Origin of the sequence: Paracoccus amoyensis, from assembly GCF_014490725.1 — a bacterium.
Taxonomy (GTDB): domain Bacteria; phylum Pseudomonadota; class Alphaproteobacteria; order Rhodobacterales; family Rhodobacteraceae; genus Paracoccus; species Paracoccus amoyensis.
The window spans coordinates 1-55011 of record NZ_JACOQL010000004.1 but is presented as its reverse complement, the minus strand read 5'-3'; the positions used below and the strand labels follow the sequence as shown (position 1 = coordinate 55011).

Annotated in this window: 56 protein-coding genes, 1 tRNA gene and 9 pseudogenes; 32 read left to right on the top strand and 34 right to left on the bottom strand. The window is 63.0% G+C overall.

Going from position 1 to position 55011, the window contains the following annotated elements; translation table 11 throughout:
- Nucleotides 1–171: 171 nt before the first annotated feature.
- Nucleotides 172–864, bottom strand: a pseudogene (locus H4P12_RS12840) (IS3 family transposase); the annotation flags it as partial.
- Here H4P12_RS12840 and H4P12_RS19200 point away from each other — a divergent pair.
- Nucleotides 844–1053, top strand: a pseudogene (locus H4P12_RS19200) (hypothetical protein); the annotation flags it as partial. The pseudogenes H4P12_RS12840 and H4P12_RS19200 overlap by 21 nt on opposite strands.
- 17 nt (nucleotides 1054–1070) lie before the next feature.
- Here H4P12_RS19200 and H4P12_RS19060 read toward each other — a convergent pair.
- From H4P12_RS19060 to H4P12_RS12825, 3 genes are all read right to left on the bottom strand, one after another.
- Nucleotides 1071–1205, bottom strand: coding sequence for a hypothetical protein (locus H4P12_RS19060; RefSeq protein ID WP_281390478.1), 135 nt, complete (start codon nucleotides 1203–1205; stop codon nucleotides 1071–1073).
- Entirely contained in the window at nucleotides 1202–1588 is a 387-nt protein-coding gene (locus tag H4P12_RS12830; RefSeq protein ID WP_187794066.1) for an SDR family NAD(P)-dependent oxidoreductase, read from the bottom strand. The genes H4P12_RS19060 and H4P12_RS12830 overlap by 4 nt, the downstream gene beginning before the upstream one ends.
- 162 nt (nucleotides 1589–1750) lie before the next feature.
- On the bottom strand, nucleotides 1751–2761 hold the full coding sequence (locus H4P12_RS12825) for a GlxA family transcriptional regulator (protein ID WP_223115809.1): 1011 nt from the start codon (nucleotides 2759–2761) through the stop codon (nucleotides 1751–1753).
- Nucleotides 2762–3029: 268 nt separating this feature from the next.
- On the opposite strand from H4P12_RS12825, the gene H4P12_RS12820 reads away from it, so the two are divergent.
- The 7 genes from H4P12_RS12820 to sigJ all read left to right on the top strand — a co-directional run bounded on the left by H4P12_RS12820 (nucleotide 3030) and on the right by sigJ (nucleotide 7939).
- On the top strand, nucleotides 3030–3479 hold the full coding sequence (locus tag H4P12_RS12820; RefSeq protein ID WP_187794065.1) for an SRPBCC domain-containing protein: 450 nt from the start codon (nucleotides 3030–3032) through the stop codon (nucleotides 3477–3479).
- 85 nt (nucleotides 3480–3564) lie between these two features.
- Nucleotides 3565–4518, top strand: coding sequence for an alpha/beta fold hydrolase (locus H4P12_RS12815; RefSeq protein ID WP_187794064.1), 954 nt, complete (start codon nucleotides 3565–3567; stop codon nucleotides 4516–4518).
- 122 nt (nucleotides 4519–4640) lie between these two features.
- The gene (locus H4P12_RS12810) at nucleotides 4641–5573 is read left to right on the top strand and encodes an alpha/beta fold hydrolase (RefSeq protein WP_187794063.1); all 933 of its coding nucleotides are present in this window, start codon (nucleotides 4641–4643) and stop codon (nucleotides 5571–5573) included.
- 12 nt (nucleotides 5574–5585) lie between these two features.
- Nucleotides 5586–5957, top strand: a complete 372-nt coding sequence (locus tag H4P12_RS12805; protein ID WP_187794062.1) for a hypothetical protein — start codon at nucleotides 5586–5588, stop codon at nucleotides 5955–5957.
- A gap of 110 nt (nucleotides 5958–6067) precedes the next feature.
- Nucleotides 6068–6526, top strand: coding sequence for a carboxymuconolactone decarboxylase family protein (locus H4P12_RS12800; RefSeq protein ID WP_187794061.1), 459 nt, complete (start codon nucleotides 6068–6070; stop codon nucleotides 6524–6526).
- 43 nt (nucleotides 6527–6569) lie between these two features.
- Nucleotides 6570–7052, top strand: a complete 483-nt coding sequence (locus H4P12_RS12795) for a cupin domain-containing protein (protein WP_187794060.1) — start codon at nucleotides 6570–6572, stop codon at nucleotides 7050–7052.
- Nucleotides 7049–7939: an RNA polymerase sigma factor SigJ gene (gene sigJ, locus H4P12_RS12790; RefSeq protein ID WP_187794059.1), complete on the top strand. Its 891-nt coding sequence runs from the start codon at nucleotides 7049–7051 to the stop codon at nucleotides 7937–7939. The genes H4P12_RS12795 and sigJ overlap by 4 nt, the downstream gene beginning before the upstream one ends.
- Before the next feature lie 48 nt (nucleotides 7940–7987).
- Here sigJ and H4P12_RS12785 read toward each other — a convergent pair whose 3' ends face one another.
- Nucleotides 7988–8902, bottom strand: coding sequence for an NADPH-dependent FMN reductase (locus H4P12_RS12785; protein WP_187794058.1), 915 nt, complete (start codon nucleotides 8900–8902; stop codon nucleotides 7988–7990).
- 97 nt (nucleotides 8903–8999) lie between these two features.
- Between H4P12_RS12785 and H4P12_RS12780 the strand changes: the two genes are divergently transcribed.
- Nucleotides 9000–9386, top strand: coding sequence for a winged helix-turn-helix transcriptional regulator (locus H4P12_RS12780; RefSeq protein WP_187794057.1), 387 nt, complete (start codon nucleotides 9000–9002; stop codon nucleotides 9384–9386).
- Between the two features lie 21 nt (nucleotides 9387–9407).
- On the opposite strand, the gene H4P12_RS12775 is transcribed toward H4P12_RS12780, so the two are convergent.
- Nucleotides 9408–9836 (bottom strand): MarR family winged helix-turn-helix transcriptional regulator, encoded by a 429-nt coding sequence (locus H4P12_RS12775; RefSeq protein WP_187794056.1) that lies wholly within the window; start codon nucleotides 9834–9836, stop codon nucleotides 9408–9410.
- An 86-nt stretch (nucleotides 9837–9922) separates the two neighbouring features.
- Here H4P12_RS12775 and H4P12_RS12770 point away from each other — a divergent pair, with 86 nt between their 5' ends.
- The 11 genes and pseudogenes from H4P12_RS12770 to H4P12_RS12720 all read left to right on the top strand — a co-directional run bounded on the left by H4P12_RS12770 (nucleotide 9923) and on the right by H4P12_RS12720 (nucleotide 18589).
- Nucleotides 9923–10840 (top strand): alpha/beta hydrolase family protein, encoded by a 918-nt coding sequence (locus tag H4P12_RS12770; protein WP_187794055.1) that lies wholly within the window; start codon nucleotides 9923–9925, stop codon nucleotides 10838–10840.
- A complete protein-coding gene (locus tag H4P12_RS12765) occupies nucleotides 10837–11979 on the top strand; it encodes an FAD-dependent monooxygenase (protein ID WP_187794054.1) in 1143 nt (380 codons plus the stop codon). The genes H4P12_RS12770 and H4P12_RS12765 overlap by 4 nt, the downstream gene beginning before the upstream one ends.
- Before the next feature lie 39 nt (nucleotides 11980–12018).
- Complete coding sequence (locus H4P12_RS12760; RefSeq protein WP_187794053.1) at nucleotides 12019–12843, top strand: dienelactone hydrolase family protein; 825 nt, start codon at nucleotides 12019–12021, stop codon at nucleotides 12841–12843.
- Nucleotides 12844–13041: 198 nt separating this feature from the next.
- Complete coding sequence (locus H4P12_RS12755; protein ID WP_187794052.1) at nucleotides 13042–13572, top strand: hypothetical protein; 531 nt, start codon at nucleotides 13042–13044, stop codon at nucleotides 13570–13572.
- Nucleotides 13573–13682: 110 nt separating this feature from the next.
- Nucleotides 13683–14618, top strand: coding sequence for an NAD-dependent epimerase/dehydratase family protein (locus H4P12_RS12750; protein ID WP_187794051.1), 936 nt, complete (start codon nucleotides 13683–13685; stop codon nucleotides 14616–14618).
- 16 nt (nucleotides 14619–14634) lie between these two features.
- Complete coding sequence (locus H4P12_RS12745; protein ID WP_187794050.1) at nucleotides 14635–14982, top strand: ATP-grasp domain-containing protein; 348 nt, start codon at nucleotides 14635–14637, stop codon at nucleotides 14980–14982.
- A 657-nt stretch (nucleotides 14983–15639) separates the two neighbouring features.
- Nucleotides 15640–15933 carry a transposase gene (locus tag H4P12_RS12740; protein WP_187794049.1) on the top strand — a complete coding sequence of 98 codons (294 nt, stop codon included), beginning with the start codon at nucleotides 15640–15642 and terminating at the stop codon, nucleotides 15931–15933.
- A 1017-nt stretch (nucleotides 15934–16950) separates the two neighbouring features.
- Nucleotides 16951–17235, top strand: a pseudogene (locus H4P12_RS12735) (recombinase family protein); the annotation flags it as partial.
- Between the two features lie 52 nt (nucleotides 17236–17287).
- Nucleotides 17288–17473, top strand: coding sequence for an FAD-binding oxidoreductase (locus H4P12_RS12730; protein WP_343069826.1), 186 nt, complete (start codon nucleotides 17288–17290; stop codon nucleotides 17471–17473).
- 9 nt (nucleotides 17474–17482) lie between these two features.
- On the top strand, nucleotides 17483–17674 hold the full coding sequence (locus H4P12_RS12725) for a hypothetical protein (protein WP_187794048.1): 192 nt from the start codon (nucleotides 17483–17485) through the stop codon (nucleotides 17672–17674).
- A 357-nt stretch (nucleotides 17675–18031) separates the two neighbouring features.
- Nucleotides 18032–18589, top strand: a complete 558-nt coding sequence (locus tag H4P12_RS12720) for an aminotransferase class I/II-fold pyridoxal phosphate-dependent enzyme (protein WP_281390474.1) — start codon at nucleotides 18032–18034, stop codon at nucleotides 18587–18589.
- 61 nt (nucleotides 18590–18650) lie between these two features.
- On the opposite strand, the gene H4P12_RS12715 is transcribed toward H4P12_RS12720, so the two are convergent.
- The 3 genes and pseudogenes from H4P12_RS12715 to sauS form a co-directional block, all read right to left on the bottom strand.
- Entirely contained in the window at nucleotides 18651–19964 is a 1314-nt protein-coding gene (locus tag H4P12_RS12715) for an MFS transporter (RefSeq protein ID WP_187794046.1), read from the bottom strand.
- Nucleotides 19965–20120: 156 nt separating this feature from the next.
- Entirely contained in the window at nucleotides 20121–21647 is a 1527-nt protein-coding gene (locus tag H4P12_RS12710) for an AMP-binding protein (protein WP_187794045.1), read from the bottom strand.
- Nucleotides 21644–23052, bottom strand: a pseudogene (gene sauS, locus H4P12_RS12705) (acylating sulfoacetaldehyde dehydrogenase). The gene H4P12_RS12710 and the pseudogene sauS overlap by 4 nt, the downstream one beginning before the upstream one ends.
- Before the next feature lie 206 nt (nucleotides 23053–23258).
- On the opposite strand from sauS, the gene H4P12_RS12700 reads away from it, so the two are divergent.
- A complete protein-coding gene (locus H4P12_RS12700) occupies nucleotides 23259–24287 on the top strand; it encodes a substrate-binding domain-containing protein (RefSeq protein ID WP_187794044.1) in 1029 nt (342 codons plus the stop codon).
- A gap of 6 nt (nucleotides 24288–24293) precedes the next feature.
- On the opposite strand, the gene H4P12_RS12695 is transcribed toward H4P12_RS12700, so the two are convergent.
- A complete protein-coding gene (locus tag H4P12_RS12695; protein ID WP_187794043.1) occupies nucleotides 24294–25058 on the bottom strand; it encodes an IclR family transcriptional regulator in 765 nt (254 codons plus the stop codon).
- A 219-nt stretch (nucleotides 25059–25277) separates the two neighbouring features.
- Here H4P12_RS12695 and H4P12_RS12690 point away from each other — a divergent pair, with 219 nt between their 5' ends.
- The 5 genes and pseudogenes from H4P12_RS12690 to H4P12_RS12675 form a co-directional block, all read left to right on the top strand.
- Nucleotides 25278–26585, top strand: coding sequence for an MFS transporter (locus H4P12_RS12690; RefSeq protein ID WP_187794042.1), 1308 nt, complete (start codon nucleotides 25278–25280; stop codon nucleotides 26583–26585).
- 74 nt (nucleotides 26586–26659) lie between these two features.
- On the top strand, nucleotides 26660–28312 hold the full coding sequence (locus H4P12_RS12685) for a GMC family oxidoreductase (RefSeq protein WP_187794041.1): 1653 nt from the start codon (nucleotides 26660–26662) through the stop codon (nucleotides 28310–28312).
- Between the two features lie 18 nt (nucleotides 28313–28330).
- Complete coding sequence (locus tag H4P12_RS12680) at nucleotides 28331–28567, top strand: hypothetical protein (protein ID WP_187794568.1); 237 nt, start codon at nucleotides 28331–28333, stop codon at nucleotides 28565–28567.
- Between the two features lie 18 nt (nucleotides 28568–28585).
- A pseudogene (locus H4P12_RS18830) lies at nucleotides 28586–28870 on the top strand (Pvc16 family protein); the annotation flags it as partial.
- A 79-nt stretch (nucleotides 28871–28949) separates the two neighbouring features.
- Nucleotides 28950–29120, top strand: a pseudogene (locus tag H4P12_RS12675) (transposase); the annotation flags it as partial.
- Nucleotides 29121–29481: 361 nt separating this feature from the next.
- Here the strand turns inward: H4P12_RS12675 and H4P12_RS12670 are convergent.
- The 9 genes from H4P12_RS12670 to H4P12_RS12630 form a co-directional block, all read right to left on the bottom strand.
- The gene (locus H4P12_RS12670; RefSeq protein WP_187794040.1) at nucleotides 29482–30159 is read right to left on the bottom strand and encodes a hypothetical protein; all 678 of its coding nucleotides are present in this window, start codon (nucleotides 30157–30159) and stop codon (nucleotides 29482–29484) included.
- A 106-nt stretch (nucleotides 30160–30265) separates the two neighbouring features.
- Complete coding sequence (locus H4P12_RS12665) at nucleotides 30266–30685, bottom strand: hypothetical protein (protein WP_187794039.1); 420 nt, start codon at nucleotides 30683–30685, stop codon at nucleotides 30266–30268.
- A 63-nt stretch (nucleotides 30686–30748) separates the two neighbouring features.
- The gene (locus tag H4P12_RS12660; RefSeq protein ID WP_187794038.1) at nucleotides 30749–31939 is read right to left on the bottom strand and encodes a GIY-YIG nuclease family protein; all 1191 of its coding nucleotides are present in this window, start codon (nucleotides 31937–31939) and stop codon (nucleotides 30749–30751) included.
- A complete protein-coding gene (locus H4P12_RS12655; protein WP_187794037.1) occupies nucleotides 31932–33974 on the bottom strand; it encodes a DEAD/DEAH box helicase in 2043 nt (680 codons plus the stop codon). The genes H4P12_RS12660 and H4P12_RS12655 overlap by 8 nt, the downstream gene beginning before the upstream one ends.
- Before the next feature lie 177 nt (nucleotides 33975–34151).
- Nucleotides 34152–35624 carry an ATP-binding protein gene (locus tag H4P12_RS12650; protein ID WP_187794036.1) on the bottom strand — a complete coding sequence of 491 codons (1473 nt, stop codon included), beginning with the start codon at nucleotides 35622–35624 and terminating at the stop codon, nucleotides 34152–34154.
- Between the two features lie 70 nt (nucleotides 35625–35694).
- Complete coding sequence (locus tag H4P12_RS12645; protein ID WP_187794035.1) at nucleotides 35695–36474, bottom strand: hypothetical protein; 780 nt, start codon at nucleotides 36472–36474, stop codon at nucleotides 35695–35697.
- Entirely contained in the window at nucleotides 36474–39221 is a 2748-nt protein-coding gene (locus H4P12_RS12640; RefSeq protein WP_187794034.1) for a class I SAM-dependent DNA methyltransferase, read from the bottom strand. Before H4P12_RS12640 ends, H4P12_RS12645 begins: the two co-directional genes overlap by 1 nt.
- Nucleotides 39222–39641, bottom strand: a complete 420-nt coding sequence (locus H4P12_RS12635) for a type II toxin-antitoxin system VapC family toxin (protein WP_187794033.1) — start codon at nucleotides 39639–39641, stop codon at nucleotides 39222–39224.
- Complete coding sequence (locus H4P12_RS12630; RefSeq protein WP_187794032.1) at nucleotides 39638–39883, bottom strand: FitA-like ribbon-helix-helix domain-containing protein; 246 nt, start codon at nucleotides 39881–39883, stop codon at nucleotides 39638–39640. Before H4P12_RS12630 ends, H4P12_RS12635 begins: the two co-directional genes overlap by 4 nt.
- A 210-nt stretch (nucleotides 39884–40093) precedes the next feature.
- Here H4P12_RS12630 and H4P12_RS12625 point away from each other — a divergent pair, with 210 nt between their 5' ends.
- Together H4P12_RS12625 and H4P12_RS12620 are read left to right on the top strand one after the other, a co-directional pair.
- Nucleotides 40094–40396, top strand: a complete 303-nt coding sequence (locus tag H4P12_RS12625; protein ID WP_343069825.1) for an Arm DNA-binding domain-containing protein — start codon at nucleotides 40094–40096, stop codon at nucleotides 40394–40396.
- Between the two features lie 144 nt (nucleotides 40397–40540).
- Nucleotides 40541–40864: pseudogene (locus H4P12_RS12620) on the top strand (acyl-CoA dehydrogenase family protein); the annotation flags it as partial.
- A gap of 168 nt (nucleotides 40865–41032) precedes the next feature.
- Here the strand turns inward: H4P12_RS12620 and H4P12_RS12615 are convergent.
- Nucleotides 41033–41197 (bottom strand): hypothetical protein, encoded by a 165-nt coding sequence (locus tag H4P12_RS12615; protein WP_187794030.1) that lies wholly within the window; start codon nucleotides 41195–41197, stop codon nucleotides 41033–41035.
- A 173-nt stretch (nucleotides 41198–41370) separates the two neighbouring features.
- On the opposite strand from H4P12_RS12615, the gene H4P12_RS12610 reads away from it, so the two are divergent.
- Together H4P12_RS12610 and H4P12_RS12605 are read left to right on the top strand one after the other, a co-directional pair.
- Nucleotides 41371–41667 (top strand): PRC-barrel domain-containing protein, encoded by a 297-nt coding sequence (locus tag H4P12_RS12610; protein WP_187794029.1) that lies wholly within the window; start codon nucleotides 41371–41373, stop codon nucleotides 41665–41667.
- A gap of 70 nt (nucleotides 41668–41737) precedes the next feature.
- The gene (locus H4P12_RS12605) at nucleotides 41738–41920 is read left to right on the top strand and encodes a DUF3008 family protein (RefSeq protein WP_187794028.1); all 183 of its coding nucleotides are present in this window, start codon (nucleotides 41738–41740) and stop codon (nucleotides 41918–41920) included.
- 60 nt (nucleotides 41921–41980) lie between these two features.
- Here the strand turns inward: H4P12_RS12605 and H4P12_RS12600 are convergent, their stop codons facing one another.
- From H4P12_RS12600 to H4P12_RS12590, 3 genes are read right to left on the bottom strand one after another with little or no spacing between them, the layout of a single operon-like run.
- Nucleotides 41981–42208, bottom strand: coding sequence for a hypothetical protein (locus tag H4P12_RS12600; protein WP_187794027.1), 228 nt, complete (start codon nucleotides 42206–42208; stop codon nucleotides 41981–41983).
- Between the two features lie 13 nt (nucleotides 42209–42221).
- Complete coding sequence (locus H4P12_RS12595; protein ID WP_187794026.1) at nucleotides 42222–43079, bottom strand: glucose 1-dehydrogenase; 858 nt, start codon at nucleotides 43077–43079, stop codon at nucleotides 42222–42224.
- Complete coding sequence (locus H4P12_RS12590) at nucleotides 43076–43786, bottom strand: hypothetical protein (protein ID WP_187794025.1); 711 nt, start codon at nucleotides 43784–43786, stop codon at nucleotides 43076–43078. Before H4P12_RS12590 ends, H4P12_RS12595 begins: the two co-directional genes overlap by 4 nt.
- Nucleotides 43787–43921: 135 nt before the next feature.
- On the opposite strand from H4P12_RS12590, the gene H4P12_RS12585 reads away from it, so the two are divergent.
- Entirely contained in the window at nucleotides 43922–44419 is a 498-nt protein-coding gene (locus H4P12_RS12585; RefSeq protein ID WP_187794024.1) for a YciE/YciF ferroxidase family protein, read from the top strand.
- Nucleotides 44420–44525: 106 nt separating this feature from the next.
- On the opposite strand, the gene H4P12_RS12580 is transcribed toward H4P12_RS12585, so the two are convergent.
- The 10 genes and pseudogenes from H4P12_RS12580 to H4P12_RS12535 all read right to left on the bottom strand — a co-directional run.
- A complete protein-coding gene (locus H4P12_RS12580; RefSeq protein ID WP_187794023.1) occupies nucleotides 44526–44999 on the bottom strand; it encodes a sigma-70 family RNA polymerase sigma factor in 474 nt (157 codons plus the stop codon).
- Nucleotides 45000–45093: 94 nt separating this feature from the next.
- Entirely contained in the window at nucleotides 45094–45288 is a 195-nt protein-coding gene (locus H4P12_RS12575; protein ID WP_187794022.1) for a hypothetical protein, read from the bottom strand.
- Between the two features lie 651 nt (nucleotides 45289–45939).
- Nucleotides 45940–47115, bottom strand: coding sequence for an ATP synthase F0 subunit B (locus H4P12_RS12570; protein ID WP_246449288.1), 1176 nt, complete (start codon nucleotides 47113–47115; stop codon nucleotides 45940–45942).
- Between the two features lie 148 nt (nucleotides 47116–47263).
- On the bottom strand, nucleotides 47264–48277 hold the full coding sequence (locus tag H4P12_RS12565) for a c-type cytochrome (RefSeq protein ID WP_187794021.1): 1014 nt from the start codon (nucleotides 48275–48277) through the stop codon (nucleotides 47264–47266).
- Complete coding sequence (locus H4P12_RS12560; RefSeq protein WP_187794020.1) at nucleotides 48274–48873, bottom strand: cytochrome c oxidase assembly protein; 600 nt, start codon at nucleotides 48871–48873, stop codon at nucleotides 48274–48276. Before H4P12_RS12560 ends, H4P12_RS12565 begins: the two co-directional genes overlap by 4 nt.
- Entirely contained in the window at nucleotides 48870–49280 is a 411-nt protein-coding gene (locus H4P12_RS12555) for a hypothetical protein (protein WP_187794019.1), read from the bottom strand. The genes H4P12_RS12560 and H4P12_RS12555 overlap by 4 nt, the downstream gene beginning before the upstream one ends.
- Nucleotides 49280–51826 (bottom strand): cbb3-type cytochrome c oxidase subunit I, encoded by a 2547-nt coding sequence (locus tag H4P12_RS12550; RefSeq protein ID WP_187794018.1) that lies wholly within the window; start codon nucleotides 51824–51826, stop codon nucleotides 49280–49282. Before H4P12_RS12550 ends, H4P12_RS12555 begins: the two co-directional genes overlap by 1 nt.
- Entirely contained in the window at nucleotides 51823–52827 is a 1005-nt protein-coding gene (locus H4P12_RS12545; protein ID WP_223115808.1) for a cytochrome c oxidase subunit II, read from the bottom strand. Before H4P12_RS12545 ends, H4P12_RS12550 begins: the two co-directional genes overlap by 4 nt.
- A 226-nt stretch (nucleotides 52828–53053) precedes the next feature.
- The gene (locus H4P12_RS12540; RefSeq protein ID WP_187794017.1) at nucleotides 53054–53347 is read right to left on the bottom strand and encodes a type 1 glutamine amidotransferase family protein; all 294 of its coding nucleotides are present in this window, start codon (nucleotides 53345–53347) and stop codon (nucleotides 53054–53056) included.
- A 199-nt stretch (nucleotides 53348–53546) separates the two neighbouring features.
- Nucleotides 53547–53876: pseudogene (locus H4P12_RS12535) on the bottom strand (IS3 family transposase); the annotation flags it as partial.
- On the opposite strand from H4P12_RS12535, the pseudogene H4P12_RS12530 reads away from it, so the two are divergent.
- Nucleotides 53874–54389 (top strand): annotated as a pseudogene (locus H4P12_RS12530) (phage terminase large subunit family protein); the annotation flags it as partial. The pseudogenes H4P12_RS12535 and H4P12_RS12530 overlap by 3 nt on opposite strands.
- Before the next feature lie 474 nt (nucleotides 54390–54863).
- Here the strand turns inward: H4P12_RS12530 and H4P12_RS12525 are convergent.
- A tRNA-Met gene (locus tag H4P12_RS12525) sits at nucleotides 54864–54940 on the bottom strand.
- Nucleotides 54941–55011 lie beyond the last annotated feature (71 nt).

Here is a 55011-nt window from a genome sequence, read left to right as displayed (position 1 = left end):
TGCCGGTATCCGGTGCCATTGAAAATCCGCGATACGGGCGCCCGGTGTCGCAAATGCGCTGGCCATTTCATGCTTCGCTCAGCCTTTACGCCGCATCTCCTCGCGGAAAGCGCTGAAACGTCGCACGGCCAGCCGCCTGCTGGGGCAATACAGGTAATGGCACCGAGTTCCTTAGACGCCTTCCCGTCTCATCATCTGCTGTCGTTCAAACTCGGCAGGCGACAGCATCCCGTTCCTCGCATACTTTCGCTTCGGATTTTAGAACATCTCGATGTAATCGAACACGTCCTGCCTTGCCTCTTCGCGGGTCCGATAGGTTCTGCGCCTGATCCGTTCGCGCTTGAGCAGGTTGAAAAAGCTCTCGGCGACTGCACTGTCATGACAGTTGCCACGTCGGCTCATCGAATGCTCAAGATTGTGGGCGCGCAGAAATACCGCCCAGTCCATGCTGGTGAACTGGCCGCCCCGATCTGAGTGGACCAACACCTTGTTCTTCGGCTTGCGCCGCCAGACGGCCATCAGCAAAGCCTGCAGAACGACATCCGTTGTCTGACGGCTTTGCATGGACCAGCCGATCACGCGCCGGGAGTAAGCGTCGATGACCACCGCAAGGTGAACGAACCCCTCTTGCGTCCGGATGTAGCTGATATCGGTCACCCCGACCTTGTCCGGAGCCTCGACATCGAACTTCCGGTCGCGGGAGTTGCCGACCACAACCGATGGCTTGCCGTGATGCCTGCCGGGGCGGCGCCTGTCGCCGATCTGCGCTCTGATCCCCGCAAGCTGAGCCAATCTGGCGATCCGGTTCGGACAGATGCTGTCGCCCTGTGCAACCAAATCGTCATGCAGCTTGCGGTATCGGTAGAACCGTGTCGACGGAGCGATCTCGGCCTCACCCTTGCCCTGCCCGGATATCGCACTGGGGGCCATGTCGAGCGGAAAACCTACGCTGCGGCCACTCTCGTGGCGCGGATGGCGGACGCGGCCCTGTATCAGGCTGCTGTCTGGGACGACATTGCCAGTTTCGACCGCAAGCCTTGGCGCGGCACGGTGGATATCGTCTCTGCAGGCTATCCGTGCCAACCGTTCAGCGTGGCGGGCAAACGCCGGGGTCCGACGACCCGCGCCACCTCTGGCCCCATGTCGCCCGGATCATCAGCGAGATCGAACCGCCCTTCGTCTTCCTCGAAAATGTCGCCCGTCATCTCCGCCTCGGGTTCCCCGAAATCGCCAGCGGACTGGTCAGGTTGGTTGCGATGACATCATGCCAGTTTTCGGGATCCATCTCGTCGACTGCGATCATGTCGCCGACTGATCCGGCATTGTTAAACGCACCGTCGAGGCCACCAAAACTTTCCACGGCAAGCTCAACCAGATCTTGCGCATAGGCCGGGTCCCTGACGTCACCGGCAAGAAAGGCAGCCCGCCCACCTCCCTGATTGATTGCGTCGGTGATTTCGGCCAGTTTCTCTGACCGGCGGGCACCCAGCACAAGTTGTGCGCCCTCGTGCGAAAACAGGGATGCTGCGGCCGCGCCAATGCCACTGCTGGCCCCGGTGATGATGATGCTTTTTCCTTCGAGTTCCATGCTTTCGTTTCCATGTTTAGTCCTTGAACTGCATGGATAGCCCCTCGGTTTTATCCTCGGGCAGGATAAACGGGCGCTTCATTCCTTCGTGGCGATCATTTTGGGGGATATCGCCATGGGATAAGGGCGTCTGTTCCCGCGCATGACAACGCGACTCACCCCCTAGATGAGCACGCCACCGACGCGATTCCGCTGGCGATACTGGGCCGGCGTAACGCCCACGCGACGCTTGAACAATCTGCGGAAAAAGGTCGGATCCTCGTAACCGACCGTAATCGAGATATCTTCGATGGCCGTGTCTTCCGTTTCCAGCATCTGCTTTGCTTCCTCGACCCTCAGCGCCTGCACATATTCCAGCGGTGTGTAGCCCGTGACCGCCGAGAAGCGACGCTTGAAGCTGCGTGCAGGCAGCCCCGACCGCTCGATCATCGCGGATACCGGATTCGGTGTCGCATAATTGTCGACAAGCCAGCCCTGGATCTTCGATATGACGGCGTCGCTGTGCTGACGCGGTCGCGCCATCGAGGCGAAGGGCAATTGCCCGTAACCGCGATCCCCCAGCAGAAACAGCCGTGCCACGCGGGCGGCCTCTTCCGCGCCACAGAAGCGGGCGATCAGATAAAGGGCCAGATCCTGCCATGCCGATGCGCCGCCGGTGGTGATCAACTGACCGCCCCGCCCGCTGTCGCAAAGAATCCGTTCGGGGCGAAACCGCACGTCGGGATAGCGATCCCGGAACAGATCGGCCATGCTCCAATGCGATGCTGCCTCGGCGCCATCCAGAAGCCCCGCCTCGGCAAGCAGCACCGACCCGCTGCAGGTCGAACAGATCAGCGCCCCTGAGTTGAGATGACGCTGCACCCAGGCGATCTCCTCCGGCCAGCGCCCTTCGGGCGTCTCGTCGCGGTTCAAGTGAATGTCGCAGACGATCACCACGTCGGCGCATTCTTCCTCCAATCCCCTCTCGGGGGTCACGTTCAGGCCGGTGCTGGCACGGAAAGGCCCTTGCTGGCTCGCCAACAGGACCGGATGGATCGGACGGGAAAGCGCGGAATCGTTTCTTTGCGTGTCGCCCAACACCTCATGCAACCCGAACGCCGCCATGGTTCCGCTTTCCGGCAAACTGAGTATGGAAACCCGCAGGGGGATGATCGGCGTAGGGCGTCTCAGCATCCGCCGACCTTGGCACGAATGCCCTGAAACGGTCCAGCCTTCCTCTGCCAGAGCGCAGTTAGCCGACATGGTTTGCAAGGCCGAACACCGCTGGCCTGTCACAAATTTCGCTGTTGCACCGTCACTATCACAAAAGGCTGCATCACAGAAGGCTGCGCCAAAGGATTCCGATCTGGCACAAATGCCCCGAATTGGTCCTGTCTCACTCTACGAACAGGTCACGAGTCGGCACATCCTTCGATGGAACACAACGCGAAAGGAGAGCGACATGAATGTCATCAAGGGAACGGTCGACCTGACCAGAGACTTTGGCCGGCCGGTCGAGGCGGTGTTTGCCGCGTGGTCAGACAAGGATGCCCAGTTGATCTGGGGTGATCCCGGCGAGGGCTGGTCGATAAGCTTCGAACGCTTCGACTTCGCCGCCGGCCGGACCGACCTCTGCCGCTTTGGGCCAGAGGGTGGCCAGCAGTATCTGAACGAAAATCGCTATCTGGTCATCGAACCCGGCAAGCAGATCGTCTATTCGACCTCGCTGGCCAGCGACGACTGCGTCAGTTTTGCGGGAACCGTGGCCGTCAGCTTCGAGACGCGGTCGAATGGCTGCCGCCTGCGGCTGATCGAACAGGGCCTGTATCTTGACGGCAATGACGACACCGAAGGCCACCGCACCGGCTGGGAAAGCATGCTGGAAGCCTTGGGACGGTATCTGCACCGCTGATCGACTTCTGCGGTCGTCCTGAACAACCGCGCCCGGAATGCTGCGCTATGGCCGGCGTTTCGCGCCCAACGCATCGAGGAACATCATGCTTCGTATTTCCATGATTACCACTGCCAGCATTCTGTGCATGACACCCTACTGGGCCGGAGAGCGGGCCGGCAAGGCCGCAAACGGTCCGGTCGAGATCGCCTATTGGGTGCAGGGTCCGAAGGACGGCCCGCCGCTCGTTCTTGTCAACGGTCAGGGGGCGGCGACGCGCGTTGGCGCAGACGCTCTTGTCGATGCCTTCCTCGACAGGGGCTTTCGCGTCATCACCTTCGACAATCGCGATTCCGGCCAAAGCAGCATCCTGCGCTCAGCCGGTGCGCCACCCGCGATGGCGGATATCATGGCTGCGCTGTCCGCAGGGGAAACGCCCCCTGTCGCTTATGACCTGTCCGACATGGCGGATGACGCAATCGCTGTTCTGGACGCAACGCGGATCGAGCGCGCTCATTTCCTTGGCCATTCGCTGGGCGGCATGATCGTCCAGATGATCGCTGCCGAACACCCGGACCGCGTTCTGTCGATGATCTCTGCATCATCGACCTCTGGCGAACCGGATCTGCCCTTCGGCCCGGCGCTCGCAGCGATTTCCGAACCGATGCCCGAAAGTGGCATCACAGCCGTGGGCATGCAGGGCGCCATCTATCGCATCTTCGAGGGCGACGCCCAATACCGGATGAGTGACGGCGAAGTTATCGCGCGGGTGAGGGCTGACATGGCCGCCGACGACCCGAACGCCAGCGCCCGACAAGGTGCTGCGGCCATGGCCAGCGGCGACCGGCGAGGCCTGTTGGCAACGGTCACGGTGCCCGCGCTTGTCCTGCATGGCAGTGACGATCCCTGGTTCACGATTGACCATGCGCAGAGCACGGCGAATGCACTCGGCGCACCGATGCAGGTGATCGGAGGAATGGGGCACATCATCGCGGATGCCGCCGCCGAAGCCGTAGCCGACCGTGTTGTGGCATTTGTCGACAGCCTGCCTGCCCGGTGAAGCTTGACGCCCCAGTGCCGACACGCGGGCAGGATGAACCCCAGCAACATTACCTCACAGGTAATCGACCTGCGCTTCGCCAAGTGAAAAGGTTAACCTGAAGAGAAACTCAAAGGTGCATCATGCTCATTGAAAAATCGCGGCTATCGCTTGCCGCTGCCTCTGCGATCTGGCTTGCCGGGATTCAAGCGGTCGCCGCGACACCTGCATCCGAGGGCAAAATCGATTCCGGTGATGTCGCGTTGCATTACCGCCTGCTGAACGCAGAGGCCGAGGCGACGCCCCTGCTGATCCTGCACGGCGCCTTCATGAGCGGCGGCGAGATGGAGCCTCTGGCCGCCCGCTTTGCCGACCGTCCGGTGATCCTGCTTGATCAGCGCGCCCACGGTCGCAGCGGCGATTCCGACGCCGATCTGACCTATCCGCAACTTGGCGACGATGCCGCGCGGGTGGTCGAGAAGCTGGGCTACGAGCGCGCCGATGTGCTGGGCTATTCCATGGGCGGCGGTGCTGCCTTGCAGATGGCAATCCGTCATCCCGAACGCATTGGCAAGCTGGTGATACTGTCGGCGACCTATCGCCGCGATGGCTGGTATCCCGAGGTTCTGGAGGGAATTGGGGGCCTGACTGTCGAATTCATGCAATCCACACCGATGGGCGACGAATACCGTCGCCTGTCGCCGACGCCGGACGGGTTCGCGCGCTATTTCGAGCGGGTGAAAAAGCTGAATTTCGAAGAGCAGGACATCCCGGACGACCAGATGCGTGCGCTTGAAGCGCCAACGATGGTCATTATCGGTGATGCCGATGGCGTGCGTCCCGAACACGCACTGCAGATGTTTCTGCTGCGTGGGGGTGGCGATGTTCAGGCTGCAGCAATGGGCATGAGCGTCGATGTGCCAAAGGCAAGGCTGCTGATCCTGCCAGCCACGACGCATTTGGGCCTATTGGCATCCGAGGACGACATCGCCCGCCATGTAAGCGCGTTCCTTGACGACGTACCCCCACCCCTGCCCGAAGCCTATGCCAAGGCATTCGAGGACACGAAGCACTGATCCGAGGTTGCCATGATTCCGTTTGCTCTTGCGGCGCTCTGCCTGCTGATCCTGATCGCAGTGCACCTGACAGTCGGGCAGAAAGAGGTCGTTCGTCCTCTGCTGCGATCTGACGCCTTGCCTGCCGACGTAAAATATACCCTGTTTCTGTGCTGGCACGTCGTCACGCTTGTGATGGTTCTTGCTGCGCTCGCATATATCGCAGCTGCAATCTCGCCCAGTCATGCATCCTATTCGCTGCCGGCGACGATCACGATGGGGCTTCTTTCGCTCTGGTGTCTCGCCGTCGTGCTGTGGAAACGGCAGCGCCAACGGGACATGCCGCAATGGATCGCCTTCGCCCTTGTCGCCATCTTGGGCGCGTGGGGGCATTGGGGCATCTGATGCATGCCAAATATCTATGATTGGAGACCCGCCACGCCCTGACCCTGTCACAAAATCCACTGCTGTTCCGTCACTATAGCAGAAGCCGGAAAACGACGGAGAACCGTGATATGCAGCCCCGCCTCAACCCCTATGAAGCCTCGCCGGACGCCATGAAGGCACTGGTGGCGATGGACAAATCGCATGAGAGAAGGTCTATCGCCCCTGCCCTCTATGAACTGATCCGGGTCCGGATATCGCAGATCAATGGCTGCGCATATTGTCTGGACATGCATCTGCCCGACGCGCGCAAAGCCGGGATTTCGCAGCAGAAGCTGGACGTCTTGGCGGCGTGGCGGGAAAGCCCGGCCTTCGACGCGCGCGAACGCGCCGCTTTGGGCTGGGCCGATGCCCTGACCCGGATCGAGGCCACTGGCGCCCCCGATGCAGATTACGACGCGCTTGCCGCCCGGTTTCCCGACCGGGAGATTGCGGACCTGACCCATATCATCGTGTCCATGAACGCGCTGAACCGCATCGCAATCGGCTTCCGCGCCATGCATCCGGTCGAGAAATCGGAGGCTGCGTGAGATGCTTTCCCTGCCCAGTCACAAAGCGATTGTCGCAACCGCTATGACAGCGGCGATCACTGCAGCATCCCCCGCCATCGCACAAAGCGGTCTACAAGAACAGGAAAGACTGGAATCCCTGATCGCGAACGGCGCGATGGCCGTTGATCCTAAAATCCAGATGCCCTTGCGCGAGGATCTGATGCTGTCCCTGGCGCAGGTCGAGATCGCGCCGGGGATCACCGAACCCCGCCATACCCACCCCGGCATCGAGATCCTTTATGGGATCGGCGGGACCGGCTATGTTCAGACCGATGGTCCGCCGGAACTGATCGAACCCGGCCGGGTCGTCCGCATCCCGGCAGGGACCGCCAAAGCCCTGACGAACCCCAGCGAGACCGAGCCGCTGGTGGTGTTGGCGGTATTGGCGCTCGACCCCAAGCGGCCACTTCTGACCGTGGAGGGGCAGCACGATGAAGATTGGCCTGCGCAACAGGACGTCACAGCGGGAAGCGGCGCAGACCCCGCGCAATCGTTGAAGCCATGACGCAACCCGACAATCAGCATATCACCATTTTCGCGGGCGAGCGTCGACGACTTGTCGGCCTTGCTTACCGGATGACCGGATCGGTGGCGGATGCAGAGGATATCCTGCAGCAGGCTTGGATTCGCTTCGCCGACCAGGAACCGGCGGCCATCAGGCATCCGTCGCGCTGGCTCAGCACGGTGGTGACGCGGCTTTGCCTCGACCATCTCGGATCGGCGCAGAAGCGGCGCGAGGAATATATCGGCGCCTGGCTGCCTGATCCGCTGGTCCAGGATGTGGCACCAAGCGCCGAACAGGACTGGATCGTCACCGAAGATGTCGGCGTTGCCCTGATCCTGACGCTGGACGAATTGTCGCCCGAGATGCGGGCGGCCTTTATCCTGCGCGACGCCTTCGACTATTCCTTCGATGAGATCGCGGCGGTCACCGGCCGATCTGCTGTGACCTGCCGCCAGTTGGTCTCGCGGGCGCGGCGTAAGCTGGCGGGGGCGGAAGCTGCCCCGACAATCCAACCCGATCAGGCCTTGCCGATCGTCAAGGCCTTCTGGCAGGCCAGCCGTCAGGGCGACATGCAGGGGCTGCTGAATCTTTTCGCCGAGGAGATCGAGTTGCACATGGACGGCGGCGGCAAGGTTCCGGCAGTCATCAATGTGCTGAAGGGTCCCGGCCGCATCGCGAATTTCTATGCCGGTCTCGCCCGCAAGCGCCCCGGTCCTGTGCCGCCATGCCCTCCGCTGCGCCGGATCAACGCGGCGCCCGGCGTCGTGTCGGTCGAGCCCGGAAACGTGCTGCAGACCACCGCCCTCGGCATCCGCAACAACCGGATCGTTGCCATCTGGACCGTGCGAAACCCCGACAAGCTGCGACATCTCGCGGCGCGCGGGTGAAGGCCGGACTTGAAGGCCCCACCGACCAGATGGGGCTTTCGGGCATCGTCAGACAGCAACCGACAGCCGGACATTGCTGCGGGCTGCCTGCAATGCGCGGGCCCACCATTCCAACTGCTCCAGCATCTTTTGCGCCGCGTCCTCCAGATGCTTCAACTGGCCGAACTGGGCGTCACCCTTCGAGATCGCGAGGTAATCGCCGAACGGCACATGCACGGCGGTTTGCATCGTGACCAGTTGCAGCTCTGCCGCGATACCGCGGACATGTTCGACGGCCCTCGCGCCGCCAACTCCGCCATAGCCAACCAGACCGGTCGGCTTTCTGGCCCATTCGGCGTGATCCAGCGCGTTCTTCAGCACTGCTGTCGGCGCATGGTTATACTCGGCAACGGTGAAGACATAGGCGTCGAACTCGGCAATCCGCTTCGCAAATGCCTCGGCTGCTGCCTTCTGCGCCTCGGTCGCCTCCGGGTCGCCGAAGAACGGCATCGGATAATCGCGCAGGTCGATCCGGGTCACGTCGAATGCCCTCGTCGCGGCCTTTGCCGCGATCCATTCCGCCGGGAGATGACCGAAACGACCCTCTCGCGTGCTGCCGGTGATGACGGCAAGCCGCAGCGCAGCACCGGATGCCTGGCCCTCGTCATGTCTGGCGATTTCCCGCACCGGGGTCGAGCTGACATGTTCCAGCAGCGGCCCAATCCGTTCGAGATGTTCGGCAAAGGCCTGTGTTTCGGCCCATGCCGCCTGCGCCTCGGCGCTGGCGAAGCGGGTCACGACGATCACGTTCTTGCCGTCGCGCGCCCGATAGATTTCGTTATTCAGCCAGCCGGTTTCGGCGGCGGTGGCACGCATGTCGGCGGTGTCCTTCAACTGCTGTTCCAGAAAGCGGTCCGTCTCGCCGGCCTTCGGCGTGAAGACATTGACCAGGGTATAAGCGTCGCTGTTTTTCATGGCATTCATCTGCTCATCCTTTCCTCTTGGCGATTCCTCGATCATGGGCTTACAATAAATAAGCCGCTTATGGATTGAAGCACGGATCTGAAAATGAAGGACTGACATGGAAGTAAGTACCCCCGCATCGGAATACGCGAACCCGATGCAAAGCAATTGCCCCGGCCGCCATCTGTTCGAACTCATCACCAGCCGATGGCCGCTGCTTATCCTATGGTCACTGAAAAGCGGAACGAAGCGGTTCTTCGAAATCAGGAACGAGGTCGAGGGGATCAGTGAGCGGGTTCTGTCCGAGGTGCTGAAGAAACTGTGTCGGCACGGGTTGATAGACCGCCATGTCGAGCCGAGCATTCCGCCGAAGGTCAGCTATTCCCTGACAAAATCGGGCGAAGGCCTGCTGGCCGTCATGGAGGGACTGACCGGCTGGATCGCGAAGGAACTTGAAACGGTCGAACGGGCAAAGGCAAGATACGACGCGCGGGCGCAGGCCTGAGGCTTGTTACCTTGAGCGCGATCACTGCGAGTATCGGTCACGCACCGTTTCCAGCCAGCGCGCAACGATGGCGATCTCCTCATCGGAAAAGCCCTTGGCAAGCTGCCCGTTCAGCTTCTTTGTGTGCGCAAGGGCCTGCTGCCGCAAATCTCGGCCCTGATCTGTCAGGACGACCAATGAGGATCGGCCGTCTTCGGGATCGGGAATCCGTCTGACCAGCCCGAACTTTGCCATCCTGTCGACAAGCCCGGTGAGCGACGGTGCCCCAAGGTCCAACGCGCGCGCAAGGCCGGACATATTCAGACCACCCTCCGCTGGCAGGGCCAGCAACAGACCAATGCGGGCCGTGCTCATTCCCTGCGTCTCACGTTCGATCCAGGCTTCCAGCCGGCGCTGCGCGGTGGTGAGCAGGTAAATCAGTCGGGGCGGCGGTGACGTGGGGTTATCCATGGGCTGAGATCACTGGGGTTGAATTTACTTCGCACACGAAATAACTATTTCGCGTACGAAGTAACTGATACCGGATCGGAGCGCGAATGCAACAACATACCACCCGATGCGCTGACGGCGGCGAGGTCGGTCTGACCCTTCATTCCAAGGACAGCAATCAGGGGCCGGTCGTCCTGATCCATCCGGCCACGGCCGTGCGGGAAAGCATGTATTGGCCTTTCGCGGCGTTTCTGATCACCAAAGGCTTCCGTGTCATTACCTATAACTATCGCGGCGTTGGTCCCTCCGCGCGCCTCCCGTCGAACCAAAATCTGACAATGCATGGCTGGATGACACAAGACGTTCCCGCCGTTACGGCATGGGCCGAGCAAAGCCTGCCTGACGCGTCGCTGCTGGCCATCGGCCACAGCCTCGGCGGCCATGCAATCGGGCTGGGCGGCAACAGCAAGCCGCTGACAGCGGCCGCGCTGATTGCCAGCCACGCCGGCGCGCTGCGGCTGGTGCGCGGCCGGGCCGAAAGGCTGCGAATCGCGACCGTGTTTCGGGCGATTGTCCCAACCCTATCCAGACTGTCCGGGCACTTTCCGGCCAGGATGCTGGGTATCGGCGAGGATATTCCCTCTGCTGCCATGCGGGAATGGGGGCGGTGGATCGTGATGAAGGATTATTTCTTCAGCGACCCGTTGCTGGATGCCGCGCGGCAGTTCGCCGAGGTCGATATCCCGCTGCTCAGTATCGGTTTCGACGACGATCCGTGGGCGACCGCACCGGCCATCGACCTTTTCAACGCACATTTCACGAAGGCGACGGTGGATCGTCGCCAAATCGATCCGGCCGCGAACGGAAACGGACCCATCGGGCATATGGGCTTTTTCAGGGACCGCAATCGTGAGACGCTGTGGCCTCAGGTGGCAGATTGGCTGATCAGACAGGCAAACTTTCCAACCGTAAATATCGATCAAGAGATTTCAGGGCCAACGCGAATCCTCGGAGGTCAGGGATGAAACAGCTACCTGAAGATGTGGACATCCTGATCGTCGGTGCCGGTCCCACCGGCCTGGCGCTGGCGATCGGCCTGGCAGTGCGCGGCATGGACTTCGCCATCATCGACGCGCTGCCCGAGGCACAGAATACATCGCGGGCCGCGGTCATTCACGCTGGCACTTTGGCTGCACTTGCCGATCTGTGTGTGGTTGACCGGATGATTGCGCAGGGGGTCAGAGTCACAAGCTTTCGCACCCGCGACCGGGACCGGGTGCTGTTGCACGCTGATTTTGCGGCCCTGCGTCATGCGCCACCCTTTGCACTGATGATCCCGCAGGATGAAACCGAGGCGATACTAACGGAACGTCTTGCCGAACTGGGGCATCAGGTCATCAGACCGCTGACCGCCATGAAACTGGAAATCGCAGACAGCGGGGCCGTCGTGACCTTCAACGATGGCCAAACGGTCAGGGCACGCTTCGTCGTGGGCGCCGACGGCCAGAACAGCACCATCCGCCAACAGGCCGGCATCGGATTCCCCGGCGAAACCTATGGCTCGTTCCTGCTGGCCGATGTGAGGATGGACTGGCCTCTGCCGCGGGACGAGGTGACGTTGTTTTTTTCGGATGAAGGGACGCTGGTGGTCGCACCAATGTCGCAGGATCGCTATCGCATCGTCGCACAATATCCAGATGCACCCGCAGAACCGACCGTCGCCGATGTCCAGGCCATCATCGACCAGCGCGGGCCGCGACGCGGTGGCAGGGTCCGCGAAATCCTTTGGGGATCGCGCTTTCGGGTTCATCACAAACTGGCGACGCGGTTTCGCGAAGGCCCGGTCCTGCTGCTTGGCGACGCTGCGCATGTCCATTCGCCGGCCGGAGGGCAAGGCATGAATCTGGGTCTGCGCGATGCGGTGGCGCTGACGACCGCGTTGGCTACCGCCCTGCGCGACCAACGTGAAGAAGCACTTGACGACTATGCGGCAAACCAGACGGCGGCGGCGCAAAAAATTCTTCGCATGACGGACCGACTGACCAAGTTGGCGACCCTGCGCACACGGCCATTTCGGATTATCCGCAATGGCATCATTCGGCTGGTATCGTCCCTTCCCGCTGTTCGGCGCAACATCGCAAACCTGCTGGCGGGTGCAGATTGATGGAGAGGCTCGCACCACAGCGAAGAAAGGTAGAAAGCCATGCTTGACGACAATCTGGAAGATTTCGAGACGCGCGAGATCACCTTCGACGCGATCAGCCGTCGCGTCCATGTCGGAGGGCAAGGTCCCGCTGTCATCGTGATGCCTGAAATGCCAGGATTAAGCCCGCAAGTGATCCGCTTTGGCCGCTGGGTGCGCGACGCGGGGTTTTCGGTCTGGATGCCTTCGCTATTCGGTGCGGACGGGGCGGAAGGAACGGCCGATGCCGGTGCCCGGGTCTTCAAACGCGCCTGTGTTGCGGCCGAGTTCCGCGCTCTTGCGGGTCAGGGCAGCAGTCCCATCACCTCATGGCTGCGCGCGCTTGCAAAGCTGGCGCATCGCGAATGTGGCGGTCCGGGTGCGGGCGCGGTGGGCATGTGTTTCACCGGGAATTTTGCGCTGTCAATGATGCTGGAACCGTCGATGCTGGCTCCGGTCCTGTGTCAGCCCGCCCTGCCGCTGGACGATCCGGAAGCGGTGGAAAGTCCACCGGACGAGCTGGCGCAAATCCGCGATCGGCTGCACAAGGAAGACCTGTCGGTGCTGGCCTGGCGCTTCGCGGGCGATCCCTTCTGTCGCGCGGGCCGTTTCGCGGCCTATGAGGTCGCCCTAGGGGCGCACTTCGATGGTCGCGTCCTGCCGGACACCGCGGCAAACCCTGATCCGCCTCCCTTTTTCAGGGAACACGTCCCCGCCCCCCACAGCGTCATGACGGCTCACCTGATCGACCAAGAGGGAGAGCTGACGCAAAGCGCCGTAGAGGAAACGATTGCTTTCCTGAAGCGACGCCTGAAGCCAAAAGCAATGGGCCGGGGTGGCGATTGACCGGTTGCCGGACCAATCGGCGGTTGCGAAGCCGGCGCGTGCCAATAAGACCAGCCATCGAGATCACGGCAATGGCAATGGCATTCACACCGGCGAGCCATATGCGATAACGGATACTTAATCGGGGCGCTTTGCGGGACGGGTCCGCACCGACCCCCGATTCAGCGCATTTCGATAGCGGAACGGTGGGCAACTCGCTTGAAGGGCCACGGAAACAGCCATCTGGCAGGAACGGCAAAGGCAGCGACGGCATTCGCCTTGATTGGCCTTTTGCTTCCAGCCGCATGGCTGTTCACTGCTTACGACAGGAAGTACGGAGTTTGTGTGCCGTTGGAAAACGGGCTGTATCTAGGCTACGAGGCAATCTTCGATCTAAGCAGGCCCTATTTCATGCCCATCGCCGTGCCGAAGTTCCCGGACGGAACTCCGCTGATCCGCGACGAAACATGGGCAATCTTTGTGACAGAAACAACCCTCTATGGTTTGGCCATGGGTCCGTCGCCCGAAGAGGACTATCGCTTCGGATGGCGATCAGACGTTGGCCTCATACGCGTTGGCCTCATACGACAGCAAGACCATCAAGCAGCCTACGAAGCCCTGATCGCTGAGGCTGGTCCTGCAAACTTGGATATTGAAATTGATAGTGCAGGCACTGGCTGGCTCCTCAACGAATTGCTCGAGCAGCGGCCTGCAAGTGAGCGCTGCCCGACATCACTTGTCACCTGGTGATGAATGCCCGATGTTCATGATCGCCTGATTAAGGAAGATAACGATTTCTGCGACGCGGCCCTGATCCGAACCACGCTGACCGGCAAAGGCTTAATGATGGAGACTGTGGAATGAAGCTTCTGATCATGGGGGGTTCCGGCTTCGTCGGGCAGGCGGTCGTGCGCGCGTTGTTGACGCAGGGGCATGGCGTGACGCTGTTGAACCGCGGCAATCGCCCGATCCAGGGCACCCGGCAGCTTGTCGCGGACCGCAATGACCCCGATGCGCTGGACGCGGCTCTCGCTGGCCAGTCCTTTGATGCGGTGGTCGATACGAATTGCTATTCCGGCCAACAGGCCGCCACGTTGATCGCAAGCCTCGGGGGGCGCACGCCCGATGCGCTTGTGATTTCGAGCGCCGCTGTCTACGCCGATGCCGCGCTGCATCCGCCTGGTGAAGATGCGCCGGTCGGGGGTGGGTCGGCCTGGGGCGACTACGGGCGGGACAAGACCGATGTGGAGGAGGTCTATCGCAATGGCGGTTTTCGGTCGGGGGTGGCGTTGCGTCCGCCCTATATCTGCGGCCCCAACAACGATCTGGACCGCGAAGCCTGGTTCCTGCGCCGCATCGCGGCCGGTCGCCCTGTGCTCGTGCCGGGACAAGGCACGGCCGAGTACCACTTTCTGCACGAAGATGATCTCGGGGCGGCCGTCTGTCGGTGGCTGGATACGCGCCCAGAAGGGTTCGCCAGCTTCAACGTGGCCGACCCGCAGCTGGTGACGGCCGTTCAACTGCCTGAAATGCTCGCCAAGGCGGCAGGCTTGCCGGTTGACATCCGCACCGTTGGAGACGCCGCCGGCACCGCACGCCCCAGAGACTGGTATCCGTTTCGCGACGTACATTGCGCCGCCGACCCAACCCGCTTCATCGTTCGTTTCGGCTGGGCTCCGGCCAATCCACTCGCCGAGCGTTTGGCTCAGATCGCCCGGCACCTTTCTGAAAGCAAAGACACCCAGGCAAGCGACTGGACGCCGCTCGAAGCCGCCATCCTGTCCAAACTCGACTGAAAAAAAAGAGATCATCATGGATCCCATTCGTGTTCTTGTCCCTAATGCCAGAGAGGGGCCCGGCATCAATGTCTGCCGTGCGCTGCGCCTTGCCGATCAGCCGTATTATATCATCGGTGCCGAGGCTGTCCCCTATCGGTTCTGGAACGCTGAGGCCGATGAGATGCACCCACTTGTTCCGGGGACCGATCCACGGTTCATCCCGCAACTTAAGGCGCTTGCGATCGAGACCCGCGCCGATGTCGTCTATGCCAGCGATACCAATGACGAGTTGCTGAAATTGTCCAAGCACCGCGGCGAGATCATTGCCACCGGCGCGCGCGTGCTCATGAGGTATGGTTATGTCAGAATCGGACGCAGTTGACACAAACATCAGGCTAGATGCACTGCCCCTGCCCGCGAATGCGTGCTGTTTCGGTTTTTCCGATGTGGTGTTGATGTGGATTTCTGATGCACGAAAGCCCCGCGTTTTGGCGGGGCGTAAGGATCTGATCTTAAAGTAATTTTTTGTTGCGGGGACAGGATTTGAACACTATTATAAAGCATCCGAACTTACTCGTTCGTCTGCTTGATGATGTGGATTATAGCCGAAACAACCGCCGCAATCCTCAGATCATGCCTCATGCCAAATAGACATAACCGACGACATAGAAAAGAAAGCTTTCAGTGATATCCGCCCGCTGGGGGAGCGCCCGGCGCATTGGTTGTCAGGACCGCGCATCGGTTTTTCGCCCTTGCGCATGGTGTCTGCGCCCACCATGATCGGGTTATGCCGCGAAGGGTGCCAATCCCGTCAATCGCAACGCCCCAGATGGCGACCTGATGCGAAGATGGCGTGAGCCGGTTCGGTTCTCGGATGACGAAGCGAGACTGGCTCCGGCTCCCCTGATCTCTCCATACCGTTCTCTACCCGAAAACCAGTTCCGGCAGAACCACCTCCCTGAGCTACGCCCCGGAAATCGGACAGTGACGGAAGCTACGATCTGACGTTTGCTGGTCTCCAAGGACGAGGAGATCAGAGATGCGGAAACGCAGGAACCATGACGCGGGCTTCAAGGCGCGCGTGGCGCTGGAGGCTTTGAAGGGCGAGCGCATGGTGTCGGAACTGGCGGCCGAATACGGCGTGCATCCGACGATGATCCACCAGTGGAAGAAAGCGCTGCTCGACGGGGCGGCAGACATCTTTGAACCCGGTGGTAGAAAGCCTGCGGAGGTGGACGAGGAGACGGTCCGGTCGTTGCATGCCAAGATTGGAGAGCTGGCCGTAGCCAACGATTTTTTGTCACGAAAGCTCAAGCCGTGCGCCGGCAAGTGAGGCGCAGGATGATCGAGCGGGACCATCCTGTGCTGTCGATCGGGGCGCAGTGCCGTCTTCTGTCGATCTCGCGCTCCTCGTCCTACCACGAGCCATCGGGTGAAACGGAGGTGAGGGGCTGATTCGGCGCGAGGCCCATCAAGAGGGGCTGCGCGCGGAATACGGCGCCAGTCGGGTGATCTGCCTGCCGCTCACCCGGGAATCGGTAAAACAGGGGCTGGTCTTCATCAGGATCCATGATCTGGATTGGCTATTCTTTTCAAACTGGCGGTGGCCGGACGGCTGGCTCCCCCGCTTGAGCGGAAACGGGCGACGGAGATCTTCCACGACAGCCTCGCTATCCGCATGCGCAAGGCCGTCGTCAGGCGGCTATACCCGGAAAGGCCGGAGTTTTCCGAATGAGGACTCGGCGATCTGGAAGCCGGATCATACGCCCTGCCCCGTAAAATCCGGATAATTCGCGTCCGATGTTCCGTTGCGCCCGGCTATTGCCTCGTGGACCGATCCAGATGCGGTGGTCGCGGACATCCAGGAACGACAGCCATCTCCGGCCCGCCCCTCTTGAAAGTGAGATTTCCGTATTTTCAGATGGTTATCCACATTCCTGAGACCCGAGAGTCGGGTTTTGCCCTGAGAGAGCCCTCCCCATGCCCATGATCATCTGAGCGGCAGCGGGATCATCCCCGCACAGGATCATCATCAGCGAACGCCGACGGGCCCTGCCCGCCGGCGCAAGGAGCAGCTCGGCCCATGGCGCGAGACCGGAGAGATATTGCCAGGAAGGACAGCGCCGCATAGACGGCGACCTCCGCTTTGGCTCTTCCCGCCCGTCTGCTTCGGCCCTTTTGGCGGACACCAGCGACAAACCCCTTGCCGGGAATCACCAGACCGCGCGGCATCCGACGCAGTCAGAATGATTCCTCGCACGACCTGTTTCACCATTTTCTGCGCGCCCTCGCCTGCGATGCCGCGAGTCGCGATCATGCCGCCGATCCCGGCTGATCCCTTCCGCCTCGAATGAGACGCCCGATGGCGAAGCAAGAATTGCGCGTGGCGATCGACGCCCGCTTCTCGACAGACAAGCAGCGCGATGCCTCGATCGAGGACCAGATCGACTCCTGCCGCGATCTCGCCGCGCGCGAAGGCTGGCAGGTCGCCGGCACCTACCAGGACCGGGGGATCTCGGGCGCCAGCATGTTCCGTCCCGGGATCGAAGCTTTGCAGCGCGATGCCAAGGCGGGGAAGTCCGACATCGTCCTGACCGAAGCGATGGACCGGCTGTCGCGCAAGCTCGCCGATATCGCGAAGTTCCATGACCACCGCGAGGTAGTCGAAGCCCTCCTGCGCCCGCCTGGTGGAACTCGCGCTGGCGATGGAGGGCACCGCCACCGGCGAGCATGGCGTCGGCCTGGGCGAGAAGGACTACATGGCCGCCGAGCACGGCCCGGCGCTGGAGCTGGAGCTGGAGCTGATGCGGCGGCTGAACCTCGCCGTCGACCCACGGGGCATCATGAACCCCGGCAAGATTTTCGATCTGTAGAGGCAAGCCATGCCGCAGGACACGTCCCTGATCCGTCCCGAAATCGCCGCGCTGGCGGATTACAACGCCGGCCTGGCGCTGGATCGCTTTCGCCAAGTCTACGGCGTCGAGGCGCGGGCCAAGCTCGACAGCAACGAAAACCCGCTGGGCCCCGCCCCCGCCGCCATCGCGGCGATGCGCGACTGCGCCGCCGGGATCTAGCGCTATCCCGACGCGGCCGACCTGGCCCTGCGCGAGGCCATCGGCACCGCGACCGACATCGACCCCGAGGCGGTGATCGTCGGCAACGGCTCCGAGGACCTGATCGGCGCGCTCTATCGCATCGTGCTGCGCGCTGGCGACGGGGTGGTGACAATCTGCCCCAGCTTCGGCCTGCCCCAGCTTCGGCCTGCCCCAGCTTCGGCCTGCACGAGTTCGGCGCGCAGGTCTTCGGCGCCCGGGTCGAAAAGGTCCGCTTTGCCGAGGACTGGTGCTTTCCCCTGCCGGGCCTGGTCGAGGCGCTGCGCAAGCCGGCACGGGTGCTGATCTTCTCCTCGCCCTCGAACCCGGCAGGGCACGCTGGTGGTCTTCGACGAGGCGTATCGCGAATATCTCGATCCCGCGCTGGCCTTCGACCCTTGCGCCATCATGCGCGAGGCGGGGCTGGACTGGATCTCGCTGCGCACCTTTTCCAAGGCTTATGGCCTGGCTGGCGGGCGGGTGGGCTATGGGCTCTGCGCGTCGCCCGCGCTGACGCGGGCCTTGCACAAAACCCGCAACCCCTTCGCCGTGAAGGCCTTCGCCGGCGCCGCCGCGCGGGCCGCCTTGCAGGACCAGGCGCATCTGGCCCGCACCGTCGCGCTGGCGCGGTCCGAGCGCGCGCGACTGTCCGCCGTGCTGACCGCCGCGGGCCATGAGGTAGTCCCGAGCCAGGCCAATTTCCTGTTCTTCCGCACCCCGACCCGGCCGCGGATTTCGCCGAGGCGCTGCGGCGTCGGGGCGTGCTGGTCAAGGGCTGGCAAGAGCCGCCTTCCCTGGACTGGGCCCGCGTCACCATCGCCACCCCGGCCGAAAACGACGCCTTCCTGGATGCCCTGCCCTAGGCGGAAAAGATGCCGTTCGCCTGCGCCGCGGTAATCTCCGCCTCGGCGATGGCGGCCGCAAGACAGGGCCTGCCCGCCGGGGCAGGCCCCTTTCGTCACTTCGACACCGCACCGGCCAGCTGCGGATCGCATCCAAGACCTTCGTCGTCATCGGTGGGATCGTCGCGGAACGGGCGGTCCGGGCGGATCAGCAGCGCGCAGGCCGCGCCCACCAGCAGCAGGACCAGCGAGGCCGCGAAGGGCAGATCCCAGCGCCCGGTCAGGTCGATGATCAGCCCGAAGACGATGGGCGAGATCATCCCGGCCAGGCCGAAGCCGAAGTTCATGAAGCCGCTGGCGGTGCCGGAGTATTGCGGCGCGATGTCCATCGGCGTGGCCCAGATCGGCGCCACGATCAGTTCGGCGAAGAAGAAGGCCGCGCTGAGGCTGATCGCCACCGTCACCAAGTCGGTCGAGAACATCACCGGCAGCATGCAGGCGAATGCGCCGAGGAAGCCTAGGACGATGACGCTGATCCGCGCCAAGGCGACATTGCCGGTGCGGCGCAGGATGCCGTCGCTGAGCCAGCCGCCCGCCAGGTCGCCCACCACCCCGGCCAGGAAAACGCCGGCCGCGAAGATGGCGGATTTCTTCAGGTCCAACTCGTGCTGGTGCAGGAAGTAGGACGGGATCCAGTTCAGGAACAGCCACAGCGTCCAGCCGTAGCAGAAATCGGTGATCGTCACCGGCAGCATGCGCCGCAGAAGCCGGCCCCAGGGCAGGGTCTTGCGCTCGCCCACGATCCGCTGGTCGGGCAGGGTTTCCAGTTCTTCGGGGGTGATGCCCTTGTGGCTGCGGGGATCGTCGCGGAAATACCACCACCACAACGCCACCCACAGGAAGCTGATCAGGCCGACGATGATGAAGGCATGCCGCCAGGACAGCGCGATGACCAGAAAGGCGATCAGCGGCGGGGTCAGCGCATTGCCGAAGCGCGCGAAGGCATGGGTGATGCCCTGCGCGAAGCCGCGCTTCTCGGCCGGCATCCAGTTCGACAGCGCCCGGGTGGCGGTCGGAAAGGCCGAGCCCTCGCCCATGCCCAGGAGCACGCGCGCGATGATGAGCGAGACCGCGCCCTCGACGAAGCCGATCATCACCGTCGCGGCCGACCAGACCGTGCCGCAGATGATCAGCGTCTTGTGCGGCCCCAGCCGGTCGCCCAGGCGGCCACCGAGGATCTGGAACAGCGCATAGGGATAGGCGAAAGCGGAAAACGCCAGTCCCAGCTCGAAATTCGTCAGGCCCAGTTCGGCCTGCATGGCGGGGGCGGCGGTGCTGATGTTGACCCGGTCGATATAGGTGACCAGATACATCAGGCAGATGACGAACAGAACGCGGTCCGTCGTCCTGAAGCGGGTAAGCCTTAGCATGTCTCCTCCCTGGATTATGCTGGATGTGTTGGCACGTCCGTCTGAGGCCCGTGGCGCGATCCCCTGTTGAAGCCCCGCCCTCCTCGACGGGTCTCCGGGCTTTTGGCGCCGGGCCGGGTTCCTGGAAAATGAGCTCTCCTTCCTGCCCCTCGGGCGCTATTGCGTCAGTTGCGCCAGCTTCAGGCGCTGGATCTTGCCCGAGGGACCCTTAGGCAGCTCGGCCATCAAGTGGATCACGTCGGGGGACTTGAACTCTCCCAGCCGCTGCTGGCAGATCGAGATCAGCTCGGGCGGCTGCAGCGCCGAGCCGGGGCGCAGGGTGACGGCGGCCTCGACCCGCTCGCCGTAGCGGGCGCATTTGCGGGCAAAGGCCGCGGCCTCGATCACGTCGGGATGGGTGTAAAGCGCCTCGTCAATCTCGCGCGGGGCGATGTTTTCGCCGCCCTTGATGATCAGCTCCTTCAGGCGGCCGGTGACGAAGACATATCCCTCCGCGTCCATTCGGCCCAGGTCGCCGGTGCGCAGCCAGCCGTCCGCGGTCAGCGCGGCGGCGGTCGCGACCGGGTCGCCCAGATAGCCGCGCATGACATTGGCGCCGCGCACGGCGATCTCGCCCTCCGCTCCGGGCGGCAGCGGGCGCAGATCGGGCGACAGGATCGCCACCTGGTTGCCCACCGCCCGCCCGGGCGAGCCGATCTTGCGCAGGCCCGGCGGCAGCGGGTTCGACAGGATCTGCGCCGCCGTTTCGGTCAGACCCATGGTCTCGACGATGGGAATGCCGAAGCGGCGCTCGAAGCCCGACTGCACCTCGGGCGCCAGCGCCGCGGAGGCCGAGCGGCCAAAGCGCAGCCGCGCCAGGGCCTCGGGCGACGGCGCGCCCTCGCCATGCAGCAGATGCGAGATGATCGTCGGCACGACCGAGAACCAGCTGGCCCCGTGTCGTTCGCAACTGGTCCAGAACTGGCTGGCCGAGAAGCGCTCGCAGACCACCACCGAACCGCCCGACAGCAGCGGCGCCAGGATGGTCACGCAAAGCCCGTTGATGTGATAGATCGGCAGCACGCAGATGGCCCGGTCCTCGGGGCAGAGTGCATGCGCCAGCGCTGTGGTCCAGCCGCCGGCCAGCAGGCTGGCATGGCTGTGCAGCACGCCCTTGGGCCGGCCGGTGGTGCCCGAGGTATACATCAGCAGCGCATCGTGCCCGGCGCCGTGCGGATGCGGCGCCGCCGGGTCGCAGCCGGCAGGCCAGCGGAAGCCGTCCCCGGCCTCGATGACCATGGGCTCTGCGGGATGGGCGGCCAGCGCGCTGTCGAGCAGCCCGCGCTGGCCGGGATCCAGCAGCAGCGCCCGGGCGCCGGAATGCGACAGCGCATAGCCGACGGCCTCGGCCCCGGCGACCAGGTTGATCATCGTGGCGCGAAACCCGCCGTAGAGCGCGCCAAACAGGCCCAGCACCGCATTGCGGCCATTGGGCATCATCAGCGCCACGCTGTCGCCGCGCGACAGGCCCAGACCGGCCAGGTGCCCGGCGATGCGGGCGACCTCACCCTGCAACTCGCGCCAGGTCAGCGCGCCGCCGTCGCCGGGAAAGATGTGGCTCATGGCGTCGCCCTGCCCGGCGGCGCGGATGTCGAGCCAGTCGCGGACGGTGCCTTGCGGCGGATGGTGCGGATCCAGCCTCATTGCCCGACCTCCTGCCAGTAATCGCCGAAGATCTCGTCCAGCGCCGGCTCGCGCGGCGGGATCGGGCGCACGACGCGGGTGCACTGCATGAAATGCCGCCAGTTCAGGTTGGCGTCGATGGAATTGCCGCCCCAGCTGCCGCAGCCCATCGACAGCGAGAAGGGCAGCCCGTTGTCGAAGGCGCCGCCGGTGGCGAAGCAATGCGCCTGATTGACGATGACCCGGCAGACCGGCAATTCGTGACCCAGCGCCAGCGGGCGGTCCACGTCCCGCGAATGCAGCCCGATCGAATGGCCCGCGCCCTGATGCAGCAGGATCCGCCGCGCCAGTTCGGCCGCATGGCCGAAATCGCGGGCGCGATAAAGCGCGGCGATGCGGCTGAGCTTTTCGCCCGACAGCGGATGGTCGGGGCCGATGCCCTCGGTCTCGACCGCGATCAGCCGGGTGCCGGGCGGGACCTTGCCGGCCAGGCCCAGCTTGTCGATCATCACCTCAGCATCCTGGGCGATGATCTCGCGGTTCATGTGCCCATCCTGCCAGAGCCGGGCGACGATCCCCGGCGCCTCGGACGGCGGCAGCACCGCGCCGCCCTCGGCCGCCAGCGCGCCAGGAAGGCGTCGTAGGCCGCATCGACCACGATCAGCGCGTTTTCCGACGAGCAGGAGGTGGCATTGTCGAAGGTCTTCGAGGCGGCGATCTTGCCGGCCGCCGCCGCTAGGTCGGCGGTCTCGTCCACGATCACCGCGACATTGCCGGCGCCGACGCCGATGGCGGGGGTGCCGCTTTCATAGGCACGGCGCACGTTGTCCTGGCTGCCGGTCACCACCACCAGATCGGCGGTCTCCAGCAGGCGCTGGGTCTTGGCCTTGCTGCCCTGGCCCGGCAGCATCTGCACCAGATCGCGGTTCTCGCCGATGCGGTCGAATTCGGCATGGATGAAGCCCAGCAGCATCTCGCAGCAGGCCACGCCCTTGGGCGAAGGCGACAGCAGGATGGCATTGCCGCATTTCAGCGCGTTGATGATGTTGTTCGCGGGCGTCGCCGCCGGGTTGGTCGAGGGCACCACCGCGCCGATCACGCCGAGGGGCCGGGCGATCTCGGTGATGCCGGTCTCGGGGTCGTCGGACAGGATGCCATGCGTGGCCGCGCCGCGGATGTCGCGCAAGAGGCCCAGCGTCTTGCGGTGGTTCTTGACGATCTTGTCGGCGACATTGCCAAGCCCGGTGCTGCGGACCGCCAACTCGGCCAGTTGCCGGTTGCGCTCGGGTTGCATGATGGCCCAGCCGGCAGCCAGGGCGGCGCGGTCGTAGCGGCCTTGGCTGCCCCCTGCCTCGTATCCGGCCTGCGCGCCGCGTGCCCGCGCCATCGCCGCGTCGACCGAGAGAATATCGTTCGAGATGTTCATACCTGTCACTTGCTCCGGTTCCCGGCAGGCTGCCCGCCGGGAAGGTGAATGGATCAGCGGCCCGGGAAACCGGGTCTCACCATGTCTGCAATGTTGGTCTGGCACGGCCTCCTCTTGCCGTGATCTTCGACCTTAGGCGATGAAAACAGTCTTGCAAATGTTTTCATAAACTCTCATCATGTGTCCGGATAGATCAGGAAAATCATGTGATTAAGCCAGATATCGTTTTCGTCGCCAAGCTTGCAGGCGTTTCACCGGCCACGGTGTCGCGGGTGATGAATCACCCCGACCTGGTGCATCCGGCGACGCGCAGGAAGGTTGAACTGGCGGTCGAGAAATCCGGCTATATCCGCAATCGCGCCGCCCAGGCCATGCATGGCAGGCGCAGCGCCACCATCGGGCTGGTGGTGCCGACCGTCGCCAACACCATCTTCGCCGAGGTGGTGCAGGCCTTCAACGACACGGTCAGCGCGCAGGGCTTCACCCTGCTGCTGGCCTCGCATGGCTACGACCTGGACAGCGAATACCGGCTGGTCCGCAAGCTGCTGGAGCACCGCGTCGATGCGCTGGCGGTGGTCGGGCTGGACCACAGCGCCGGCACCTTCCGGCTGATCGCGGAACAGCGCGTGCCGCTGCTGGCGCTGTGGAACTACCTGGCGGATTCGGCGCTGCCCTGCGTCGGCGTCGACAATCGCGAGGCGGGGCGGCTCGCGGCCGAGCATCTGGTTACGCTGGGGCATCGCCGCATCGGCATGGTCTTTCCCGCCATCTTCGACAACGACCGGGCGCGGGACCGCAAGACGGCGGCGACGGCGGTGTTCCGCGCCGCCGGGATCGAATTGCAGGACCGCTGGCAGGTCGAGGTGCCCTACAGCATCGCCCAGGCCAAGGCCGCCTGCCTGGAACTGCTGGCCGGCGAGGACCGGCCGAGCGCCCTGCTCTGCGCCAATGACGTGATCGCGCAGGGGGCGATCTACGCGGCGGCCCGGCTGGGGATCGCGGTTCCCGCCAGCCTGTCGGTGATCGGCATCGGCGATTTCGCCGGCTCGGCGCAGATGGAGCCGGCACTGACCACGGTGCGGATCCCGGCGCAGCAGGTCGGCATCGCGGCCGGACAGGCCATCGTTACGGCGATCGGCCGCCCGGATCCCGATTTCATGATCCGCAGCCGCGTCGAGCTGGAGCTGATCATGCGTGCCAGCACCGGCATCGCGGCCGAGATGATCCGGCCCTGACGCCCGTCACATCAGCTCGGCCAGCTCCTCGGCCGCCGCGCGCAGGTCGGGCAGGTATTTCAGCCCCTCGGCCAGGGTCAGCCGCTGCACCGGGGCGTGGAAGGACACCGTGGCGATCAACTGCCCGGAACGGTCCAGCACCGGCACGGCCATGGCGATCATGCCGGGCACGAATTCCCCGGTATCGGTCGAATAGCCCTGCTGCCGGATCTGGCGCAGTTCTGCGCGCAGCCGGTCGGGATCGGTCAGCGTCTGTGCCGTGTAGGCATGAAGTTCGGCGCGTTTCAGGTAGCGTTCCAGCTTGCCGTCGTCGATCTGCGACAGGGCCATCTTCCCCGCCGAGGTGGCGTGCAGCGGCACGCGCGAACCGACATGAAGCTGGATGCGCAGCGGCCAACGCGTCTCGACCCGGTCGATGTAGAGCATCGCGTCGCCGTCCGGGATCGACAGGTTGCAGGTCTCGCCCAGGCGCTGGTTCAGCCGAATCAGCACGTCGCGCTGCGGCAGGTCCTGGTGCCAGAAACGGATGACGCCCTGCATCATTTGCCGCAGTTTCGGCCCCGGCTGGTAGCTGCGCCCGTCGACATGGCGGGTCAGGTACCCCTCGGCTTCCAGATTGCCGACCAAGCGGTGGATGGTCGGCACCGGCAGGTTCAGCGAGGCATTGATCTCGGTCGCGGTCAGGGGCCGCCCCTCGCTGGCAAGAACCTCGAGAATCTGCAGATTCCGGAAGCTTGGCGGCAGGGAGGACTTGTCCTGAAGGCTCGTCATGATCGGTTCTTCCGTCGTTTCTCGGCCAGACTCTACATGGTTGCCGGCGCCGTTCCAACCGCCCGGCACGCAGCATGAATTTACAAAAATGAGAGTATGACTCTCAAAATTACTTTGACATGACACGGCAACTTGGGGCAACGTCGATGCAACGGCAAAGGAGGATTTGCCGGGAACAGCTGAACAATCAAAGAACGTCACAGCATCAGGGAGGATGTCATGGCGGTAACAACCGCTGGCGCCAACACGTTTGGCGACCAGGAAAACGACGTCAAGAAGGTCGTATTCGCAAGCCTCGTGGGATCGACCATCGAATGGTACGATTTCTTTCTTTACGGCGTCGTCGCCGGTATCGTCTTCAACAAGCTGTATTTTCCGGCGGACGACCCGACGATTTCGGTGCTGCTGGCCTATGCCACCTTCGCGGTGGGCTTCGTGGCGCGCCCGCTGGGCGGCCTCATCTTCGGCCATTTCGGCGACCGCATCGGCCGCAAGACCATGCTGGTCATCACGCTGCTGCTGATGGGCGGCGCTACGGTGCTGATCGGCCTTCTGCCGACCTATGACCAGATCGGCATCCTGGCGCCGATCCTGCTTTTGCTGCTGCGCGTGGCGCAGGGCATCGGCATCGGCGGCGAATGGGGCGGGGCGGTGCTTATGGCCTATGAATTCGCGCCCGAGGACAAGCGCGGCTTCTATGCCTCGATCCCGCAGATCGGCCTGTCGCTGGGCCTGTTCATGGCCTCGGGCGTGATGGCGCTGCTGACCATGATGCCGGACGAGGCCTTCATGGCCTGGGGCTGGCGCTCGGCCTTCGTCGCCTCGATCATCCTGGTCGTGCTGGGGACCTGGATCCGCAGCAACATCGGGGAAAGCCCCGAGTTCAAGAAGGCCAAGGCGGAATCGCGGGCCAAGGACCAGGGCCTGCCTTTCGTGGACATGCTGAAACGCTATCCGGCCAATGTCATGCTGGGCATGGGCGCGCGCTATATCGACGGCGTGTTCTTCAACGTCTTCGCGGTGTTCTCGATCCTCTACCTGACGAAATACGTCGGGCTGGAGCGGACCTTCGCGCTGTGGACGGTCTGCGGCGCCGCCATCGTCATGGTGGTCTGCATCCCGTTCTTCGGCCGGCTTTCGGACCGGATCGGGCGGCCGCGCACCTATGCCATCGGCTCGCTTCTGCTGGCGCTGAGCGTGTTCCCGGCCTTCGCGCTGATGTCAACGGGCGATCCGCTGCTGGTGATCCTGGGCATCGCGCTTCCCTTCGGCATCGTCTACCCGATGTGCTACGGCCCCGAGGCGGCGCTGTTCGCGGACCTGTTCGACCCCAGCGTGCGCTATACCGGCGTGTCCTTCGTCTATCAGTTCTCGGGCATCTTCGCCTCGGGGATCACGCCGATGATCGCGACGGCGCTGATGGCCGCGAACGACAACGACCCGTTCTGGCTTTGCGCCTATGTCGTCTTCGCCGCGCTGGTCTCGTTCGTCTGCGCCGTGCTGATCGGCCGCCGCGAACGTCGCTGAGCCTTGCCGGGCGGCATGGCCCGCCCGGCCCACCCTTCCCGAACCATGGGCGCGAGCCCGCAAAGGATGCCAACATGAGCCAAGCATCAGACCTGGCGGATTACGTCATCGTCGGCGCCGGATCGGCCGGCTGCGTGGTCGCGAACCATCTGTCCGCCGATCCCGCGATCCGCGTCACCCTGCTGGAAGCCGGCAACCGCGACTCGAGCCCCTGGATCCATATCCCGGTCGGCTATTTCCACACCATGCACAACCCGGACTTCGACTGGTGCTACGAGACCGAACCCGATCCCGGCCTGAACGGCCGCTCGCTGCACTGGCCGCGCGGCAAGGTGCTGGGCGGCTCCTCGTCGCTGAACGGGCTGCTCTACGTCCGCGGCCAGCGCGAGGATTACGACCGCTGGGCGCAGATGGGCAACGAGGGCTGGTCCTGGCGCGAGGTCGGCCCGCTGTTCGAAGAACTGGAGACCTTCCAGCGCGGCGAGGGCGAGGGGCGCGGCACGCATGGTCCGCTGCAGGTCTCGGACCCGCGTCTGCGCCGCCGCATCTGCGAATTGTGGATCGAGGCCGCCAAGGCCAACGGCATTCCCTACAACCCTGATTACAACGGCCCGGTGCAGGACGGCGTCGGCCATTTCCAGCTGACCGTGAACAAGGGCCGGCGCTGCTCTTCGGCGGCCGCCTTCCTGAAGCCGATCCGCCATCGGCAGAACTTGGACGTGGTCACCAACGCGCAGGTGCGGCGCGTGGTGATCGAGGATGGCCACGCCACCGGGGTCGAGATCCGGCGCCCCGACGGCAGCCATCAGGTGATCCGCGCCGCGCGCGAGGTGATCCTGTGTGCCGGCGCCATCGGCTCGCCGCAGATCCTGATGCTCTCGGGCGTGGGTGACGCCGAGCACCTGCGCGACCACGGCATCGCGGTCGCCCAGGACGCACCCGAGGTCGGTCGCAACCTGCAGGACCATCTTCAGGCCCGTTTGGTGTTCAAATGCCGCGAGGCGACGCTGAACGACGAGGTGCGCAGCCTGATGAACAAGGCCAGGATCGGGCTGGAATATGCGCTGTTCCGCACCGGCCCGATGTCCATGGCGGCCAGCCTGGTCTTCGGCTTCCTGCGGACCCGGCCCGGCCTCGCGACGCCCGACATCCAGTTCCACATCCAGCCTTGGTCGGCCGACAGTCCCGGCGAAGGGGTGCATCCCTTCTCGGCCTTCACGCAATCGGTCTGCCAGCTGCGGCCGGAAAGCCGCGGCACCATCACGCTGCGCTCGGCCGATCCGCTGGTCGCGCCGCTGATCGAGCCGAACTACCTTGCCACCCAGACCGACCGCGACACGCTGGTCGCCGGCATCGAGATCGCCCGCAAGTTCGCGCGTACCGAGCCGCTGAAATCTGCCATCTCCGAGGAGTTCCGGCCGACCGCCGACGTGCAGGGATATGACGAGGTGCTGGCCTGGGCACGGATGAACTCGACCACGATCTACCACCCGACCGGCACCTGCCGCATGGGCGCGGACGAGCGCGCCGTGGTGGACCCGCGCCTGCGGGTGCGCGGCATCCGCGGCCTGCGGGTGGCCGATTGCTCGATCATGCCCGAGATCGTCTCGGGCAACACCAATGCGCCCGCGATGATGATCGGCGCCAAGCTGGCGCGCATGGTCCTTGACGACCGTCGCGCCGAAGGCGGCGCGGGACCCCGCGCCGGTATCGACAAAGCTGCCTGAAGGACGAGGAAACAGCCGATGAAAATGACCACCGAAGAAGCCTTCGTCAAAGTCCTGCAGATGCACGGGATCGAGCATGCCTTTGGCATTATCGGCTCCGGATTTCATTCCCCCGCCGGTCTGGATCGCGCCCCGCCCCGGGATCCAGACCGGCAGGTCCGTCCTCCTCGTCCGCCGACCGCAGCCGGCCCCGGCGCCTCGGGCAGCATGAACCTGAGCCGGCATCATTCGGGCTCGGAGGAATCATCGTGTTGACAGACCGGGACATCCAGCATGGCTGACTGGCGGGTCATCGAGAATACCGGGCAGACGCTGGTCGGGCTGGTCGAGCGCCATGTCGCCCAGCTGGGCATTCCGAATGTCGGCGTGGGCGTGGTCACGCCGATGGCCTTCGCCTCGCTGGCCGACACAACCGACCCTTTCGTCTCGCTGTTTCTCTATCAGATCGCCGGCAATGCCGAGATGCGCTGCAATCCACGCCGGGTGCTGGCGAACGGCACGCTGGGCCGCCAGCCGCTGCCGCTGGAGCTGTGCTATCTGGTCACCGCCTGGGGCGTGCGCGCCACCGACGACGTCATCGGCGACCTGCCCGACGCGCTGGCCTATGCCGAATGGGCCGGCAAGGCTCTGCCGACCGAGGCGGAATGGCGTGGCGTCGAACCTGTTGTATCGTTGGCGGCGGCTCATGCTCGAAGGGGGGAGTGTCGCCGTGGCGGAAGACGATGCCGTCACCAGCAACAAGGTCGTCCGGCATCGGGAGGACCGCATCCGCGAACTCGAGCGCCAGCTCGGTCGCAAGACGCTCGAGCGGGCCTCTTGCGCCTGGCGACGGACCAGCCGCTACGGGAGATCACCCGGCGTGCGAACAGCAAAAAGGCCTCGGGCGGATGCACCGAGGCTTTTGATAAGATTGGCGAATTAGTGTTGGTTGCGGGGACAGGATTTGAACCTGTGACCTTCAGGTTATGAGGCTATATTCAAACGAAACCATATAGATAGAAAAATCAATGATTTATACAGCATGACTTTGATATGTTTCCCTATATCCCCGATACTCACCCGCACCCGCCTCCATTCAGCGAGCGCCAAGGGCGCTCAAAGGGCACTCGTCTGTTGAGTTGGTGTTGAGTCGACGAGCCACTGCCCGCAAGAATGCTCATGTACACTGATCACAAGTAGGCATCTATATTGGTAAGTACACCTCGTACTGCGCGTTGCAAATTATCACGAGTACCGTGGTTATTCTGCGACACATGCCCGAACCGCCTGATATGATAGTGGTCACTCAACTCTTGAGCACCGCGCTGAAAGCCGCCGGCACGCAGTATTCCAATAAGCCCTTTTTCGTAGTTTGTCTTGTAGACTGGCCACCGGCGGCCAGCTCCGACTTGACGATTTTCATCCATCATTCGATGCGTTAAATTCTGCCCTGCCTGAGAGACGTGTGTAAGATCATACATTCGAGCAAGTGTTTGACGCATCTCATCAACACTTCCGTTGTCCGCCTTATCCTTACATTCTATCCCAAGTATCGGAAGCCCACGGGGGTAAGATTGGTTTCCGGCACGGATAGCGTTAGTGATTTCACTAGGCACGATAGCTATATCCCATTCGTGGCGCGCTCCGCTTCTGCCCATGTGCTGAACACCATTATGCAATTCGAGCGTTCGCGGCACGCCGCCAAGCCTCTCTATTCTAGCAAAACAAGGCCGACCTAAAGCAGATGAAATTCCAGATGGTCCCCCGCTAAACAGAAACGCAGCACCTCTTGGAAGGGGCGTACTATCGCTTTGGCACAGGGTCACATGCCAGTTAGGCATTGTTCGAACTGCATCGACAATGACCATGAACACCCATGCTTCGAGTGCCTTTCCAGCACCTCCAGGCACCGAGGCTATAGCATGCCCTGCTCGCAGCCTTCTCAAGAAAACACGCAGCTGTCTTGCTTGCCTATCACTCAGAGGCACGTGCTTCCCCTCGAGTTTCGGCAATCCGCAACATCAGTGCATCGAGCGCCCGTATTAATCGATCCCGGTGGCTGGCTGTCCACAGCTCCTTATGATCATCATAAGAGAATATTTCAGCGTACTCGCCACCGGCGTCAGAAATATCGGACCTAACAAACATAAACTGCGTTCCCGGCCCATTGATGGCAGCGGCAATTTTCTCCGCCTCTCGAATCTGAATTTCTGGAAGGACCAATTGAAACCTGAGATACTCGATTGCTCTATCTACTTGAGATCCTGGCTCAGTCCACTCTTCAGACTTTGTATCATCACCCCAGAGCTTTTGCGGGACCGCCAAAGCATAGCGCATCATCTCACCAGCCAGCTCAGAAAATCCTTCGCTCGCCAAAATAGACGAAATTTCCATTATCTCACTGTCAATACGCAAATTTCACCCAATGAAGTTGCTTTAAGCAGAATCTCTACTAGATCAAGGCCGCTCGACCAGTCGAGCCACTTGCGGATCATAGACGTAATTCGTGATCGTCCCGTCTTTGATTCTTTCGACCGCTTCATCAATAACGAAGAACGGGACCATGAACCATTCCTCAGGAACAACCGGTCGCCCGAAGCGGTCCTGAATCTGAACGTCCAGGCGCACAGCACCGAATATGCGGTGGATCAGCGTTTCAAGCTTCGAGCGGGAAATGTTGTAGAGCTTGTAGGTCGCGACCAGCTCTACATCCGCCATGAGAAACGTGGTTTGCAGGTGCGCACCCCTGATGCGCTGCTGGACATCATTGCTCGTCACACCGATCTTGTGCACCAAGTCACGGTTTGCCGCGACCATAGGATGGTCCGACTTGCTGCGCAGGACATAGATCGTGCCGCTGGCCTGATCTTCTGTCGCGGCTTCATCCGAAAAAAGCGGGCCTGCGACTGGATCGGTGATCCGGCGCCCGGCGTCGTCCTTGTTCAGTGCCCGCTGAAGCGAGCGCATCAGCATGTTGCTTTCCGTTCCATTGTCGAAAATCACGCGAAGGCGGGCGTCGGTGCGACCCTGATCTGTCAGCATCAATTCGCCCTTCACGGCAACATAGGCTTTCTGGCCGCCGACGATGAAGAAGCGCCCCTTCTCGATCTCGGCCTTCAGCTCAAACGGGCGCGTCTCACGCATGCCGGTGTCGAGTTCACGCTGAACCTGTTCGAACAGCGGCTTAAACTTGTCGAAATCGGCACAGGCCTCGCGGTTGGCGACCTCGTCTGCCGCCTTGCGTTCGGCGCTTGAACGCACGTGGCGCAGTTCGGTGATCGCCGGTGCCTCGGCTTCAATGCCGAGTTCAGCGAGGAGGGCATCGTCGTCCAGATCCTCGTCAGGAGCGGTCAGGTGGCTCAGCGAAGCTTGCAGCAGCCCTTGTCGGTCAAGGGGAAGACAAAGTTCACGGCATTCGGCCTGCTCTCGCAGCCGATCAAGGCGCACGGCATAAAGCCGCTCGAAAATGCCGCCATCCTCGCTGTGACGGGGCGCATGACCCTTCTCGTCCACGAACCGCTGCACTTCTTCGAACCCGGCAATGATGCGCTCCTCACGCGCGGTCCGACCGCCGGAGCGCTTGATCTCGGGCTCAACCCCCAGTTCGGCCAGCAGGGCATCATCTTCATCTGTGAATGTCTTAGCCATTCTTCTGCTCTTGCTTCATCCGTGCGAGGAAAGCCACTCCTTCCGCCATGCGCTTTTCCCACGGGTCAGCGGAGGTGATGTCGGGCAGCCGCCCTCGTTCCTGCTTGAACTTCAATGCCCGCCTGGCCAGATCGCGCGCCTCGTCCGGCGTCAGCTGCACCTTGCGCGCATTGATCACCGCAGCAACCTGCTTCAGGCTGTTTTCATCCATCGTCTTCGAGAGGATGGCATAGGCCTCGGCGAACGGATTGATCCGGTCGATCAAGTCAATGTCCAGTTCCGTCACGCTCATCGCGAAGCGACGAACGCCATCGACGAAGGCCGTGCTGCCGCCCCCCTCCCCGCTGCCTTCGTTGATCGCAGCCTTCGCCTGCTGGGTCAGATTCAGCGCGGCAATGGCATGCTGACGCACCGCCTCCTGATCCTCGGCATCCAGCGTCGGGTATTTGTCCCGGATGATCTTGCCCAGCCGAACCTGCGTCAGTTCCTCGGGCACGAGTTCCTCATCGAACATGCCGCGCTCGATGGCGGTCTTGTCCTGGACGAAGGCGGTGATGACCTCGTTCAGGTCCTGGCTGACGATCCGTTCGGCTTCCTTGCTTTTCGGTTGCGCCAAGCCGTTGATCTCGATCTGGAACTGCCCCTGAGCTTCATTGAAGCCGATGTTACACTTTTTCGGATCATAACCGCCTTCGCCATAATCGAAGCCTTCGACCGGCCCCGCCGCCTTGGCCTTCGGCGTGAAATTGAAGCGCGGCGTCAGCACCTGTTCCATCAGCAGGCTGGCGGCAATGGCCTTCAGCGTGTCGTTAACAGCCTCGCGCACGGCCTCTTCCGAAGCATCCGGTTCCGCGATCAGGTTGGTGAACCGCGCGCGGGTCTTTCCCTCGGCATCGCGTGTAGCGCGGCCGATGATCTGCACGATCTCGGTCAGGCTGGAACGATAACCGACTGTCAGCGCGTGTTCGCACCAGATCCAGTCGAACCCTTCCTTCGCCATGCCAAGCGCGATGATGATATCGACATGATCCCGGTTCATCTTCTGGGCCGGGTCTTTCAGCGCGGCCGAGACCCTGTCGCGCTTCGCGGTCTCGTCGTCAACCAGATCGGCGATGCGCAGCACGCGCCCCTCGGGGGTTTTCACCAGCTGGAACCCGGTCGCGGGATCGGTGCCCTGCCATTCGCCCAGCGTCTCGATGATATGCTCGACCTCCTTGATCTTGTCCTTCGTGCTTTCGCGCGAATTGACCGAGGGGATATGGATGATCGTCTTTTCATTCGGGTCCAGCACCTTCACGATGTCGGCGGCATAGGAGCCGCTGTAGAAGTAATACCCGATATCCAGCCTTTTCAGATACCGATAGCCATTCAGCTGCTCGTAATAGGTATAGGTGACGGTCTCGAATTTCGCCTCGTCCTCGGGCATCAGCACCGCCTCGGCATCGCCCCGGAAATAGGATCCGGTCATGGCGACGACATGCACCTTGTCGCGCGCGATGAACGCGGCTAGATGCGCGCCCAGCTTGTTGTCGGGGTTGGCCGAGACATGGTGGAACTCATCCACCACGATCAGGCAGTCGTCGAACGCCTCGATCCCGAAGCGATCGACAGCGAAGCGGAAGGTTGCATGGGTGCAGACCAGCACCCGGTCATCGCTGTCCAGGAATGACTGCACCGAACCGACCTTGCCGCCATCTTCGCCAGGGGCGTTGCACAGGTTCCACTTCGGCGTCACCGTCCAGTCGGCCCAGAAGCCGAATTTCGACAGCGGCTCATCGGCAAAGCTGGACCCGATCGACTTTTCCGGCACCACGATGATCGCCTTGCGCAGGCCCTGATTGTGCAGCTTGTCCAGCGCGACGAACATCAGTGCGCGGCTTTTCCCCGAGGCGGGGGGCGACTTGATCAGCAGGTATTGCTCTCCCCGCCGCTCATAGGCACGCTCCTGCATAGGGCGCATGCCCAGTTCGTTCGGGCGGGTCGAGTTGCCGTTTTGCGCATAGGTAACGGAGACCGACGGGACAGACTTATGCATGGGCGTTGCTCCACAAAGCAGGCGTCATCACCCGAGGGGTAGGCAGTCCGATCAAAACCCGATCAAGACGAAAGTCTGCCGATGATGCCAAGCAATTTTTTGATTTCATTGACATTTTCACCGATACTTCTCCCCGGAACATCCCTGCGATCAAAACCCGATCAAAACTTGCCGCCCTCATGCCCAGAACGGGACATAGCCCGCACGCGGATGCTCGGGGTCGGCGGGGCGGATGAGTCCGACATCCAGGGCCTGGCGAATGATTACAGAAGCTTGTGAAGCATTGCGAGGATCAATGCCGAGCCGGTCGCGCAGACTCGCATTGGTCATCCGCTGGCCGCTTTCGTACTTCAGTGCCGCGTGCTGGTAGCAAGCCCGGACGCGCTCCTCCGGCGTCATCTCTGCAAAGCGGCGCGGGGCGAAGAACACGACCCTAACCGCCTCGCCTTCAGTGCGAAAGTCCGGCGGCGGCAACTGGTGCAATTCGACCGCCGTCAGCACCTTGTCGATCCCGGTTCCCTGCTCCTCGCACAGCCGCATCCGCCGCATCAGCGAGGCCAGCGCCTCGTTGCGGGACCGAGGCGGAGAGTCCAGGAACCGATCCGGGCTGACCAGCGGCGCGCCGGGGTTGGTGATCTCCATGCGGTCGCTGAACAACTCGATCAGCGGACCGGCGCCGGTGATCGTCATGTCCTGATGGATCAGCACATTGGCGATCAACTCGCGGATGGCGATAGGGGGATAGAGCGGGCGTTCCTCGCGGAAGGCCGAGCCGATATGCTCGTTCCTCGGCAGCAACCCGTCAATGTAATCGACCAGCCCCTGAAACCCTGCGGCATAGCCGCGCTGTCCATCCTGGCGATGGGTCACGGTATCGGCGCGGCCCGCCCCACCGTAGGCGACGAACCTGACCGCCTTGCGGGCGATCGAAGGGCCGAAGTCGGACAGCCGCTTGGCAAACAGGATCGCGCCCAGATTGGTGATGTTCCAATGACCGCCGACATCGGGCTGGATCAGCCGGTCGGCCTGAAACCGGTCGAAAATGCCCTGCCGGTTGTCGGGTAGGGGCTGACCGGTCAGATCGAAGTAATTGGCATAGTCGAGCCGTGCCAGCATCTCGTCACCGGTCAGGAACTGCGCCGCAAGCCCCGCCTCCCACGCATAGGGTTGCAGTTTCGCCCACAGCGCCCGCAACCGTTCCGGGTGATCGGACAGGCGCGGCGTGGCGCTGCCGATCCGCAGATAGCCGGTGCGGTCGAACTCGACGGGCGCCGTGGCGGCGGCGGGAATGGTCAGCAGGACCAGCCGTTGGCCGTGATACTCGACCTCCTCGAACCGGAAATCGAGACCGGGTTGCAGCCGGCTCGCCAGCCAGATCTCGAACGGCTGTCCCTGTTCGCGTTTGGTGGCCGGATCGAAGGTCGTGCCGGCCGCCTCGTGATCGCCATCGCGGATACCCCAGACCAGATAGGCGAAGTGCTGGTCGGCCAGACGCGCGGCGTTGGACAGGGCCGAGACCAGCTTGCCGATCAGCGGGCCATCGGCGTTGTTCTCCTTGAACTCCAGCCACGAGGTTTCGGCCGTGCGGGCGCGCAGGTCGTCGATCAGCCTTCGGGTGCGTTCCAGCGTCTGGATGGGGGAAAGGCTCATGCGCGGGCCTTCGGGCTGGTGGTTGGTCTGGTGTCATTGACCGAAGCGGAGGGAACGACTGTCACTGGCCTCATGAAGTAGCTCCTGCCGGTGCAGATTTGTTGTATGCCTTGGCGAACCACACGGGAGGAGAGAGCTTCACTTCTCCGAAGGTCACATTTTCTGGGACCGCTCGCCAGAATTCCACAACTGAACCTGAAAACTTATCCAAATCCTGATCATCCACCTTCAAGTCCTCATGGGTCGGGTTATTGTTGGAGATGAAATCCTGTCCGCCAAATGATGAGAGTGGACTTGGCAAATATTGCGGATGATTTTTCGCCAACGCATCTAACGATGGTCCATCGCCATGCTTATGAACATTCACGATCATCCGGCAGGCGTTCAGGTCGGCAAACCACCGTTCGCCACGCACCGCCCAACCCCAGCTTTCAAGGAGCGCAACGAGATCGTCAAACTTTACCTTCCAGATTGCGTTGCTCAGGTTGTCGTCGCGATGCCACTTTCTGGATTCATCTGCGAGCCACTGCCGAAGACTCTTCTCCCATTGATGAAAGAACCCGGAAATAATGTTCAGTCGTGTATCATCATGCATCTGGGTAAGCAGATCATAAAATTCTTGCCCCACCTCCGCAGCCGATTCATAGAAGTCGCTAGGGTCATGCCGATCAGGATCGAACCAACGTGAAGTATCTTTCAATGCACGTTCGGCCGCTTCATCTGCTTCGGCCTCAATGTTCCCAAACCGTGTCAGAAGGCGCGCCTTTGCCTCTCGCACATAGAATTCGTGCGCCCGAATAAGCGCATCACGATGACCATGCCACATTTGATAGCAGATATAGCTATCCATCATACGCCCCCAGCCACTGCCTTCGGCTTGGTGGTCATCTTGGTATAGAGGCTGAACAGGTGTTCCAGCCGTTCGGTGTCGTTGCGGAAGCGGCGGCCGATGTAGATGCGTTCCAGCACTTCGTCGTTATGGTCATGGGCGGCGCGGAGGTTGTCGGGCATGTTTTCGGGGTCGTAGAGGTCGGCGATGGTGGCGGGGAAATGCGCCTCGCGCGCCAGAAGGATGGCCTCGGCGCAGGCGGTGAGGTCGGATTTCTGCTTTTCGATCAGCGGCGGGACGGGGAAGGTGTTCCAGCCGAGGGTATTGGAATAGCGGAAGTCGGTTTTCATCTTGCCGCAGACGGTGCCGATCCAGACCAGATGCAGGCGCGAGGCGATCAGCGCCATGTTCCAGAGCGGGGCGTCGTAGATTACCGATGCGAGATTTGAAACTACGGTCGCATAGTCAGCGATGTTACAAGGAAGGAACTGTCGTTGTTCTGAAGAGACATTCGGGACCATTATTGAGAGGCCCCTGCTGTGCGGAGCGAATACGAAGCGATGTGGAGAAGCGGCGTTGTCATTCGCCTGCTTCCCGTTGCTTGTCTCGCGGAGGCGCCGCACCCTTTCGAGCCTTTCACGGAATTCTGGAATACTCTTCGCATCATTTAGTTCATCGTCTTCAATCCAGATGCACCAGCGGTTGCCACCGTTAATGATTTCTCTCGATCCGACGTACCGCTTCATGAAACGCATGCTGGCTGGGCTTGTGCTCGCTATCGCCGACCGCTCATTGCTTGAAAGAATTAGGTTGCCACCATCTGTTGGCTTGTTGCCTGATTGCATCATTGACAACCCCGAGAGTGGCGCGGAGCGTTTTTTAACAATGACAGAATCACCTGCAACAAGGTATGGACCGATGTTTCGGACTGATCGGACAACTCCGTTATCGAATAGATGACATTCGCTTTCTTCCATTGGAGATAGTCCGACAATCACACAAGTAACTGCCGCCTTATTACTTGCAAGATTACTCCACAGAAATGACGTATGCGCAAAATGTATGACGTTTCTTTGCGAGAACACCAAAGGCCATAGCATCGCAACCTGCTCACCTTGAGTGACCGAGTTCGTCGTCACAAGGGCGCTCTTTGAGCCTGTCATCCTATTGAATTGCGCAACCTTGAGAACGAAAGCGGCGACATAGTCGAGGTCTTTGTATGTTTTTAGGACAGGCGAGAAGATACGTGCCATGTCGTCTTTCTGAGACGGCGTTTGATTAACACTGCCCTGATAGGGCGGGTTTGCACAGATAAATATCTCGCCACCCTCATTCTCGAAATCAATCTCGGCCTGATCCAGCGGGGTGGCGAACAGATCCTCCCCGCGCAGCTTCACCCCCGTTCCGGTCGGCGGGCAGATCGACAGCCAGTCCAGCCGCAGGGCGTTGCCGCAGGTGATCCAGTTCTTGCTGTCCAGCGGCAGGAAATCCCGCGTGGCCTCGCGCTGCCCCCTGTGCAGCACGTCGCATTGATATTCCGCGATGATCAACGCCAGCCGGGCGATGGTGGCGGGAAAGTCGCGCAGTTCGATGCCGCGGAAATTGGTCAGGGTGATCTCGGACCGCCGATCAGCCTCGCCCCGGCGGCGGCTGATTTCGGCCTCGATCGCCCGCAGCTCCTTATAGGCGATGACAAGAAAATTGCCCGATCCGCAGGCCGGGTCGAACACCCTGATCCGCGCCATGCGGCCCCGCAGGTTCAGCAGTTTCCGGCTGTTGTCGCCCGCCTCCTCCAACGCCGCGCGCAGGTCATCCAGAAACAGCGGGTTCAGCACCTTCAGGATGTTCGGCACCGATGTGTAGTGCATGCCGAGGGCGCCGCGCTCCTCCTCATCCGCGACGGCCTGGATCATTGACCCAAAAATGTCCGGGTTCACCCGCGTCCAGTCCAAGCCCCCGATGGTCAGAAGGTAGGAGCGCGCGATCCTGCTGAAGCGCGGCGCCTCGGTGGTGCCGGAGAAGAGTTCGCCGTTCACATAGGGAAAGGGGTCGGCCCAGCGGAGGATGCCTGCGGCCGCGCGATCCTCGGCCCTGGTGTTCATCGCCCGGAACAGTTCGCCGATCACCTCATGGGTGTTCGAGCTGTCCCGCGCGCTCATCGTGTCGATGGTGCGGGTGAAGACGGTTTCCTGCGCGAAGATCCCGGTATCCTCGGCAAAGAAGCAGAAGATCAGCCGGGCCATGAACTGGTTCATCTCGTGCCGTCGCGCGGCGGCGCCCCATTCGGGGTTGTCCTTCAGCAGTTCGATATAGAGCCGGTTCAGGCGGCCGGTCGCCTTGATGTCGAAGGCGTTCTCGCGGATGGCGCGGACGGTGGTGATGCCGGCCAGCGACAGGAAGAAGCCGAAATGGTTCGGGAAATCGGCATAGGGGCAGATGATGGCCTCGCCCGAGGTCAGGTCTTCGGCCTGAAACTCGACCCCGTCGGTGGCGAGGATGAACTTCGCCTTGGCCCGCGCGGTGGCGGGGCTTTCGCGCAAGGCGCGCAGGGTCACGGTTGCCTCGCCCTCGGCGCAGGTCTTGATGTGGATGTTGCTGGTCTGAAGGACGCCGCCGAGGTCGGATTTGTTCGAGTTGCCCGCGCGCAGGCGCTTGATCGTGGTATCCTTGTTCCCGAAGGCCAGCAGGAAGGCATAGGGAAACTCGGCCGCCTCAAAAGGCTGTTCGGCAAGCTGGGAAATGGCTTCTTCGATCTCGACGGCGTTCATTCAGGTCTTCCACGGGTTGATCAGGTCGATGCCGCAATCGGCGAAATCCGGCGTGTTGCGGGTGGCGACGGTCGCGCCATGGACCCGCGCGATGGCGGCGATCTGGCAGTCGGCATGCATGATCGGGCGACCCATCGCGCGGCGGGCGGCACCGATGACGGCGAAGGCTTCGGCCGCCGGGCTGTCGAAGGGCAGGATGCGGCCCGCGAAATCCTCCCGCACGATCTGGTCGATCATCCTGGCCAGGCCGTCGCGGCGCTTGCCCGCGGGCAGGATCGCAACGCCGTGGCGCAACTCGGCCTCGGTGATGGCGGTCAGATGGATTGTGGCGCCATCCCGCGTCGCCAGCCAGTCGACGACACGCTGTTCCGGTGCCGGGCGCAGGATTTCCGACAGGGCATTGGTATCGAGAATTATCATTGATCGAAGGCAGGCGGGGCGCGCATGGGATCGCGGGCGGGGATGTCCAGATCGACGCCGCCGATTTCGGCGACACGCGCGCGCAGTCGATGGGCCAGGTTCATGGGTGGACGGGTGTCGCCGACCACCTCGCGCAGGATTTCGCGGGCCTCTTCCTCCATCGATCGCCCATGCTCGGCCGCGCGCACGCGCAGGCGGCGCTTGATGCCGTCATCGAGATTTCGAATCGTGATGCTCGCCATATGCCTGCTCCGGTTTCCACCTGAGATAGAATAGGCCGTGATTGCAGTGCAATCAATAGCCGCTTTCTCCCGACCGGCACCCTTCCCTGCCCTCGCACGCCGGTCTGCGCCTGTTTTCCGGCTGGCAGATCAATCCGTTGATAGGCCGGCACTTCTACGCATGTGTCGGATTGCAAAACAGAGGTTTGAGCCTTGCGAAACAGAGAAAGATTGACCGAAAAACTGGTTCGGGCGGCCGAGCGGCGCGTGAAGGCATGGCAGATATTCGACACCGAGGTACTGGGGCTGTCGATCTGCATCTACCCGTCGGGCGGTCGCAGCTTCATGTTCGATTACCGCGCCGCTGGGCGGCAGCGACGGCTGACCATCGGGCGCTGGCCAGAATGGAACGTGACCGCCGCCCGCGAGCGCGCCAAGGCGCTGCGCCGCGTCATCGACAGCGGGCTGGACCCATTGTCGGAGCGAGAGGAAATCCGCGAAGCGCCGCGCTTTCCGGATCTGGTCGACCGATAACCTTCTACAACCACCGGCGACCACACGCCGCCCATGGCGGACAGCCGCCCGCCGTGGTCTACCTGAACAGCATTGAAACCGATCAGCAGGCACAGGCAGTAGCTTAAATCAGCCGAAAATCTGTCCAAGGATCGGGGAAGTAGCTCAGTCTTCGACCGCCCCATTGGTGCCAATCAGGGGGTGCAATTCCCCATTGCCGAGGCCTTCATCGAGGTCGAGGCCGCCAACCTGATGCGCTGGCAGGCCTGCCGGCTCTATGAGGCCGACCAGCCCTGCGGGGCCGAGGCCAACATGGCGAAATACGTCGCGGCCAAATCCAGTTGGGAGGCGGCGAATGCCTGCATCCAGTTCCATGGCGGCTTCGGCTTCGCCAACGAATATGATGTGGAACGCAAGTTCCGCGAAACGCGGCTCTATCAGGTGGCGCCGATCTCGACCAATATGATCCTCGGTTATATCGGCCAGCATGCGTCCCTGCGGTATCGGTTGGCACTGCCGTGTCAGCGCCTGATGTGTCCATGCTGTCTGCATCGGCCTGAAGCGACGTTGTGCCATCGAAAAAGATCACCCTGCAAACCTCTCCGATCTCTTCGCCGCTTGCGTCGTAGACCGTGATGTCCTGCAGAAGCTCCGCTGTCAGTGGGCATTGCTCTCGGCATAGCCTTCGGGCACCGTGATGCTAGCCGCGGTTTCGGTTGTGGTCGTGGCATCTGGTTCGGCCGGCGCTGTCGTGGTTCGCACGTAAGCAGCACCGGTCCCAAGCACCAAGGCAAGCGCGGTCGTGGCGAACACATGTTTCATGTCTTCTCCTCCTGTGAGGACGCGAAATGCGAGGGCCGTTGAACAGATTGGGCGGCCAAATGTTTCCCCATGTTTGCACGAAATGTTTACACGAAAGCACTCACGCGACTGTGAGGGAACAGACCGGTACCCTGCCGGTTAACACGGCCTCAACATCCAAGGAGGATACTCGAATGGACCATAGCAAACATGTCCGGCTGCTTGACACCGATCTGACCGAGGCCACATTGAATGGCGCGACCGTTTACGGGCCGCAGGACGAAAAGATCGGCAGTGTATCGGAAGTCATCGGGACGGGTGGCGACGCCCAGGTGGTGCTCGATGTCGGCGGCTTTCTGGGCATCGGATCGAAACCCGTGCAGGTTTCGGCGCGCGAACTGCAATTCATGCGCGACGCAAATGGCGATGTTCACGCTGTAACGAGTTGGACCAAGGATCAGTTGAAGGAAATGCCGGACTATCGGGCATAACATCGCCGTTCGACCGGCCCGTTTCACGGGCCGGTCACGGGCTGGTCGTCCATCGCCACAGGAGAACGTGATGCCAGCCAAGTCACAGGCACAACAGCAGGCCGCCGCCGTCGCGCTTTCGGTCAAGCGTGGTGAGGCGCGCAAGGACGAACTGCGGGGCGCGTCGAAAGAGATGTATGACTCGATGACCGAAGACGAGCTCGAAGAATTGGCGAGCACGCCACGCAAGGGGAAGCCCGAGCACAAGGGCTGATTTTTCCCTGCGGCCAAGATGACGGACGAAGGTGCGCAGCCTTCGTCCGATTTTCCTCCGTCAATATGTCGCCGGCGGATCGCTTGCGGGAAAGGATGCCGGAAAGGATTGGTCGGCCCGTTCATCGACGATGTCCCCATCGTGCAGCGGATTCCGCATCTCGCGACGGCCGGCCGAACGGATCCGCTGCCGCGAATCTGTGCCCCGCCATGTAAAAGCTTTCGTCAATTCCTTCAGGGCAAAGCCCGCGACGATGCCACAGACAAGAATGGCAATGCGTTTGGTCATGATCACGCCCTTCTCAGATCATCGGCTTGCCGCCGGTGACGGCGATGGTCGCACCCGAGACATAGCTCGACATCGGCTCGGCCAGCATCACATAGGCCGAGGCCAGCTCGACCGGCTGGGCTGGGCGGCCCATCGGGTAGTCGGCGCCGAATTCTGCGACCTTCTCGGGCGGCATGCTGGCCGGGATCAGCGGCGTCCAGACCGGGCCGGGGGCCACACAATTCACTCGGATGCCGCGATCGGCCAGCATCTGCGCCAGCCCAATGCTGAAATTCTGGATCGCGCCCTTGGTGGTGGCATAGGCCAGAAGCGTCGGGTTCGGCTTGTCGGCGTTGATCGAGGCGGTGTTGATGATCGCGCTGCCCCTGGGCATATGCGGCACCGCCGCCTTGGTCAGATAGAAGATCGCGTCGATATTGACCGCGAAGGTGCGCCGCCATTCGTCGTCGGGAATGTCCTCGATCGTCTCGAAAACCTCCTGATGGGCGGCATTGTTGACCAGGATGTCGATGCGCCCGAAACGGTCCACCACATCGGCGACGATCCTGCGGCAATGGTCTGGGTCGGCGATGTCGCCGGCGATGGACAGGCATTCGCGCCCGGCCTTGCGCACCAGATCGGCGGTGCTGGCCGCGTCGTCGGTCTCGTTCAGCCAGGACAGCGCCACATCAGCGCCTTCGCGGGCATAGGCGATGGCGACGGCCCGGCCGATGCCGCTGTCCCCGCCGGTGATCAGCGCCACCTTTCCCTTCAGCCGGTCGGCGCCGCGCCAGCTCTCCTCGCCGTGATCGGGACGGGGATCCATCTTCTGGAACGTGCCCGGCAGCGATTGCTGCTGTTCGGGGAAGGGCGGTTTTGGATAGTCGATCATGGGGTCTGCCTTTCGTCATCGCCCGGCTCGCCGGGCTGCTTGGTGTTGTGGTGACGAAAGTTCGGATCTTCCGTCACCTGGTTGGCGGGGTCGATGCGCTGTTGGCGCTGGTCGATCACATGCGGACCGGGATGGCGCAGCCGTTCCAGTTCGGAGCGAGGCTGTTCTTCTGCCGAAACGATCATGGCGGTCACCGGGGTCGTTTCCGCGGACTGGAATGGCGTTCCGGCTTGTTCCGGCGATCCCATGCCGCGCAAGCCTAGCGACAGGCCGATCCCCAGGGCCAGCAGGCCGATCGCGACTCCGAAGGGCGACAGAACCAGTTCCCAACCCGGTCGCAGGCGCATGGGCATCACCCCATAGTCGATCAGCCCCGCCAGCACGGCGGTGCCCAGTCCGGCAAGCCAGACCGATCCAATGCGAAACCTGCGCAGGATTCGGAGGATGACCACCGCGACCGCCGCCCAGAAAAAACACGCCACCACGTGGATGAAGCCTCCCACGGCCGTATGGGACAGGTCCAGGGCGGTTTCCTGTGCAACTTCGGGACCGTAAAACGCATGGGTGGGGACATTCAGCGGCATCCAGACAGGCAGTCCGCGTGTGACCGACAGCAGGCCGAGCACCACTGCTGACAGCAGCGACGCCCAGATGCCTGCCAGCAGCCAGCCGTGATCGTTTCGGGCAGTTGAATTCGGATCGGACATGGGGCCTCCGGCAATCTCGCGGTTTCCGACGCCAAGAACCTGCCGGGCGGCGTTTTGTTCCCGGGAACATTTTATCCCGTCGCCGGTTACTCACCCCTTCAATCCAGGGCTTTCACACATTGAAGGAGATATCCGATGGCCGAGAAGCTACTTGACGATCTGTTCCATGAAACGCTGAAAGACATCTATTATGCCGAACGGCAGTTGCTGAAGGCGCTGAAGAAGATGGCTCAAGGGGCGCAATCCGACCGGCTGCGTCAGGCCTTCGAAGATCACCGGGCTGAAACCGAAACCCATGTCGAGCGCTTGCAGCAGGTTTTCGAGATCATCGGCAAGCCGGCGCGCGGCAAGACCTGTCAGGCGATCGACGGGATCATCGAGGAAGGCGAGGAGGTGATGTCCGACTTCAGCGGCGCGCCGGCACTGGATGCCGGACTGATCGCGGCGGGACAAGCGGCCGAGCATTATGAGATCGCGCGTTATGGCACCTTGCGGCAATGGGCGCAGCAGCTTGGGCTGAATGATGCGGCAGCCCTTCTGGAACAGACGCTGAACGAGGAATCGGCGGCGGATGAGCTGCTAAGCGAAATCGCCGAAAGTGAGGGCAACCAAGAGGCAATGAACGGTCGCTGAGCAACGCCAATCCGCACCACCGCCAAACCGCTGCGGTGAAGGCGGTCTTGCCTTCAGCCATGCGTGCAAAGGACCCGGTAACCCCCTCGCCGGGTCTTTCGCGGGATCACAGCATTGGTTCGACCACCTTGTGCAATATCGACCGCGCACGGTTCACACGACTTTTTATCGTGCCGATATCGCAGCCGAGGATCTGCGCCGCGTCCCGATAGCTTTCGCCCAGAACGCCGACCAGAATGATCGCCTCGCGGTAATGCGGCGGGATATCTTTCAGCGCGGCCCACATATGGTTCGCCTGCAGATGCCATTCCTGTGGCGGCTTCACTCGTGGCATGGTGGAAATGCAGTCTGCGGCCCCCGTGCGCTCACGGGCGCTTTTTCCGCAATTCGTCCGAAAGCGATTCCGCATGATGGTGAACAGCCAGGCGCGCAGATGGGTGCCCGGTTGATAGCGATGGGCATTTTCTATTGCGCGCAGAAGGGTTTCCTGAACCAGATCTTCTGCTTCCGGAACTGATCTGCACAACACCCGTGAATATGCTCGAAGGGCCGGTATCTGGGTGAGTATGTCGTCCGACATGACGATCCGATGCTCCCGAGTAGTAACGCCGGATCAACGCCTCCGGGCAAGCCGGGTTCCGCGCTTGCCGTGCCGGGCAAGGATCATCTGGCCATCAGGATATGTCTCTTTGTGGTTCATTCTCGGCGGCGCTGCGGGTGACCCGGGCTGTCAGCAGCGCGGCATCCAGACGGGCCGCCAATTCCTGTAACTCCGTAGAAATCGGCTCTTTCTTGACTTGAGCCAGCAAGTCGGACAGAGGCTCATCCAGTTCAGACATGGCGGCCGGCCCGCATTCATTGTCACGCATCCGCACCTCAATTCAAAGACGGAATATTCACATATATTAGCCGAATATTGTCGCCAAGCGAATATCCTGACTACATTCTTTCGTGAGTATAGCACTCTCATGTCACACATGCCGTTGCGTCTTGCGGCCAGCGAAATCGGCAAAGGCGTCCTACCCGATGGCACAGACACCCAGCCCTACCGGGATCGCCGCTGCTGGGGCGGGTTTGCGAAACAGAAGGGGGGGGGCGGACCCCCTTTCCATCCCTGCCTTTGACACCACCAACGGCACGTTTCCGAAAGAACGCAGCAGCTGCGCGAAGGCATCGGTCGAATGATCTCTGGTATCACCTTCCGGCTGCCAACCGGCGCGAAATCCGCATCAGCCGGACGACTGACCTGCCGGCGCCGGTTCCCGGGCGGGATCGGGCGTGAGTTCATCTACCGGACCGGTGATCACACCCGGCATTACAGGGGCGTCGGTTTCGTCATCCAGGCGAGCGTGGGGCAACTGGCGACTGGTCTGGCGGGGTTGTCGTTGCGAGGCCCCGCGCCATGGCGGGGCCTCCGTTCCTTTGCTGCGACGTTCCCGCGGCCGGGGAAGCTGCGGGACGGCAATCCCCCCTGCCGCCTGTGCCGTGTCGGAAGGCCGGGGAGACAGCTGGGGATCGCATCAGGCCTGCGACCGGCGCAGCCAGAAACGACCGTGGTCGCGGTCCTGGCCACCCTTGATGGCGGCGGCGAAGGCCACCAGGGCAGAGATGATCGAGGAGACTGCCAGCAACAGAGCGGACCAGACCGCTGCCTTACGGGCGCTTTCCGCAGCATCTATCGCCGCCTGCCGGGCCTCGTCCAGCTGCGCCTGCGCCTCGGTCTGCAGTCGTTCGGCTTCGGCGCGGGCCTGCTGGGCCAGGTCCTCGGCCTGCGCACGGGCCTCGTCAAGGCGCTGCTGTGCTTCTTCGCGGATAGCGGTGATCGATTGGACCGACTGGTCGATGCGCTGATTGATCTCCTGTTCGGATAGCTGGGTCCGGGCTGCCAGTGCCTGCACGAGATAGGTCCGGTCGGCATCGGACAGCTCGCCCGTGCGGACGATATTGCCGATGATATTACCGACTTCGCGGCGGATTGCCTCATCGGAGAAGGTGGTGGGCGTGGTCTGCTGCTGCGGGCGCAGAAGCTGGTCGGTCAGATAGTCGATCGGGTTCGATTGCAGGCCGGGCGGCAGCATGTCCTGAAACCCATTCGTGCCCGCTGCCTCACCCGCGCCCTGCGAAAGGCCACCCACGGCCTGACCGGCCCCGCTGATCGCGCCCCCGGCGACCTGTCCTACGCCGCTGACGACGCCCCCGACGACCTGGCCGGTGCCCTGCAACGCGCCGCCGACTGCGGCACCGCCCGCCTCGGCAACGGCGGCGGCGGTATTGCCGACGGTCCGCAGGCCGCCTGCGGCGAGGCTGAGGGCGAAGAAAGTTGCCAGCAGCGTGCCGACTGCCCAGACGGTCAGGCCATGTGTGCCGTCGCGCGCAGCCACCTCGTCCGCACCGATCCCCGGCACCGGCGTGCGCATCCGCCCCGCGATATAGCCGCCAAGCGCATAGGACAGCAGCATGCCGAGAAAGGCGAACAGCGCCACCAGAGCGCCGGTAAAGCCGCCGATGCCGCGCCCCGGTTCGGCCGACATCGCGCCAAGGCCCAAGGCGGTGGTGAAGCCGGTCAGCACCACGCTGACTCCTGCGGCGATGACCGCGCCGGCAAAAATGGCGGGCCAGTCCATGATCCTGCGAGGCGGCTCTATGATATCTCTGGTTTCAACCATGACGGTATCCTCTGTGACGATGGTTAGCATGTCCTCATCTGGCGAGGCTCTTGCGGTCGGGCGTGAACTGTCATCGGAGCCTTTCTCTCCGGTGCAGTCTAGAAACCGGCGTCGCGCGGTTTTGTTCCAGCCTTCCCGCCGCTTGGCGGACGCGGGTGATCTGCGCCGCACGGGGCCGTCATTGGGCGGCGAAATAGCGGGCCAGATCGGCAATGTCCTGATCGCTGAGGTCGCGCGCGGCCTGCCACATCAGCACCGCCCGGTCCGAGCCGTCGCGCTGCCCGTCGCGCCACAATTTCAACTGAGCCGCCAGATAGGCCTCGTTCTGACCCGAAAGCCGCGGTATCAACGGATTGGTATTTCGCGAACCGTGGCAGCTCAGACAGGCCGGAATATCGCGGCTGCCCCGGCGGGCCAAGGCTTCGCCTGGGGCGGGGTCGCCCGCGACCCGCAGCTGCGGCGGCGGGGACAGCGTGGACAGCGCCTCGGCCAGTCGCGCCTCGGCCTCGGGCGGGACGCGGGTGACGGCATGGGCCATGAAACCGCTCGGCCGCGTGCCGGACCGATAGGCGGCCAGCGCCTCGGCGATATAAGCGGGCGTCAGGATGTTCAGCCGGGGCGCCAGCGGCGTGCCGGTCGCGCCGTGGCATCCGGCGCAATAGCCCTCGGCGGCGGGGGCGGTGATGCGGTCATATTCCTGCCCGTCCATGCCGGCTTTGACGGCATTCAGGAAGGCCACGACCGCCCAGACCTCATCGCCACGACCCTCCGCCGGCCACGCGGGCATCCCGGTCATCTTCACGCCTTCGTCGACGATCCAGTGCATCTCCTGTGGTTGCCATGCGCGGACGGCGGTGCTGATCTGCGGCGGGGCTGGCTCCATTGCGGCGATGGTCGCATCGGCGCTGCGGCCCGGCGTGCCATGGCACATCCGGCAGGCGCTGTCGTAATGGCGCGCGCCCAGTTCAATCAGCGCCGGATCGACAAGGCCCGGCGGCACCGACGCGGCCGGCGGTGCACGCCGGGCGACGCCGTTCTCAAAGGTCTCATGCATTGCCCATGCGGTGGCCGACCAATGCCCGTCCCGCGCCGAGGTATTGAAAAGACCCAGAAAGACCGTCGCCAGTCCGGCGGTTCCGGCCAGTGCCGCTGCCGCGGCGAGGGTCAGCAGGACTATCCGCAGCCGGGTCATGCGGAGGCCTCGTGCGGTTTCAGGGCAATGGCTGCCAGCGCCACCCCGGCGACCAGATAGATCGGCGTCCCAATCGCCAGCATCAGCATCCCGCCCACGGTCTGCGCGGATAGATCCGGTGCGGTGCCGCAGAAGCCGGCGTAAAGATCGCGCGGCGCCAGCGTCAGGATCGCTCCGAGCAGCGTCATATGCATCGAGGTCAGCAGCAGGCCGGTCGCGCCGATCAGCGCCTGTCCCCTGTCGCCCGTCACCACGCCGCGCAGGCATCCGGCCCAGACCAGCAGCCCGACCAGCAGGAACCCCCCCTGTTCAAGCGCGAAGGCGCCCGGCAGCCGGTAAGCCAGACCATGCGCCGCCGGAAGGTGCCACGCCCAGACCAGCAGGAATTCCAGCAGCACCGCGATCAGCGGCGGGATCGCCAGCTTGCGGCCAAGCCGCGGAAAGCCCAGCACCAGCAGCGGCGCAGACACAGCGACCAGCCCCATATGGCGCAGCATGTGCAGTGGAAAGCGCGGCAGCAGAATGTCCAGCGGCAGCAGCCAGATCGCCGCCAGCAGCGACAGGCCCGATGCGGCAAGAAGCCCGCGACCGCTCATTGGCATGTCCCGATGAACAGCGCCGGCAATGCGACATAGATCACGCCGACGACCGAAATGAGGGACAGCAGCACCGCCGCATGACCCAGGAAATGATGACGGTTCTCGGGATGATGAAGCCGGTCGGCGGTCGACGCCTCCGGCCTCCATTGTTGCAGCGCCCTCCACCCGACCCAACCGATCAGCCCGAGCGCGATCAGCGTCAAGGCAAGGACCGACAGTCGCAGGAAGGCGGTCCCCTGCGTCGGCCCGACCCTGGCGCACCAGATCGCCGCCCCGGCATAGCAGAGCAGGAAGTGAGCCGCCCAGATGATCGGCGAAAAGGCGATCCGCCACAGGCTGAGGCTTTCGTCGCGCAACTCGTCCTCGTCTTCGCGATCGGTCGGGGGCAGCGATCTTTGGGCCATCACAGCAACCTCGGTGCAAGGCCGATGACGGCGGCTGTCACCGCCACGGTCATCAGCAGGAAATGCCAGTAGAGCGTCACGTTCCACAGATCGGTGTCATGGTTCGGATCGATCTTGCCGAAGATGGTTCCGGCCAGACAGTAAAACTGCATCAGTATGCCAAGGGCGATATGCGCGCCGGTCCAGATCACCAGGGCGCAGATGATCGCGGGATAGACATGGCTCGTGGGCGACAGTTCCAGCACCGAAAGCACCAGCGCCGTGCCCGCGCCAAGCGCCAGCGTCGGGGCGGCGATCAGGGCAGATCGTGCCGCAGTCGCGTGAGCGCTGCGGTTCAGGTGGCGGGCCCCATAGGTCAGTCCCCATGACAGCAGGATCCCGGCGGCACAGAGCGCGACCAGCCCCGCATCGGCGTGGGTCGCGTCACCGGGAATGAAATCCGCCCGCGCGGTCCAGTAGAAGAAAAAGCCGAAGACAAGCGAGGCGAAGGCGGTGGAATCGGCCAGCATGGTGATCCACATCGCCCACCAGCCGACCGCCTCGGGGCCGGAGGCATAGAGGGGCAGTTTCAGACCCAGCCCGGCCTTTCTCATCTCGGCCTTCGGCACCTGGGCGGTGGCGGTCCACAGCCAGTAAAGGATACAGCCGACCGCCATCACGCCGGACATCGCCGCCGGCGCATAAAGGTGAAAGATCGGCAGGATGAAGCATCCGCCGGTGAAGATCGCGGCCAGAAGCGGAATCCAGCTGTCGCCGGTAACGCGCTGCACCTGCGTGGGCCTGGCGTCGATGACGCTGGTCACCATCGTCTCGCGCAGCCTCTCGGGCGCATCGGGCAGGTAGTAGCGGCCGGCATCCATCCGCGCGACCAGCTTTGGCTGATCCCAAAGCGGATAGCGCGAGGTGACATAGGGGATCGAACGCACGCCCCAGTCGCGGTGACGGACCTGGTCGGTCCATTCCAGCGTGCCCGCATTCCATGGGTTGCGGTTGGTCAGATGGGGTTTTCCGGGCCGGACCAGATCCCACAGGAAGATGGCGAAGCCCGCCGCGATGGTAAAGGCGCCGATGGTCGAGATCAGGTTCAGCGTGTTCCAGCCGATGTCGCCCGGATAGGTGAACACCCGGCGCGGCATCCCCAGAAGACCGGTCAGATGCATCGGCAGGAAGCACAGATTGAAGCCGCCAAAGATCAGCCAGAACGCCCATTTTCCCAGGCGTTCAGACAGCATCCGCTTGGCGAAGAAGGGATGGAAGTAATAGACGCCGGCCATGACCGGCAGGATCATCCCCCCGAACAGCGTGTAGTGCAGATGCGCGACGATGAAATAGGTGTCGTGAACCTGCCAGTCGAAGGGTGCGATGGCCAGCATCACCCCGGTCAATCCACCGGCGGTGAAGATCGCCAGTGCCCCCGCGATCCACAGCATCGGCAGGCTCATGCGGACCCGGCCAAGCGCCAGCGTCGCCAGGAAGACGAAGATCTGGATGCCGGTCGGGATCACCACCGCCTCGGACGCGGCCGAGAAGAAGCCGAGCGAGATCAGCGGCAGCCCGGTGGTAAACATGTGATGCACCCACAACCCGAAGCTGAGAAATCCGGTCCCGACCGCCGACAGCACGATCCATGAATAGCCGACGATCGGCCGCTGGGCGACGGTTGGCACGATCATCGCGGCAATGGCGATCGAGGGCAGAAAGACGATATAGACCTCGGGATGGCCGAAGATCCAGAACAGGTGCTGCCAGAACAGCGGCTCGCCGCCGCGCGCGGGATCGAAGAAGGGCCAGTCGAGGGCGCGTTCCAGCTCGAACAGCAGATCGCCCGCGATCAGCGGCGGAAAGGCGAACAGGATCATCCCACCCACGACCAGCACATACCAGGCGTAAAGCGGCATCATGTTGACCCGCATGCCGGGCGGCCGACATTTCAGCACGCCGACGATCAGTTCGACCGCCGCCGCGATCGAGGCGACTTCGATGAAGGACAGGCCCAGAAGCCAGATATCCGAACCCGCGCCTTCGGCTTCGGTGGCCAGCGGCGGATACATGAACCAGCCCGAACTCGGCGCGGCGTCGAACAGGACCGAGCCGAGAACGAAGACCCCGCCGATCAGGAAGGACCAGTAGCCGAAGGCCGAAAGGCGTGGAAACGGCATGTCGCGGGCGCCAAGAAAAGCCGGCAACAGCAGAATTGCCATCGCTTCGAACAGCGGCACGGCGAACAGGAACATCATCCCGGTGCCATGCATGGTGAAGAACTGGTTGAAGCGATCCGCATCGAGGAAGTTCATGCCCGGAAAGGCAAGCTGGATGCGCATCAGCAGCGCCAGCACGCCCGAGAACAGCATGAAGACAAGGCAGGTCGCCGCGTACCATTTGCCGATCACGGTATTGTTCGTCGACATGAGATAGCGCAGTCCGGTCCTGGTCCGCCATGCCGCGTGCAGCTCCTCCTCCTGCGCCACCTGCAAGGCTGTGGGGACGGGCCGGGCCAGCATCTCCTCGGTCGGCGGAAAAGGCCCCTGTGGGCTGCGGCCGGTCATGTCAGCCCCTTCAGATAGGCGGCCAGATCGGCCAGCTGATCGGGGTCGAGCCAGTCATAGGCGGGCATGGCGACGTCTGGCTTCAGATCGTCGGCATGGGCGATCCAGGCCATCAGGTTTTCGGCGGTCGGCTGCCAGTTTCCTGCCCCCAGCGTCCCGCGCGAGGCGAAATGGGTCAGATCGGGGCCGACAGCACCGACGAATTCCGTGCCCCGCACCGTGTGGCAGGCGCCGCAGCCTTCGTCGCGGAACAGGGCTTCGCCGCGTGTCGCGGCGGGGGACGTGGGCGGCGGGGCGGAGGCGGCCTGATCCTTCAGCCACCGGGCGAAATCGTCCGGCGCCATGACCACCGCCTGGAACGCCATCAGCGCATGTGAGGCGCCGCACAACTCGGCGCATTGGCCGCGATAGAAGCCTTCCAGATCGGGATGCAGCGTCAGCACCGTTGTCCGGCCCGGAATCATGTCCATCTTGCCGCCAAGCGCCGGTATCCACAGCGAATGGATATAGGTGTCGGCGGACAGATGCAGTTCGGATCTGCTGCCGGCGGGAAAGCGGATTTCATTGGCCGAAACGATGGGCGTGGTGGCGCCTTTCGGCCAGTATTCGACCCGCCACCACCATTCTTCTGCATGTACGGCAATGCGCAGCCCGTCGCCTGCGGCGCGTTGCGCGGGCATGATCGACAGCCCCCATGCCAGCAGGGCGCCGATGACGACGCTCGGAAACAGAACGCCCGCGCCGAACAGGAACCAGTTCACATTGTGGATCTTCAGCGCCTGAGGGCGCAGCCGGGTGACATAGAGAAACAGCCCGTTCAGACCCAGCCACAGCACCACCGCACCCGCAAGCATCACAATGAACAGATACAGCAGCTGCCGGCTGTCCTGCCCGGCGGCGTTCAGTACCGATTGTCGTCCATCACAGGCTGCCAGAGGCAGGACCAACAACAGGCAGGCAGGGGATCGCAGGAAACGTGGTGAGATTGCCTTCCTGAGCATTTCTCCCTCCGGAATTCTAAACTGGGACCAGACGCGCCTTCCTTTCAGAGGTTGCCGTCGGCTGTGGAGCGCCCTGCGCCACTCGGACAACCTCTCGCCGCGGATTCCGTTCCGTCGCCCCCCAACCGAACGGCCGGCTCCGAACTCCTCGCGCTGCGGTATCCGCTACGATCCAGAGGGCGAGAGGCGCAGCGGTCAAAGGTCCTGCCGTGCTGTCGAGACAGGTTCAGGCAAGGTCGCGGATTTTCGCCTCTCGGTCCCAAAAGCGCCGGGTTGTCAGTTCCGGCAGGCTCTCCCGCGGACCCGTTCCCTCATCCGGTTCCACCCCTGCGCGATCCAGCAGGGCTTTTGCGCCATCGTTATGACCGATCGCCTTCAGATGGGCATAAGCGTCCATGACGAACTCGACCGCAGCCGCATCGCGGGCCAGCTTTTCGGCCTGTTCGGGCACAAGGATCAGCGCCACCGCATCGAACAGCACCGAAGGCGAACCGGCAAGCTGCCCGTCCGCCGTCAGCATGTCGCCCTGAACCTCGATGCCGCCAACCTTGGGCGATCCGGGTGAAGGGGGTTCCGCCCTTCACTCGGATCGCCTCGGACAAGGTGTCGATCGCCGCCTTGTCGGAACCTTCGGCGAACAGGAATCCCACCGTGCGGCCCTGGAGCGTCTCGACCCAGTTTTGGACCTGCACCGGTTTTGTTCCGGTCGGGTGCTCATGTTAAGCGGCCTTCTGTTCGAAAGCCACGGGTGATTTCCAGCCCAGGGCTGAGTGTTTTCGGCGCGGATTGTAGAAGCCGTTGATGTATTCGAAGAGGGCAATCTCGACGTCACCCCGGGTGTACCAGTCGCGCCCCCAGACCAGTTCGGCCTTCAGCGATTTGAAGAAGCTTTCGACCGCCGAATTATCATAACAATTGCCCTTGCCGCTCATCGATCCCTTGAGCGCACTTTTGTGCAGAAGTTTCTGATAGCCATGGGCGCAGTATTGCGCGCCGCGGTCGGTGTGGTGAATACAGCCCGGTAGTGATCGGCGCAGGGCAACAGCCACCCGGCGCAGCGGATTTCCTTCATGAAGGCCGCGCAGGTCGGCGCCACTGAAGCCGGGAACAACTGGATCGGATTTGTGATCCACCATGCGCCCGGTCCGATGCTGGCGGTGCTCCCGACGGTGGAGATGGCCAAGCGCGCCTCGCGCGGGCGGCTCGATCCGCTGATCTCTGACAGCCCGGCGCTTCGTGAACGGGTCAGCCCGGCCCGGTCGCGGGATGCGGGCAATTCGATGCTGTCCAAGGAATTCCCGGGCGGCATTCTGGTCCTGACCGGCGCGAACTCGGCTACAGGCCTGCGGTCCACGCCGGCGCGTTACCTGTTTCTCGACGAGATCGACGCCTATCCCCCCTCGGCCGACGAGGAATGCGATCCGGTGACGCTGGCCGAGGCCCGCAGCACGACCTTCGCGCATCGCCGAAAGGTGTTCCTGGTCTCGACGCCGACGATCCGGGGGCTGAGCCGGATCGAGCAGGAATTCGAGGCATCGGACCAGCGGCGCTATTTCGTGCCGGACGCGGCGCGTTGGAGAAGGAATTGCGCCAGGTCACTGGCGACCACGAGAAGCTGGTCAATGCCATCATCGCCGGCGTGCCGGCCGAGCATGTCAAGGACCGGATGATCGCGCTTGATGCGCGCAGAAGGGAGACCGTGTCGATGCTCGCGACGGCGCCCGCCGCCGATCCGCTGCGCATTCATCCCTCCATGGCGCATACCTATCGCGACCGGGTGGGCGCGCTGATCCGCGGGTTGTCGGATGCCGAGGGGATGGAGGAGGCGAAGGAGGCGCTGCGCGCTCTGGTCGAGACCATCGTGCTGGTGCCGGATGCAGATGGAGACGGTCTGACGATCGAGTTGCAGGGCGCGCTGGCAGGCCTCTTGCGCCCGGCGACGGACCAGCCGCTACGCGAGATCACCCGGCGTGCGAACAACAAAAAGGCCTCGGGCGGATGCACCGAGGCTTTTGATAAGATTGGCGAATTAGTGTTGGTTGCGGGGACAGGATTTGAACCTGTGACCTTCAGGTTATGAGCCTGACGAGCTACCGGGCTGCTCTACCCCGCGACAGTTTGCGCATTGGTGTTGCGCGTGACGCCGATCTGTTTGGTGATTGGCGTTTTTTCATCGTTTCAGAG

Coding starts and splice junctions, on each gene's coding strand:
- H4P12_RS19060 (WP_281390478.1), bottom strand. CDS start 1,205: ATGACGGGCGACATTTTCGAGGAAGACGAAGGGCGGTTCGATCTCGCT.
- H4P12_RS12830 (WP_187794066.1), bottom strand. CDS start 1,588: ATGGAACTCGAAGGAAAAAGCATCATCATCACCGGGGCCAGCAGTGGC.
- H4P12_RS12825 (WP_223115809.1), bottom strand. CDS start 2,761: ATGCTGAGACGCCCTACGCCGATCATCCCCCTGCGGGTTTCCATACTC.
- H4P12_RS12820 (WP_187794065.1), top strand. CDS start 3,030: ATGAATGTCATCAAGGGAACGGTCGACCTGACCAGAGACTTTGGCCGG.
- H4P12_RS12815 (WP_187794064.1), top strand. CDS start 3,565: ATGCTTCGTATTTCCATGATTACCACTGCCAGCATTCTGTGCATGACA.
- H4P12_RS12810 (WP_187794063.1), top strand. CDS start 4,641: ATGCTCATTGAAAAATCGCGGCTATCGCTTGCCGCTGCCTCTGCGATC.
- H4P12_RS12805 (WP_187794062.1), top strand. CDS start 5,586: ATGATTCCGTTTGCTCTTGCGGCGCTCTGCCTGCTGATCCTGATCGCA.
- H4P12_RS12800 (WP_187794061.1), top strand. CDS start 6,068: ATGCAGCCCCGCCTCAACCCCTATGAAGCCTCGCCGGACGCCATGAAG.
- H4P12_RS12795 (WP_187794060.1), top strand. CDS start 6,570: ATGACAGCGGCGATCACTGCAGCATCCCCCGCCATCGCACAAAGCGGT.
- sigJ (WP_187794059.1), top strand. CDS start 7,049: ATGACGCAACCCGACAATCAGCATATCACCATTTTCGCGGGCGAGCGT.
- H4P12_RS12785 (WP_187794058.1), bottom strand. CDS start 8,902: ATGAATGCCATGAAAAACAGCGACGCTTATACCCTGGTCAATGTCTTC.
- H4P12_RS12780 (WP_187794057.1), top strand. CDS start 9,000: ATGGAAGTAAGTACCCCCGCATCGGAATACGCGAACCCGATGCAAAGC.
- H4P12_RS12775 (WP_187794056.1), bottom strand. CDS start 9,836: ATGGATAACCCCACGTCACCGCCGCCCCGACTGATTTACCTGCTCACC.
- H4P12_RS12770 (WP_187794055.1), top strand. CDS start 9,923: ATGCAACAACATACCACCCGATGCGCTGACGGCGGCGAGGTCGGTCTG.
- H4P12_RS12765 (WP_187794054.1), top strand. CDS start 10,837: ATGAAACAGCTACCTGAAGATGTGGACATCCTGATCGTCGGTGCCGGT.
- H4P12_RS12760 (WP_187794053.1), top strand. CDS start 12,019: ATGCTTGACGACAATCTGGAAGATTTCGAGACGCGCGAGATCACCTTC.
- H4P12_RS12750 (WP_187794051.1), top strand. CDS start 13,683: ATGAAGCTTCTGATCATGGGGGGTTCCGGCTTCGTCGGGCAGGCGGTC.
- H4P12_RS12745 (WP_187794050.1), top strand. CDS start 14,635: ATGGATCCCATTCGTGTTCTTGTCCCTAATGCCAGAGAGGGGCCCGGC.
- H4P12_RS12740 (WP_187794049.1), top strand. CDS start 15,640: ATGCGGAAACGCAGGAACCATGACGCGGGCTTCAAGGCGCGCGTGGCG.
- H4P12_RS12725 (WP_187794048.1), top strand. CDS start 17,483: ATGCCGCAGGACACGTCCCTGATCCGTCCCGAAATCGCCGCGCTGGCG.
- H4P12_RS12715 (WP_187794046.1), bottom strand. CDS start 19,964: ATGCTAAGGCTTACCCGCTTCAGGACGACGGACCGCGTTCTGTTCGTC.
- H4P12_RS12710 (WP_187794045.1), bottom strand. CDS start 21,647: ATGAGGCTGGATCCGCACCATCCGCCGCAAGGCACCGTCCGCGACTGG.
- H4P12_RS12695 (WP_187794043.1), bottom strand. CDS start 25,058: ATGACGAGCCTTCAGGACAAGTCCTCCCTGCCGCCAAGCTTCCGGAAT.
- H4P12_RS12690 (WP_187794042.1), top strand. CDS start 25,278: ATGGCGGTAACAACCGCTGGCGCCAACACGTTTGGCGACCAGGAAAAC.
- H4P12_RS12685 (WP_187794041.1), top strand. CDS start 26,660: ATGAGCCAAGCATCAGACCTGGCGGATTACGTCATCGTCGGCGCCGGA.
- H4P12_RS12680 (WP_187794568.1), top strand. CDS start 28,331: ATGAAAATGACCACCGAAGAAGCCTTCGTCAAAGTCCTGCAGATGCAC.
- H4P12_RS12670 (WP_187794040.1), bottom strand. CDS start 30,159: ATGGTCATTGTCGATGCAGTTCGAACAATGCCTAACTGGCATGTGACC.
- H4P12_RS12665 (WP_187794039.1), bottom strand. CDS start 30,685: ATGGAAATTTCGTCTATTTTGGCGAGCGAAGGATTTTCTGAGCTGGCT.
- H4P12_RS12660 (WP_187794038.1), bottom strand. CDS start 31,939: ATGGCTAAGACATTCACAGATGAAGATGATGCCCTGCTGGCCGAACTG.
- H4P12_RS12655 (WP_187794037.1), bottom strand. CDS start 33,974: ATGCATAAGTCTGTCCCGTCGGTCTCCGTTACCTATGCGCAAAACGGC.
- H4P12_RS12650 (WP_187794036.1), bottom strand. CDS start 35,624: ATGAGCCTTTCCCCCATCCAGACGCTGGAACGCACCCGAAGGCTGATC.
- H4P12_RS12645 (WP_187794035.1), bottom strand. CDS start 36,474: ATGGATAGCTATATCTGCTATCAAATGTGGCATGGTCATCGTGATGCG.
- H4P12_RS12640 (WP_187794034.1), bottom strand. CDS start 39,221: ATGAACGCCGTCGAGATCGAAGAAGCCATTTCCCAGCTTGCCGAACAG.
- H4P12_RS12635 (WP_187794033.1), bottom strand. CDS start 39,641: ATGATAATTCTCGATACCAATGCCCTGTCGGAAATCCTGCGCCCGGCA.
- H4P12_RS12630 (WP_187794032.1), bottom strand. CDS start 39,883: ATGGCGAGCATCACGATTCGAAATCTCGATGACGGCATCAAGCGCCGC.
- H4P12_RS12615 (WP_187794030.1), bottom strand. CDS start 41,197: ATGAAACATGTGTTCGCCACGACCGCGCTTGCCTTGGTGCTTGGGACC.
- H4P12_RS12610 (WP_187794029.1), top strand. CDS start 41,371: ATGGACCATAGCAAACATGTCCGGCTGCTTGACACCGATCTGACCGAG.
- H4P12_RS12605 (WP_187794028.1), top strand. CDS start 41,738: ATGCCAGCCAAGTCACAGGCACAACAGCAGGCCGCCGCCGTCGCGCTT.
- H4P12_RS12600 (WP_187794027.1), bottom strand. CDS start 42,208: ATGACCAAACGCATTGCCATTCTTGTCTGTGGCATCGTCGCGGGCTTT.
- H4P12_RS12595 (WP_187794026.1), bottom strand. CDS start 43,079: ATGATCGACTATCCAAAACCGCCCTTCCCCGAACAGCAGCAATCGCTG.
- H4P12_RS12590 (WP_187794025.1), bottom strand. CDS start 43,786: ATGTCCGATCCGAATTCAACTGCCCGAAACGATCACGGCTGGCTGCTG.
- H4P12_RS12585 (WP_187794024.1), top strand. CDS start 43,922: ATGGCCGAGAAGCTACTTGACGATCTGTTCCATGAAACGCTGAAAGAC.
- H4P12_RS12580 (WP_187794023.1), bottom strand. CDS start 44,999: ATGTCGGACGACATACTCACCCAGATACCGGCCCTTCGAGCATATTCA.
- H4P12_RS12575 (WP_187794022.1), bottom strand. CDS start 45,288: ATGCGTGACAATGAATGCGGGCCGGCCGCCATGTCTGAACTGGATGAG.
- H4P12_RS12570 (WP_246449288.1), bottom strand. CDS start 47,115: ATGCTAACCATCGTCACAGAGGATACCGTCATGGTTGAAACCAGAGAT.
- H4P12_RS12565 (WP_187794021.1), bottom strand. CDS start 48,277: ATGACCCGGCTGCGGATAGTCCTGCTGACCCTCGCCGCGGCAGCGGCA.
- H4P12_RS12560 (WP_187794020.1), bottom strand. CDS start 48,873: ATGAGCGGTCGCGGGCTTCTTGCCGCATCGGGCCTGTCGCTGCTGGCG.
- H4P12_RS12555 (WP_187794019.1), bottom strand. CDS start 49,280: ATGGCCCAAAGATCGCTGCCCCCGACCGATCGCGAAGACGAGGACGAG.
- H4P12_RS12550 (WP_187794018.1), bottom strand. CDS start 51,826: ATGACCGGCCGCAGCCCACAGGGGCCTTTTCCGCCGACCGAGGAGATG.
- H4P12_RS12545 (WP_223115808.1), bottom strand. CDS start 52,827: ATGCTCAGGAAGGCAATCTCACCACGTTTCCTGCGATCCCCTGCCTGC.
- H4P12_RS12540 (WP_187794017.1), bottom strand. CDS start 53,347: ATGCTGACGGCGGACGGGCAGCTTGCCGGTTCGCCTTCGGTGCTGTTC.